Genomic DNA, 57,671 nt, shown 5'->3' on the forward strand with positions numbered 1-57,671 from the left:
TCTTCCATCGAACTGCCCACAAAAAAAATGCTGTAGCCTTCTTGTTCTATTTTCTCAAGGCTAAACTCTCCTTCTCCTTGGGGAACACCATAGAAGCGATCGCCAACTTTGAGAATATTGAATCTTTGATAATTTTCTGCAACTAATTCAATTTTTATAATTTTGTCAATCTTTATTTGTGCCTCTTCAACCGAACTGTACAGAACAAAATTACTATAGTTATTTCGTTCTATTCTCTCCATACTAAACTCTCCTTCTCCCTGAGGAATAGCATAGACCCGATTCAGAGTCTTGAAAATCCTGAATCCCTGATAACCTTGAGTCATGAGTTTAACGTCATCTAGGGATTGAGGAAAACTCAAATTTGCCATCAGCATGGTATCAATAATCTCACTGAGGGTTGCATAAGTTCGAGAATTTTTGTACTCGACTGGACAAAAATCTACAAGAGAGAGACGACTGGGCAATAAAGTAGCACAATTAGTGACTTGAAGGGCTAAATCGTCAAGTTTGGCATTACGCAAAATCATCCATGCTCTCTGTAGCATGGAGGCATTAGTTGACTTTTTGCACAATAAATCTACTGCCCTTAAAATTGGCTCCAAAGGTCGAGGAACAAAAGAACAGGCTTTGTCTAAAAGATGAAGAAAATACAGATCGGTATAAGGAAGAGAGGTTATATAGTCTAGGTAAGCATCAAAATCTTGTTCCGATGTGGGCTGAAAATCTTGGAGTCTTCTCCACCCCTCTCCCCCATGCCAAAATAGTCCGAGTTGTAGCGACCCTCGGCGATAATGGGAGTTGTCATCATAAGCATCTGTAATCACCCTCACATCATAAGTATGGCGGCGATAACCCTGGGGTACATGGGACTTTCTGGGAGAAGTGTGTAGATGTTCTCCATGAAAGACAATACAAGAACCAAAAGGAAGGGAATAATCAAGAGGAGAACTCAACTCAAGTAATTCTCGCTTGGTGTTGTCAGTATCAAGAACATAAGAATTTCGATAGTGTTGAGGAAATATCTGTAAAATCTCATCGGAAGCTAAATCGTGTAAACCAAACCAAGTATTAAACGAGAAACACTGATGCGGCCGATTGAAATCCCGATGGATATTCGCCTTGCGTGGCATGAAAATCTCAACATCGCTATCATCTGGGGCACTTTCAAAGTAGAAGCGATCGAGTTTCTTTCTATTTTTAATTAAATTAATAGTTCTTGCATCTACAACTAATCGAGCTAGTCCACAATCTGTAAGGTCAGTAGTTTTACACCCCAGCTTTTCGTAAAATGGATAGAGTAATTTGAGTAAGGTCTTTTCTTGCTGATGCTTCCGAATTTCTCGGGCCAGCATTTCTATAGCTTCAGGAGAGCATTGATGACCTTGATAAGACGGGTTGGTGTAGAATAGTTCAATTTCTTGAAAAAGAAAAGACTTTTGCAATTCAGCAAAAATTAGTTTTCTAAAAGCATAAATTGGCTCGCAGTTTCTAACTAAGAGTATTTCTCCAAATTTAAGCGCACCTAAATGATGATTGCTTAATTCTGAATAATCAATTTCTTGGTAAAACATTTTCTCAGACTTCCAAATTAGAAATTAATTCTTTTTTCTATGATAGTTAAAGGTCTCTTTTTAACCTGCTGATATATCCTGCCTAAATATTCACCAATGATTCCTAAAAATAAAGCATTGACACTAAAAGAGAGGAGAATAAGTATAGTTGTTGTCGCAAATCCTGCCGGCATATTCACTGCAAAAATCAACCTAGCAAATAAGTATATGAGGCTTAAACAGAGTGTAAAAAATGAAATACTTATACCAGCATAACTCGCGATTCTTAAAGGTATAATAGAATGATTCAAAATAGCATCAATTGATAAATGAACCATACTACGAAAAGAAAATTTACTTTGTCCATATTTTCTGTCTCGACGATTGTAATTTATACCGATTTGATTAAAACCCATAGTAGCGATCGTCCCTCTCAAATAAGGTTGAGAATCATCAATTTCTCTGAGGATATCTATAACAATTCGGTCTACTAAACGAAAGTCTCCTGCATCATGGGGCAAAGAGTCTTCGCTTAGAAAATCTACCAAGCGATAGAAAATTTTCCTAATGGTTTGGATGAGCCATCCTTCTTTGCGAGTTTTACGAACCCCGTAAACGACTTTATAGCCTTGCTGCCAAAATTTAATAAACTCTGGAACAAGTTCCGGAGGGTCTTGTAGATCGGCATCCAATTGAACGGCAAAATCGCCCCTTGCATTCAAATAACCAGTATAAATAGAGTGCTGATAACCAAAATTCTTGGAAAAACGAATGATGCGGACGCAACTATTAATATTAGCGAGATCGCGTAATAACTCAAATGTTCCATCATAGCTGTGATTATCGGTGAATATGATTTCATAATCAAAATTATTCAATTCTGTTTTCATTAAAGAGATTATGGCATCGTAAATGCGATTAACATTATCCTCCTCATTAAACACGGGAATAATAAAAGATATAAGTTTTGTTTTAGAAAGAATTTGCTCGGTCATAATAATTTTAGAATTTTACTTTGAACTGGTTTTTTAAAAACTAGAATAGATTTAACTCATTCATATCTATGACGAGGGTATTCTCATCACTTATTTTTGGACTTTCTGGCTTGGAGAGATCGACTCCAAAAATATGTTCTCCAGAGGAATTATAAACTGTAACAATGGGGGGCATCTTGGGTTTCTGGCTACTACTATTTACTTCTGAAAATACGCAAGTTAGAATATGAGCAATATTTTGTGGATATCTTGAGGAATACGCATTTAATTCAGAAATTGAATTGCTTAGAATTGGCGGATAATTGGAATGTGTAGTTACTTTGATTGCTTGCACATTTTGAATAATTTCTTCCGGAATGGAGTTAATTTTGTATTTTAGATAATGTATTTCTGAGGAGTAAGCGATCGCCAAATTTTGAAGACGTAGATTCGTGTTAAATATATTTACACTGCATATAAAAGCGAGCAAAGAAAGTAGAACAATTTTTCCATTTACATTTTTGAAATAGTGCGTAAATTTTGTCCTAGAAAAGATAAAATTAAGTATAAATTCAATTGAAATAATTATGGTAATTAACACAAATGTAGTTAAAGGCACTAATGTTCTCTGATTAATGTCAGAGTTACGACTTACGATGATTGCAAGATACGAAAGGGGTATGCAAAAAATCGCGATAAAATATTTATAGATAACTAATAATAGATGTACTTTATTCTTGATATAAAACAATTTATTATTTTTATGAGAAAAACTTACAATTGAACCCAAGTCTTTTGATAAAAGGACAATAATAGATAATACAAAGAGAAGGATTAAAATAGGTGTTAAAATTTTACTTTCAATATCTATAAAGTTTAATGAGTTGGCAAATGGAACTTTGACAAACCAGAGAAGTCTTTCAAAGATTCTACCGTAAAGATCGCCGAGAACCCTAGGATCGTATTCAGTAGAAAATTGCTCAAAGGCAAAGAGCGAGATCAAAACTCTCAGAATCAAAAAGTATAACGCATTTGAAATTAGAAATATTCCCCCAAATATCATACTCTTGATCGCAAATAAATTAAGACTCAGTTTCTTCTCTCTCAGAAAAGAAATTGCCACAAAACAAGTAAAAAATCCTGCTGAAGGTTGGTAAGTTGATAACGTTAGGATATAGAAAATGATAGAAGATACAAAAAATAGTATAAATTTTATTTTAGAAACGAGTAAAAGCAGATTAAAATCCTTTCGGTGCGAGTATCGTGATGATTCTCTAACCAACTTTTCTGCTAACCAAATCGAGAAAATTGAGAAAATAATGGCAACCGGCATATATGCTGTCATTATCCAAGTATTATAAACATGGAAAGAAAAACCCGTTACAATTATCAAAGAAAGCCCATAAGCAACCAGCTTTTTGAACTCTAGATAAATCAGATATCTATTAATGAGGAAAAAAATAATTGAGGTCAAAAAGATAGAGATTAAACGCACAAAGTTAGCACTATCTAGGCCATCTATCATCGTGCCTAAAGGACAGACAACAACATTAGAAAGAGGACGACCAATCACTAATAAAAATAGATATTGAGGATGAGTGTTGCACATCCCTTTTTGCCAAGCCCAGAAATAAAAATCATCATGAAATACAAAATATGAATTGGTGAGTGGTGCATAAGCTAATAATAGAAAGAATAATCCTGAAATATATGTAATGGCACTTTCCCAAAACTGGATTTTAAGTTTCAAGCATATTTGTTTCAAGCATATTTGGTAGATGCAAAATAAACCTAAAGCAGTGACTACCCAGACTATCGAATAAACACTTACATTGGAATAGTCGTTCGAGATACTTTCTAATATTTTTAACATTGTTCTTTATTGATTTAAAAAACAATAAGGGTTAGAGTATAAAGTTTTTTCGATACCTTCCGATAAGGTGTGTTGGGGATGCCATCCTAGATTCTTTAGAGGATTTATTGAGGCTTTAGAATCCATTATTTCATAGTTTGCATAAGGAATAGCACCAAAATTCAACTTCGTTCGTGAATTTAGAGAATCATGAATCATTTCTACAAAATCTCTGAGAAGAATGCTCTCACCTGTACCAACTTCATATTCGATATAGGAGTTATCTACAGATGGGATCAAATGGTATTTCTTAATTAGAGTTAGAAAAGCATCCACAACATCTTCCACATAGATAAAATCTCGACGCTGAGTTCCCAAGGTTAAATCAATTTTTGGAACATTATTTTTAAGATTTTCAATCAAAAAGGGTAAAAACTTATTACTATTATCATGAGGTCCAAAAATATGCTCTAGTCTTAAATTTAAAAGTTTTATCGAACTTTTCTGTCTCAAGATTGTCATCCATTCAAGCAAGTTTTGTTTGGATAATGAATAAGCTGGTAATTTTCCATAGGGAATGGAAAATTTATTAAAATAGGTGTCTGTGTTTATAAAAACTTTTATTTTAAACTCTCCTGAGCATTCTAATAGACTCAGAGGAAAAACTAGATTTGATTCAATTACTCCAGTTATAGGCTCGTTCAATGAACGCCCATAATTAGTTGCTAGATGAATAATTGCATCACCCTGAAAAGAGGTAAGAATTTCTGGTATTAACATTGTGTCTAAGTCAAAAATATCTATAAGACTTAAAAAAGGATTCAGTCTTGATAAATCAGAAAACTTCCGTTTAAGTATTCCTACCTTATAGCCTTCAGCAACCAACTTAGAAATGACGTGATGACCTAAAAAACCTGTTGCTCCAGTAACAAGAATATTTTTTAAGGCTTTAGAATTTTCTTTCTTCATATCATTACCTCTTGTACTGTGATTTTGTCAACTCATTCATATCTAGGGCTTGCTGTATAAGTGTGAAAGCTATGCTAGATATGTAGTTTTCAGCTTTTTTGAGCTAAAAAAGTCCAAGGTTATTGCCCCGAGTCGCTCAAAACCCTTGCATTTTCGTGGAAAATTTCTGGGTAGATTGGCGATCGCAGCGATGAAACTACCATTGTGTATACCGTATAGCCTCCAGAATCGATCTATCCACTTTCCATCCTTCTTCTTCTGGTACAGTTAGAACGAGAGGGGTAATTGCTCCCTTAATTGAGTTAGGTGCTGGCTTTAACCCTGATTTATCCGTAGTTGACAATATCTTAATGTATGGTGTATTTCTAGGTTTCTCTCGGCAATATATGCGGGCGAAAACCGACGAAATTTTAGAATTTAACGGTGGTTTCTTTATTCTTAATAAAAAAGTTTTGGATTTTATTGAATCTACTACAACAATTTGGGAACAAGAGCCACTACAAAAACTTGTTAATATTGGTGAACTAGCTGTTTATGAGCATACAGGTTTTTGGCAGTGCATGGATACTTATCGGGAGATGGAGTTCCTGAATGAACTCTGGCTCAATAGTTCAGCACCTTGGAGGGTTTGGTAATGAGTGATTTTTGGGAAGATAGAGCAGTTTTTGTAACAGGGTGCAGTGGTCTTTTGGGAAGTTGGCTAGTTTCTGAGCTCATCGATCGCAAGGCCAAAGTTGTTGGACTCGTGAGGGACTGGGTTCCTTTTTCAAAACTCTTTTCTGAGAAAAGTTTAGACCAGATTAGCTTAGTTGCAGGTCAAGTTGAGGATATTCATATCTTAGAACGAATCCTCTCGGACTATGAAATTGATACTGTATTCCATCTGGCTGCTCAAACCATTGTCGGAATTGCCAATAAAAATCCTATCGGCACTTTTCAAGCAAATATTCAAGGGACGTGGAATGTTTTGGAGGCATGTAGGAGAGTTGGTGGTGTTAGTCGTATTATTATTGCCTCCAGCGATAAGGCTTATGGCGACCAAGAAATATTACCTTATAGTGAGGACACCCCTCTGCAAGGAAAACATCCTTACGATGTTTCAAAAAGTTGTGCTGACTTGATTTCTGCCACTTACTATGAGTCTTACACTCTGCCAATTTGTATTACAAGATGTGGTAACTTTTATGGAGGTGGAGACTTGAACTTTAATCGCATTGTTCCAGATACTATTCGTTCTACTCTTAGAGGACAACCGATTACAATCCGGAGTGATGGCAGTTACATCAGAGATTATTTTTATGTCAAAGATGGGGTTTTGGCTTACATTCATTTAGCCGAACAAATGGATAGAAAAGAAGTTGTAGGAGAGGCCTTTAATTTTAGCAATGAATTACAGGTAACAGTTCTGGAAATCGTCAAAACAATATTAAACTTGATGAACCGAGAAGATATATTTCCCATTATTTTAGGAGAGGCTTATAATGAGATTAAACACCAGTATCTTTCGGCGAATAAAGCGAGAACTTTACTCAATTGGAAGCCAAGTTTTTCTCTTGAGGCTGGTCTTGCCGAGACGATCGCTTGGTATCGAGAGTTTCTAAAGTAACGAATTTTTTTTTTTAATAGCGAGGTTTTTGTGGAAGAACTTTTTCCCGATTTGAATCATTGTTCTGCGAAAGAGCGCGATTTGCGCTTAGATGTATTGAGGGCTGCCGAAAAATATTACCAATATAAATTCTCGCAGAAAGAATTTATTCCGTGTGAAACTTATATCCCGGTATCTGGTAAAGTTTTTGATGAGAGAGAGCTATTTACTTTACTGGATTCATCTCTGGATTTTTGGCTGACAACCGGTCGCTATGCGGAAAAATTTGAACAGCAATTTGCTGAATGGATAGGGGTCAAGCATTGTTTGCTTGTAAATTCTGGCTCATCTGCTAATCTACTTGCCTTATCCGCTTTAACGTCTCCTAAATTGGGCGATCGCCGTCTTGTGCCGGGAGATGAGGTGATTACCGTAGCTGCGGGTTTTCCCACAACTGTTAATCCTATTATCCAAAATCAGTTGATTCCCGTGTTTGTGGATATTAAAATCCCAACTTATAATATAGATACTTCCTATTTAGAAGATGCATTATCTCCGAAAACTAAAGCGATTATGCTGGCTCATACTTTGGGAAATCCCTTCAATCTTAAAGAAATATTAGAATTTGCTCGAGAACACGATCTTTGGTTAATTGAAGATAATTGTGATGCGGTTGGTAGTTTATACGAAGGGCAAAAAACGGGCACATTTGGGGATATTTCTACCGTTAGCTTTTATCCTGCTCATCACATGACAATGGGTGAAGGAGGAGCCGTTTTAACAAATGATAGTCGTCTGAAAAAAATCATCGAATCCTTTCGAGATTGGGGAAGAGATTGTTGGTGTCCTCCAGGAAAAGACAACAGTTGTCAGAAGCGTTTTGCATGGCAATTGGGGGATTTACCTTACGGTTACGACCACAAATATACCTATTCCCATATTGGGTATAACTTGAAAATGACCGATATGCAAGCGGCTGTAGGTTGTGCTCAGTTAGAGAAATTAGATGAATTCGTCAATAAGCGAATCCAAAACTTTGGGTTTTTGAGAGAAAAACTAGATTTCTTAAACGATCGCTTCTATCTTCCAGAAGAAACAACCCACTCAAAACCTAGTTGGTTTGGATTCCCTATGACTATCAAAGAATCCTCAAACTTACAGCGCGGACAGGTTATCAATTTTTTGCAGCAGAATAAGATAGGTACTCGTTTACTCTTTGGAGGTAATATTTTAAAACAACCCGCTTACCAACAGATTAAATGTAGGATTGTTTCTGAACTCAGTAGCAGTGATCGGGTAATGAATAATACTTTCTGGATCGGAGTTTATCCCGGCATTACAGAACCCATGATAACCTATGTGCAACAAGTCTTTAAGCGGGGTATCGAAAATGATTTTTCCTTAATTGTCTAGGTATTATGAAAACTTCTTCAGGTATACTCCTTCGAGAGACATCAATTAAAGGATGCTACGAACTTCAACCTAATCTTAAGAAAGATGAACGAGGGTCTTTCGTCAAAACTTTTCACAAGGATGATTTTGAGGCATTGAATCTTGAGGTCGATTTTGCTGAAGAATACTATTCAGTTTCTCATCAAAAAGTCCTTAGAGGTCTTCATTTTCAGATTCCTCCTCACGATCATGTTAAAATGGTTTACTGCCTCTTGGGAGAGATCCAAGATGTTGTCGTCGATTTAAGAATGGACTCTCCGAGTTATGGTAAGTATGAGATACTTACATTGAGTTCCGAAATTGCAAATATGGTTTATCTTCCTAAAGGAACAGCACATGGTTTTTTAACCCTCAGCGAATCAGCGATCGTCATGTACAAAGTGACAAAAACCTATGCTCCTGACTTTGATAGGGGGGTTTTGTGGAACTCATTAAATATCCCTTGGCAGGAAAAAAATCCCGTTCTTTCAGAACGCGATCGCTCATTTCAACCTTTGGAAAAGTTTCAAAGTCCTTTCATCGCACAGGGGAGCCCCGGTTAAACAAGCCAAGGGTAAAATAACATCTACCTTAGCTACGAGTTCCTTGACGAGATCGCGATCGCGCACGTCCCCCCGAATAATTTTCAGATTGCGATCGTAACAACAATCCAGTAAGGGTATTTGACCATTATTCTACTTTGCCGCCAGAGATTTGCGAGTAACGAACACGCGTCGAATATACTCCTGTAAAGACTTATCCAAGCGCGATTCCTGACGCTGAGAAATCAGATTAAACAGCATCCGTATCAGCCGCCAAGGGCGCAGCGTATACTGTGTACTATAAAATATCAATGTTCCTAAAAGCCACATAAGATTGAGTTCCTTGGTTGAGAGATTGCTACACCAAGAAACCGTTTGAGTCGGATCGCTATAACAGGCTAAACCCAAAAAATAATCATCCGAATATTCAGTAATCTTCTTATCCTCGGTAAGCTCTTGGAATAATTCAGAACCGGGGTAGGGGGAGAACATAGTAATCGACATATCATGAACGCCAATCCAAGCCATTTTGACTAAAAACCCGAGAGTCTCCCAAACTTGGCGGCGCGTTTCCCTCGGGAAGCCGATGATAACATGGGCTTTGACATTCAAACCATTCTTGACGGCTGCCTTCATAGAATCCAGCATTCGGTCTAGTTTGACCATCTTTTTGATTTTTTTCAAGGTTTCCATCGAACCACTCTCGGGCGCATAGGACAGATTGCGACACCCGGCTTCGTAAAGGAGTTGCGAGACTTCTGCATCGATCGCCTCCGAACGAGTGCCACTAGGTAATTGCCAAGTAAATTTAAGATTGCGTTGTTTAATCAATTGGCAGAATTCAACAATCCAATCTTTTCGCACGATCGCGGTGAGGTCATAAAAATCGATATTGTCCACCTGATATTTCTTGATGTATTCTTCAATTTCATCCAAAACTAATTCTGGTTTACGCGCAATCCATTTTGTCGTCCACATGCTGGGATTGGAACAAAAAGTGCAGCGAAAAGGACAGCCTCTCGTGGCAATGAGGGGCATACTTCGCCCCAAATCAACGCCATAACCTAGACCATTACTTAAATAATTTTCTAGAGGGACTAAATCCCAAGCAGGTTGAGGAATATCATCAATGGCTGTAATTCTCGCACGTGGGGGAGTTCGCAAAATTCGCCCTTCCCGTCGCAGCGCCAAGCCTTCTACTTCTGTCATCGTGGTAGGATCGTCCAGGCGCTTGGCAATATCGACTAAGGTTTCTTCTCCTTCTCCTAAAGCACAGTATTCCAAGTCTGGACATTCCTCCAGCACGAAGTCGGGCATAGCAGTAATATGTTCTCCTCCCGCAAGGAGGGGAACTTGCGGCGATTTTATTTTCAATAACTCAATCAGTTTGCGAATGTAGGGCCATTCTTGAGAAAACATACAACTGACCCCGATTAAATCGGTATGCTGGGGAACTCGTTCTACAATTTCGTGCATCAACAGGCCGATTGCCAGCATTCTGTCGTCAAAGAGTGGCGTTATTTTGAGGGGATCTTCGCCGATTCCATCGACGATAGTTACCGAATGACCGGCCTCGATTAGGCTCGCAGCAATATAAGCCAGCCCAATGGGCGGAGTTAAAGGACCAGTATTAGAATGACGGGATATTAAAGCAGGGGGACGAACTAATGTTATGTGTGACATAGGAGAGTTGTTTGAAAATAAAAAAAATGTACAGAAACTATTCAGGGATACAAACAGTGGGTTGGAATTGAGCGCGATCGCAACGAGAGAGAAGTCGATACAGCATCATTTCTGCTCCTCCCGTGTCTAGATCGGTAATAATATGTAAAATTTTCATTATTTTTTGATTGCTAAAGTCAGGATTTTTTGTATCACTTTCAAACCTAGATAAGTATAGAATATTCCCACACAGCAAAAGGTTAATAAGCGCATTACTCCAATGATATAATGCCAGTCATTCCTATAAAAATAAAAAAGAATATATGGAGCAAGATAACAATATAGAATCAAAAGATAAGAATTATTCTTGGGATAAAATCTGAGAAAGAAAAACAGAAAAGTCCACCACAAGGAAACAGCTACAAATCCCCCAATAACATAAAGTTCGCCAAGACTTGTAGAGGCTAATCCCCACGAAACTTCTGGAAACAACGTATTTTGCACATAAAAATTAAAAGAAATTCTCGAATTTCCTGTAATTGTTTCATAGAAGGGAATATATTGAATCAAAGATTCCCAAATGTAATGATTGTTAACATTTATATTTTGTTTTATTGTTTCATTTAAGACTCCCATTGTTACAAAAGGTTCGCTCCCAATAAAACTATTCTCTAGAATTTCAGAAATTATATAATTAACTTGAAAAATCTTTTGTTCCAAAGAGTAGTAAATTGGTTTATAGATGAATGCAGCTAGAATTGCAAACACTGAAATCAAAAAGAGTTTAACTTTATTAACAATATTGAAAGATGTATTTTCTTGCCAAAACAAAACAAGACATACTGAAATAAATCCCAAAATTACTGTCGTCCTATACCCCATAAATACATCGAGAATTAGAAAAAAGATGGGAGGAATTAGAGCAATTACTGTTTTGGGTTTATATAGGCACCAATAGAGAATGGCAAGGACGGCAAAGATTGCAGCAAAGGAGTACCAAGAGGAAATATATTGAATTCTTTCCAACTTAGAAATCCATAAATTATTCCATCCTAAATTCTTCAAGAAAAGAAATAGACAAATAATTAAGTCTACATTAATTGCTAAAATAAGTAATTTATTATTCGTAACAAGTTTTTTGGGGGAAGAGTCTTGAAAAAAGAATGCGATCGTAAAGAACAATAGATGAAGAAATAGGAAAATCAAATAAAGTCTCCAATCAAGACGAGAAAAATAGGTTGAAACATCAGCGCCTTGGTTTTCATAACCTGTTACAAACGTAGTATAGCCCCAAAACAGAGGTAAACCATAGATTATTGTTCCTAAGCCAAACAGAGAAATTGGAGAAATTGGATTTTGCTGAGTGACGATATTGATAAGAACAAATAGCGAACTTAGACAATAAATTATTTGTAGTAACATAGGTTGAAATACTTTTTTATATTTTTTGTGATTTAGCTATCTTTTTGTTACAAACTCGAGTCCAGTAAAAAAACAAAAAAGCAAAAGAAATGATGTAAACGAAACTTGTTGATAATGCTATTCCAGCTATACCAATTTTTTGAATAAAAAGAAAATTTAAACCAATATTGACTGCCACATTTATTATTGTTCCAATTGCTAATATCTGATTGGCAAGGAGAGAAGAAACCAACCTAGACATTATAACTGATGCAAGATAAAAAGGTAGTTGCAAAGCATAGCATGATTGAATCTTAGCAACCAAATGCGTATTTTCAGCAGTAAATGATCCTCTTTGAAAAAGAAATTGAATAAGCGGTTCGGACATTATGATAATCAAAACAGTTCCCAATAATCCAAAAATAAAAATCATTTTTAGATATCGATTGAGTATTATTTTGATTTGCTTCCAATCATTGCAAGCAATCATTTGAGAAAAATAAGGTATCATCGCAGTCCCTAAAGCTGTTGCACCTAGTCCAGAAAGAGAGGCGATCGCTCGTTCGCCATAGTTTAATGCTGCGACACTGCCTGAATCCAGGCCAGCAGCCATTGCGCGATCAATCAAAGTTGTACTCGACATTAAAAGTGAACCCAAAAAGATAACGAGATACTGCAACATAAATTGAAGAACATAGTCATTATTACCAAACCATCGCGGACGCAAGGAGAATCCATTGCTTTTAACAGCAATGCCCAAAGTTATAAATTCAAAAAATACACCTACAACCAATCCAATAGTCAGAGCATAAATGCCCCATAATTTGCTCATAAAAAATACAAAAATAATTGTAGATAAAGCAGTTAAACTAGGTGAAAGGGCAACCAGTCGAAAATGCTTATCTGCATTTAAAATTGCTCCCCATATTATAACCATACCATTAAGAAAGATGACAGGAGAAAGAACATATAATAAATTTAAAGTGAGTTTTAATTTTTCCGCACTAAAGCCTCCAATTAATTTAGGAAGATACCAATGAGCGGCTTGGACGATTGCTATACTGGCAATAATTAATAGGATTGCGCCAATACAAGTTACTTCTGAGAAAAACTGTTGAGCTATATCGATACCTTTTTTCTCGCGAATTCGGATATAAATAGGGATAAATGCTGCGTTGAAAGCACCCGATATTACACTAATCATAAAAGAAGGGATAACGAGGGCAATCAAAAAAGCATCTAAATCGCTTCCTGTTCCAAATTTCCAAGCCACAATAATTTCTTTAAAAAAGGATAAAAATTTAACAATAATTGTCATTCCAGCTATTGCTAAAACTGCACTTAGTATCTGAGAGTTAATAGTCTTAATTAAAACATCTTTTAAGTAATTCGTCATGGAAAATTATTTTAAAGTAACTTGATATGTTGGTAACTAAAGTCTTATTGTCAGAAAGTAGTTTATAAGTACTCTCTTAAATTATGCAAAGGAGAGAGAAGAGCAGAGAAAATATTTTCGGTAATGTATGCTAACAAAAGCTAACAAAATTAGATTGGGTAATGTCTATGATATCATGTTCTTAGTAAAGTAACCAAATGTTCTATTTTTATGAAATCAAATCAACCTAGGAAGAATGTCGTCAAGGAAGAACTCATTTCTTTGAGAAATTGCATTGCTTTTTTCAGACAAAACTGGAGACTATTATTAGGGATAGTCTTGATTTTGTCTGGATGTACGATTGTTTTCTCTTGGTCTCAATCTAAGTCTCACGGTAAACTTTATTATATGGATATAACTTTTTCAGTTCGATGGAACCCTATTTTGCTGCCCAGAGTGACTCATTCGAGTAATCTAACGATTCCATCTCCATCTTTGGAAGTAGATGAAGTTTACCAGATGATTTTAAATGATTTGAGAAAACTTTTTCCAAAAGAGATTGGTTTTGGCTATAGTTTCGATACAGAAGCTCTAACAGTTAATTCACAATTTTCTGCATCCGATCCGGAAAAATTAACAGACATCCATTCTGTTTTAGAAAGGCATCTAGAAAAATCATTCCAAAATTTTATTGAGCATGATATCAAAGAGAAACTTTCTTTACTAGAAGTCATTTTAGAACGATATAAAAATATGAAACCACACATAGATAAAGCAATTCTTGAGAAAAGTATCCATACCTATATAACTAACTGGCCTTCTATTTATCATCAAGAAAAGGAGACACAAATGGAAACGGTAATTATTCAAAATCTATCTATTCCCATGATAATCACTGAGATGGAGTCTGAAAAACAGTATCTAGAAAAACTCTTACGCAATCCAGAAGAAATTACCTCGAAAATTTTATCTATTGAGACCCTAAGAGTCTCTCCGATAGAATCTAACCAGTCTCCCCGTCGAGTTATTGTCCTCGCCTTTATTGCAAGCATTGCTTTTTCTATTCCTTGTGTTATTGTTTATAATAAAATTAAAAATCTACTTTCAATCTCGAACAGAACGCCTGATTAAAGATTGAGTGCGATCCACTAATCGAGTAATACTAAAATTATTAATAATACGTTTTCTGGCTTGCTCACCTTGACATATAAATTTTTGGCTCTGTATTTGAGCAATATAGATTAACCACCCTTGGCAAAGTTTTTCCGGATGTTTGATCGGAGCGATAATCCCTGTATCGCCAACAATCCAAGCAGAGTCTCCCACATCCGTAACCACACAAGAAACACCACAAGACATTGCTTCTGCGATCGCATTAGAAAATCCTTCACTGAGAGAACAAGAAGTCACGATATCCAAAGCATTATAAACTGCTGGCATATCATTCCGCATTCCCGTCCAAATTACATTTTCTGCTATCCCCAATTCTTCCGCAAATACCTGCAATTTGTTTTGATAGCTTTCTTCTCCACTCCCCACACAAACAAAACAGATATTCTCTCGCTGACTCAGTAATAATTTAGCAGCTTGAAAGAAAGTAACATGATCTTTAATCGGATCGAGTCTTCCCACCAAACCCACTAAAATTTTATTATCTTCAATCCCCCATTCTAAGTGAATGCGCTCTCTTGCTTCGATATTGGGGTAAAATAAGCTGGTATCAATTCCATTGGGTATTACCGTCATTTTTCGTGCAGGAAAACCCTGCTGAAGATGATATTCTTTCCCCGTTTGAGAATTGACAATAATGCGATCGGCAAATTTCGATAAAAGACACTCCAACTGAAAATTAAGCCGTGCAAACCAATCATATTGGCTCAAATCTAAATTAGAAGCACGTACTCCCCAAAAAATGCGAGTTTTGGGAAGAAAAGGTTTCAAAAATAATGCAATTAAATTAGAGGTACTCAGATAACCGTGCAAGATATCGGGTTGAAATTGTTGAAGATGGTGAAGTAATTGAGAGAGGAAACCAAAAATATCCCAGCGATCGCGTTTTTGCAAGCAAATTGTTTTTACTTGACTATTTTGTAATTCTGCTTCTAATGCACCTCCACCATAAAAATAAAAAACTGCGATTTCAAAACGCGCTTTATCCATTCCTTTAACCAAAGTTACTAATTGACGTTCTGCTCCTCCATACTCAAGAGAGCGAATCAAAAAAGCAATCTTAATTTGACTATCCATTATGAAATTTTTAATGCCTCTGCAATCACTTGTTCCCAGATATCCATGACTTTATCTTGACTGAAGCGATCGAGCACTTCTTTTGCTTTCATTGCTAATTGTTTCCGTTTTTCATCATTTCTCATTAATTCTGCCATTGCTTGACTTAATTGAGCAACATTATTAGGAGGAACTAAAATCCCATCAATGCCATTACGAATAATGGCTCTAGGTCCACTCGGACAATCAAAACTAATAGGTGCTAAACCACATGACATAGCTTCCAAAAGAGCATTGGGAAAACCTTCGTATTGAGAGGTTAAAACAAATAAATCTGCATAGCCAAGAATTTTTGTTGGTTCTGGAATTCGTCCAGGTAAATTAACTTTTTTCTCTAAATTTAACTTCTGAATTTGAGCTTCGAGTTCTCTTCGACATTCACCTTCTCCTAAAATCGTTAAATACCAATTAGGAAACTCTGAAGCAATTGTAGCAAAAGCATCAATAAGTAAGTTAAATCCTTTAACTGGTGCTAATCTTCCTACGGCAACAATATTGTTACCTGTTCTGAAAAATTCCGGTTTTAGAGAACCTGAAGAACAATCAATCAGAAACACCGGATTGGGAATTACAGTTATATTCCAAGGATAAAATCTTTTTTTTACCCAGTTTTTTAATTCTTCTGTTTGAACAATTATTTTTATGGCTAAAGGATAAAAAATGAGACGCATAATAACCCAATGGGTAGGAATTTTATGATAACGAAAATCGCTCCTTTCAGTTGCAATAATTGGGATTTTAGTTCCTACCAAAGTGCGTATAATTAATACATTGGTAATATCAATAAAACTAATAATTAAATCGGGCTTCGTGTTGACAATATCCGTGCGAAGTAGAAATGTTCTTTTCCAAATGCGTTTAGCTCTTTTTACTTGTCCTTTGAGATCGAACCATCGTTGCCAACCGTCAGGAGTTGGACTAGGGTACACTCGTTTAATTTTCTGAGGAATCGTGTAAATATCGGGAATTTGAGGGTAAAGTGTAAATAGTGTAATCTCGTAGCCACGATCGCATAAACTAGTGGCTAAGTTTACCATTGCTCGTTCTGCTCCCCCTCCAGCTAAGGAACTAATGACACAAGTTATTTTGATTTTTTTTGAAGATGTTGACAAGAAATTATTTGACATTTTTTATTCTAATCGCTGTAGAAGTTTGAATAAAAACTTTTTTATTGCTCTGTATCGAGTCATATTATCCAATTGGTCTTTTGAATTTTCAATACCAAAATCAACACATTCTTGAATAAACTGTTGCCTCTGTTCGGGATTTAAACTGATTTTCAGGATTGGCGATCGCCAACATTTCCAAGCCAACCAAAAACCTAATTGTTTAGCAGGTTCGCAAATAATAAACCAGCGATCGCCAAGATATTTAGTAAAATTAGGTTCTTCATAAACACGAGTTTTTCGATTGGCTTTTCTCAGTTTATCAAACCATCGTTCAGTTTTAGCAATAAATTCTTTTGTATATTCTAACTTAAATTGCCAAATCTCCTCATGAGTTTTCAGTTCTTCAGATGTTGGCTCAATTTTTAACTTTTGAAAGAGCGATCGCCAAACTTTTATAATTTCTGATAAACGCAGTGTGTAACTATAAGATTTTCCCATTTGTTGAGGATGGATTCGGTACAACAATAAAACTTCAGGAATGTTTGCAAAAGCACAATTATTTGATGCACGCACCCAAAGTTCATAATCTTGACAATAGCTATAGGAGAGATTGTAAGATAGTCTTTTTGCTTGAAATAATTCCCGTTTCAAGATGATAGAGGGATGTGCTAATCCAATTCCAAAAAGCAACCAACAGCAAATATCGACATGATTAACAGGATATTGATTAATATGGCTTTTCTCATCACTAATAGTTTTAATCCAAGTTCCACAAACAGCAATTTCTGGATGTTTGTCTAGAAAAGCAACTTGTTTGCTAAAACGGTCTGGTAAACTAATATCATCAGCATCCATTCTCGCAATATACTTTCCACGAGCTAACTGAATACCTCGATTTAAAGATTTTGGTAAACCTTGATTGTTTTGCGAGAATAGCTTGATGCGATTGTCAATTTTTGCGTATTGTTTGAGAATTTCCTCGCTTTCATCTGTAGAACCATCATTAATAATAATGAACTCAAAATCCGTAAAATCTTGATTGAGAATACTCTGAACTGCTTCCTCTAAATAAGTAGCGCTATTATAAACTGACATAACAACACTAATTAAAGGGGAGTTGATTAAATTTTCGTTTTGATGTATCATTGATGGCTCTTCATTCTAACTTCCGACCAAATTTCACCCCAGTTAATTTGTAAATGTTTGATTTGCAAATCGGCAGCATTTAATTCTTCCTCAAAACTTTCGCAAGTATATTCAGTATAATGGGTAATATCGCTAAAATAAAACAATCCTAACTCTTGACGCAAAGGAACGAGCCAATGGCGATCAATTGCGGGAACTCTAATTAATATCTGTTCGGGTTGAATATTTGCCTGAATTCCCAGTAAAAATTCAATACGATATTCGATATGTTCGAGAACATTAGAAAGAACAATTACATTAAAAGACTCATTGAAATTATAGCTTAAAGCATTTCCTTCAATGAAAGCTAAATTGGGATGAGTAAAACGCCTTTTTGCAAATTGAATTGATTCAGAATTGATATCTATTCCCGTGACGATCGCACCAGATTTTTGGGCAATATCATTAGCTAAAGCGCCATTACCGCAACCAATATCCAAGACGCGATCGCCTTTTTGAATACGATCTGTAAAAAAATCGTGATATTTTGTTAAGCGATGCTTGACATGAACGCCATTATCATATTTTATTGCTACTGTATTAATGGAGTGGATTAGATTATCGTCAATTTCCAAAAGCGATCGCAGTGCTGTTTTTGGATCTTCCCGAGCAATATTATCTAAAAGCAAATTAAAACCTAAGTTTAATAAATCTCGATCGCTATCTTTTAAGCCTTCTTCTTTCTCAATTCGGTTTAACCATAAATAAAAACCTAAAAGCAATGAATCCCGATCTTGTGGTGTCCAATCTTCTTGCTGGGAAACTTTTTCCAGCCAAAGCGTAATAATGAGTTGAAAAAAGCGATCGGGAATCAGTGTAATAATTCTACTTATGACTTGTCTAAATTGGTGCTTGATATTTGCCATTTTTCAACTTAATAACTCCTCGAAAATCTCTCGATGCCGTTGTAACCAAGGACGCAGATCGAACTTCTCTACGGCTCTGTTTCTCGCAGCTTCGGAATATTGTTTGTAGCCATCGCTCACCTGTAGAATAGCATCCGCAAGCGCTTTTGGATCTGGAGGCAAATCTTTTTCCCAACTTAACTCCGTGGGAATGCCTATTCCGGCTTCTTCTCCTACTAATTCAGGCACGCCTCCACTCTGAGAATACACAATGGGCAACCCGCAAGCCATTGCCTCAACGACTAAACCGGGACAGGGATCGTTATACTTGGTATGCAAGAGAATATGGGCATTTTGGAAGAGTTTGGGAGCCTCATTTTGAGAATATTTTCCCAGAAAGTTGACGCGATCGCTAATGCCTAATTTCTCAACTAAGTTTTTTGCAATCTGATGAGTTTCTGTTTCATCAGGAAGCCAACTCAAACGACCCGTTATCCATAAATCTACATCATCGCGATCGCAAGCTAAAATTGCCAAAGTTTTCAAGGCTGTTTCTAAGCGATAATATTGATACTGACTCCCTCCCAAAAGTAAAATTAGATGATTGCGATCAAGGTTAGAAGTTGCTGGAGTAAACTGAGTTGTATCAACACAATTATAGAGAATCTCCCAATTATTTTTGCGTTCTCCTAAGAAGCGATCGCTACTCAATTTACAGAATTGACTTTGATAGAATACATGATCTGCCTCGTGGAGCATTTTAGCAAGGGGTTCATTAGTTTTTTCCCAATCTTCCCCATGCCAAGCGGGATAAGCTACTCCATTTTGATTCCAAAGAAATTTTGCCCCTTTACGACGCGCCAACCAGAGTAATTGTTCTGAATCTTGCGGCCTTGCACTGCTGACCATATAAAGAATATTAAAACATCGCGGTGCATTGGGAAAATCTTCCTGCATTCGCTGAAATTTAACGATTCCTCCCGAAGCTACTTCCCCAAGACGAGGGATATACTCATGACCATAGGAAACATTAATTTGAGGCAAACGAGGAATCCCACCGACCAGAATTTTCAACCATCTTTCAAGTTTTGATTGATTCTGCTGAAGATACCATTTTTTTGCAAGATACCAATATCTTATCTTTAAAGGAATGTAAGCAATAATAATTTTGATTTTTTGGAATAAAGACATTGTTAAAATAAGTTAAAATAATTTTTGTGTGCCGTTAGAGTGAATCACTAAAGCATAAAATGCAGGATACCTTTGGAAGATATTCATGTCTTTTTCAATGGAGCTAAATAGCATTTTTTCATATTCTTTTGGTTGTGAAGTATCTAATCTTTCCATTTTCTTGAGGACAGGTAGTGTAATAGTTCGGTAATGCAGTTGATTGCAGAATTTCCCACCTAAACTAAATAGTATACAATCAGAAAAATCTTTAAAAAGTGTCGTGATTTTCGATACAGTTCGTGGTGTATATTGTCTCACACCATGATAGAGATAAGTGGAGTTGCAAGCAGCCGAAGGAAATAAATGAACTTGAATAATATTAGCGCGATCGCTTTGCAGGATATAATTTTTTATCTGCTCGAAATACAGTAAATCTTGCTCAAAATGTTCGATCGCAGATTGAGACATAAAAAAGTTAATATTATTCGGTATTTTATCTATAAAATATTCTGAAGAAAGTTGAAAAAATTTAAAATTTGGATATTGCTGTTGTAGAGATTGCCAATTTTTATTTTCTCGATTGTCAATTCCTAGATATTCTGTAATTTTTCCTTTGCTCCAATCATTTAACCTCCAACTGTAGTTACCGGAACCACAACCCATATCCATCAATCTTATTTCACCGAGTTCATCTTGAATTAAATCCCAAGATAAATTCATCCAAAATAAGTCTGAGAGTTTACGACTGGGAGAGCTATTTAAAGCACTTTGATTCCAGTATACTTCTAAATTATTAACATTAAACTGCTCGAGTTGTAAATCTTGATCGACTTGACGGTATGTCCATAAATTATTAACAACATTGAGAATTCTATAAAGAAACTTCTCAATGTTATTTAAAGGTCTATCCGCATTGATATTATGAATAGATGTTGATTTCAATTTCATGATTTTAAAGTGTCCTCGATTGGATTTTCTAAAATTTTAGAAAAATATTACAAAATTTAGAGGTCGCGCTCCAATTGTCCTAAAACAATCAAACTTTCTAAATCTTCTTTAGCACTAGGTAAATAAGTTGCGATCGCCTTTCTCACCTCTTCTAAATTTGACTCTGTTGCACTTCCTAACATCCGACTGACATCAGCCAAATCTTGAGTACGACTGGCCTGTAATTTCATCAGTATGAGATAGGGTAAAGGTATAATTGGTAGTCCATCTGGAGAATATTGAGGATTTGCTATTGCCTTTTCAGCCCAAACCTCTCTTGATTCTAATACATCCAGGGAAGTTTCATCGGATAGTTTCCATTGACTACCCGGAATACTCAATTTCCCAATTTGCTGACTTCCTCCTAATTCTAAATCTTGATAGACTAAAGGAGCATCGCGTTCCAGAATTAAAATATCTAGATCGAGAGTCATGCGTTCGGGCATATAAAGTCGGGTTGCAACTCCCCCAACAATAACAAAAGGAGCGCGTTTAATAATTGCTTTTAGATTAGTCACAGAATGTTTCCAAGTGCGACGTTCTAAAAAATCCAAACCACTTCCAGTTCCCGGACGAACTCGCTTCATCACTAGGGCAATAAATTGCTGTCGAAATAGAGCTTTGGGATCTGCAAGTTGATTGGTATTCATACTGAATTATCATATTCTCTTAAAATTCTACAAAACCTTGCATAAACTCTCTCCACAAAGGAATTTGAGCATCGTAGGAATTGGCTTTTGCTGTTTGTAAACCTGCTTGAATAATGCGATCGCGATCGCTTTTATGAGTTAAAGCATATTCTGCCCAATGTGCCAAGCCTTCTGCATCTTCAACATCTACCATCCAACCATTTTTTCCATGCTCTACCAAGTCCATTGCTTGGCCTACTCTTGTTGTAATAAGGGGAATACCACTCGCCATTGATTCTAAAACAGCTTTCGGGCCTCCTTCCTGACGCGAAGCAATGATATAAAGATCTAATGCTTGGAATAGTTCTCCAACTTCAGGGTAATGGCTGAGATAGCGATGATAATAGGGAACTTTCAAACGTTCTAACCCTGTTTTAACATATCCTCGAGCAGGGCCAGAAAGCAGGACAAAAAGTTCGGGAATTTTGAGTTTTAAAAGTTCAATTGTTTTGAGAAAAATATCAGGACCTTTAATCAGTTTGGGTTCGAGTCCTTCTTCCCAGCCAACCCCATCTTTTTGACACGAACCTACAACAACAGCCGATGAGGGGATATTATATTTTTGGCGAATTTTTTGGCGAGATTCTAGAGTTTGAGGAGAGAAAAAAGATAAATTGATCCCAATAGGAATTAAAAAGACTTTTTCTGGTGCAATTCCCGAATCTAGTATAATATTTTTCATCTCGCTATGAGAAACTTGGATTCGCTGAACTCGCTCGTGATGTTGACAAAGACGCTGATAACATTCAGAAAATTTTGGTTCTTCCGGTGTTTCGGGATGGCCGTGAAAATAGGAAAACCCAATATGATGAGATTGTTCTAAATAACTTGTCTCTAAGAGAATAAACTGGCTATAATAAAAAATAGATTGATTTTTAGCATAGATTAATAACTCTGGAGTTAGAAAACGAATTCCTAATTTTTGAGCAATTTGACTCAGTTCTCGTTTTTCCCAATCCAATACCCAAGATGCAGAATCGCTTGAGATAAGGAGACGAGAATAAGGATTCCATCGTGCGATCGCTGATTGAGTGATTTTTTGAGAAATAGAATCAATTGATTGATTAATGCGAGAACGGAAAGACTTCAGCATTATTTTTATTCTTATATAATTTGATTTAGACTTTCAGCGAACAAGAAATTAATTGCTGCCATAAGTTTTTTCAAGTCTCCCAAAATATAAAATTTTGTGTTTTTGGTAAAAATCTCCTATTGTAATTGCCCAAATTCCCAAAGTTTACCGTAATTATCAATTATTTTCATTAAACCCCATAACAGCAAGATAAGATTTGCCAACTTCCTCTAAACTCGGTAAAGAAATTTGAGCCTGTCGTTCTTCATATTCGCTAACAAGGCGATCGAGCAAAGAGGGAATGTCTTCGCGATCGCTAAATCCAAACCCCGCTTCACCAACTATTTCAGGATGTCCCCCACTTTGCAAGTAAAGTGCGGGTAAACCGCAAGATAATGCTTCTATTAAGCTATTAGAACAGGGATCGTTTTGACTGGCACTAATATAAATATCATGTTGACGCAATAATTTTGCTAATTGTTCGGAATTAACCGGAGGAACAAGCTGAATGTGCTTAAATTCAATAGGAGAACGTCCCACAAAAGTATAGTCGAATTTCTGCCAATCGAGATGTTTGTCCAACCATTGATAAACGTCAAAACCTTTATTTTGATTATCTGACCAACTGCTTGAGAGCAAACGAATTTTCCTGTTGCGATCGAAAAATTTTCGTTCGCGAGGATGAAAAATATAGGGATTGGCAGCATTCATAATTACATGAGAATCTCTAAATTCTAATCCTAACTCTAAATGTTGATTTAAACTGTATTGGGATTGAAAAATTGTTGTATTTGCTAACTCTTGATTGATTTGCCAAATACGACGATCTGTGCCATTGTCCCAGCCCCGGTAAGTTTGAATCGGACCATCCACGCGATGAACCATTTTACAGGATGATTTTCGCGCTTGTTTGAGTTGCTCGAAGTCAAAGTTAAATGAGTTATAAAGACAGGCTCGAGTGGTTCTAGAGATGGTATTATTCTCCAATTGCAAACCCTGACTTTCTAATTCTCCCCATAGCGCCCGCATAAATTGATGTCCTCCTCCAGTGGGAGGGGGAACAAATTCGTGAAAAAAGGAAATATCTGCGCGTCTCAGCCAGTCTTTTCCATTGTCTATCACAGATCGCAAGATTTGGCGAGAGGAAGAAAGTCTTGATTTGAAAGTACGAAAATGAGGTTTCAAGAAATTAAAAAGAAATCAACAAGTTTTATTTTGTGGAATTGTTTTTTTGCGCGATCGCCAAAATCATGTGACCGACAAAGCGAGTAGGAATTAGTGTAGATAAAATTGGACTCACAAGGCGATCTCTCCCCAAGCTAATTTATTTGACTTTAAGTGTCTTCTCTATCTAACAATCCAGTTAATTCTACCGAAGGACAGTCGGGAAATTTTGCAATAAGTTGCAGACTTCCTCCCATCTCGCGAACGTAATTACGAAGTGTAGAAAGAAATAAATCAGTCTGTTCTTCCAATTGGTCAAGACTATCTTGACTGATTCCTAACGAGTCTGAAAGATGTTCTCGGGTCAGTTTGCGAGCTTTTTGAATGTCCTGTAAGATTCGATATTCAGCGATTAATTGTTCGCTTCGTTTTTTAATTTTGTTTTGTCGTTCTGGAGGGAAATTTGCTATAATGTCGGATAAATTTTTAGGCATGATTTTATTCTTCTAATGTTTTTAAGCGATCGAGATGGGTTTTAAATCTTTTATCTGCTCTCATAATGAGTTGTTTGTAAAAACGTTTTTCATTGACTCCTGCCTTATTTCCTGCTACTAATAAAATTGCGTCTCGTTTTGGGTCAAAAGCAAAGGCAATTCTCCAAATTCCATTATCTGCATTAAAACGCAACTCTTTCATATTGTTATAATCGGAGTTTTTCAAGGTATCTACATGGGGTCTCCCCAATTCCGGGCCAAATATTTCAAGCAGTTTAGTCTGAGCGATTAATTCATTTTGTACGCTTTCAGAGAGGCTATTAAATTCTGGCTCGAAATCATCGTACAATAAAACTTTCCAAGTCATTTTAATTTATTTTTTTTCTGGGCGATCGCCAAAATCATGTGACCGACAAAGCGAGTAGGAATTAGTGTAGATAAAATTGGACTCACAAGGCGATCGAGCCATGTTTCCGGTTGAATGGGAAGATCGTGAATTAACATTCTTTTGATGCCTTGTTCGCGGCCAATGGGATGAATTCTTAATACTTTAAATCTTTCGATCGCTAATTCTCTTTCTAATTCGGGTATTGTTAATCGCCACTGGTAAAAGCGCCTCACTCCAGTATAACCTTGTTCGGGGTTGTAAGTTTCATCCCAATGAAATAATGCTCTAGAATCTCGCAAAATATGTCGCCAGTTTTGATAGGGAACGCTAATAAAAAGGAAACCTCCGGGTTTGAGAATGCGATATGCCTCTCGAATACAATCTCCCAATCCATTTTCAAAATGTTCAAAAGTTCCCCAAGAAAAGTAAGCGTCAAAGGTATCATTTTCAAAGTCAGTTTGACGAATATCTCCATGAACAAACTGGCGATCGTCAAATATTTCTTGCAAGCGCGTTATTGTACTCTGACTAATATCAAAACCCACTACTTCAAAACCGCGATCGCCTAAAAATATTGTCCATTCTCCTAAGCCACAACCTCCATCTAGAATCTTACTTCCCGATGGTAATTGTTGTAGCCAAGGAGCAATAAGTTGATATTCTTCTCGGTAAGCAATTGAGTTTGCATCGGGTAATTGTGCTACGCTATCCCAACGTTGAGACCAAAATTGTTCTACCCATTCTTCTTCCTTAACCGTGATCTGCTGTTCCGAAATAATACTGTAGTCTTTTCTCATTTTTTTGATTAATTATTCATCTCTTGTTTTTTTTATTTTATACATTTAGCAATGAGTTGTCCATATTCGATAGTTGGCTGATGAGTAGAAAAAAGAAAAGGATTGATTCCCAAACGGCAAAGACTATTGATCAATTTTCTTTTCTGACCTCCTTCCTTCCATTGCCAAACCCACCAAATCGGCCAGCAAGCTGTAATTTCAACCTTAGAAAAATATTTTTCCAGCATTTTTCTCAATTCTATCGGATCAAATTCATAAATATGCCTTTCATCCCATTTCATATTCGGATGACGATTAGGAGTACTGAGAAGAAGTAAACCGCGATTTCGCAAGACTCTCTGCATTTCTTGCAAGGATTTTTCAGGGTCTTCCAAATGTTCGATAACATCAGCATTTGTGATAACATCAAAACTTGAAGATGAAAAAGGCAAAGAATAGGCTGAACCTTGCACGAGGGAGGCAGAATAATTATGCTTTTTTAATTGTTCCTCAGCTAAACTAATTCCTAAAGACTCACTATCGATTCCATAAAGTTGAATCCCTGGATTTTTACAAGCGATCGCATAGAGCAAATAACCGTCTCCACAACCGATATCTAAAACCGATTGATTTTTTGTTGTTTTAGACGGCATCATCCTCGCCAGAACTTGATAGCGAGATAAAAGAACCGGATTAAATTCTGGATTTCCCCAACGACTATCTGATTGTCGCCAGTGATAAGCGCCACTTATTCTGTACTTGTCAAAATCAGTCATTCAGATTCTAAATTGAGTTTAATTCAGATACAACCGCTCATTCTAACATAAAATCACCACATCTAAGGATATTATCGGGGTGCGTCTCGCTCCCTAGAGTTATAATTATTCGAGGAAATATTGTCAATTTGCAACTTTGAGATGCACACTATTCTCGTTAGTTCAAATGCCTATCCAAGATATTTTCGATCATTATTTCCAGTTTCCTCGCAAAAATAGAACTGCTGTAGAATTGTTCCACAGTAGTTCTGGCATTTCTACCAATGCGTTGGACTTCCTCTGGACGTTTCCAGAAGTAGCAGATTCCTTCGAGCAAACTCTCAATATTGTTTGGCTCAACTAAATAGCAATTTTCTAAGTGTTTCATTGTCTTAGAGTCCCAAAGACCTATAGTTTTTGTTAAGATAACTGCTTTGCCGCAAGCCATTGCTTGTAAGGTTGCGCTTTGCCCCGAGGGTTGTGCAACATCTTGTAAGGGAGTGACAACAAAATGAGCTTTTTGATAAAGTTTTCTAAGTTCTAGATCGCTGAATTCTGAACCGATTTCAATTTGTTCTTCAGTATTTATATTGAGATATGGGTGTTGTATCGGTAAACGAGTAACGATTTTGAGCGATTGGTCTGTAATTGCTTCTAGTAATGTTTGATAATCTCTAGCAATATCGCTACCAACACTTAAAATATATTGTTCGGTATTACTCCCATCGCTAGGTTGCCAAAAATCTTGATCAATTCCAAAGGGAAGACAAGATATTTTACCGATAGGGATTGCTAAAGTTTTAGAGAGAGGAGTGATAGCACCTTCTCCTAATACAAGAATGCGATCAACAGCACGTAAAAATTTACTATAAATCGTCTGAAAAAAATGATGAGTCCATGAGTTGCTTGGCAACCATTCTAGGCGATCGCTCAACCCTTGACTGATATAAATAACAGGTGTTTTAACAATACCAAAATACTTGAGCATTGCGATCGGCAATCCACAAGTATCGACAGTTGTAATAATAATATCGACAGTTTTGAGACGTGCCAAGTTTTCTAAGGCCAGATGCAGAGCAAAGCCTACTTTGATTTTTCGCACAATTTCAAGCTCGATCGGATAGAATAGGCGATGCCACCAACTCCATTGATTCTCATCATCTTCTATAAAAGAAGCCCGAAAACGTTGAGAGTCTAGATGAGTGAGACCGTATAACATTTCATCAGGTCCTTCCCCTTTTTCATAAAGTTCTAATCTCTCTTTACGCTTGCGACGAAAAATATATAAAACTTTTTTTTTACTTCGCATTGTATTTTTGGTTATCCTAAATCATTATATTTGACAATCAAGTATAGGAAAATCGGTATTCGTCTATCATCCATTTTGGATTTAGAGATAGTTTTGAAACTTTTTGACCTTGAAACCCAAGACTATTGATAAAAAATTGATTATTAGCGATCGCAGGAATCTTATAAAGCCGGAAACGCCAACTCAATTTTCTCATTTGATTTGGAGACCAATTCAATTTTTCTCGCATTTCATTCAGAGATAACTTAGCTTCCTCGATATATCGATCGGGATTATTGCGACTTCTTTGCGTTTCATGCTTGCGAAATCCCCCAAGTGGAGAAACAACACCGAATAAATCTGCATACAGATAAAAACGAGTCCATAAATCGAAATCACCTGCAAGTGAAAAACTATTTACAATTTGATTCCCAGCTTTTCTCCACAATGAGCTACGCCAAAATGAAGATTCTTGTTGAATACAACTCAAACTCGGAGAATTCGATACTCCGGGCAGATGAGACCCTTCTAAAAAAGATTCTCTCGAATAACCCGAAATAGGTTGCATTTTAATACAAAACCCATCTCGATCCCAAACGCCGGGATAGAGACTGGTTAACCATTCTACTTGGGGAAATTGAGACATAATACTCCCCACAGTATGCAACGTCCACGGGTAATACATATCGTCGCTGTTGAGCCAAGCCATAATTTCACCTGTGGAGTTTTCAAATCCCTTATTTACAGCATTATAATGTCCGCCGTCAGGTTCACTACACCAAAAATGCAAATATTCTGCATATTTTTTAATAATTTCAACGCTACCATCTGTAGACCCACCATCTATAATAATATACTCTAAATTAGGATATTCTTGATTTAATATACTTTTGATAGTGGCTTCTAGAAATTCTACCTGATTAAAAGAAGGCGTAATAATAGAGATTTTAGGCAATGTATTTGAGATCATGAATTCCACTTCCAGATACTAAGAGATTATTTGTTTATTTTTTAGTTTCGATAAAAGTTTTTGAGTTTGTTTATCTCTCTGTTCTCGAGTTGCATAAAACTGATATTTTCTGAGCTTGCTATTCTTCCGAACAAATGCAATATCAATTTGGGAAAGAGCGCCATCTAAAGGACGATATTGTAAGCCAAACAAATCGTAGACAACAAAACCATTTTCTTGCATGAATTTGATACAGTCATAAAATTGAGGTCCGCTTTTAAAAAATTCAAAGCACGATATTTCTAGAATAACTAACTCTGTTTTTGGTAAAATTTCTGTAGCTCCTTGAAGAACATCGAGTTCTGAACCTTGAGTATCAATTTTGATTAAATAGGGAGCTTGAGTTTTTTGATCTCTACAGATTTCATCGAGTGTTACGGCAGGTACAGTTCTTTCTATCCCATTAACATCAGAATCCTCCGTTTCGAGATAAAGTGAAGAACCGATGAGATCGGGATGTACGTTAATGGTCATATTCCCGGAATTTTTCCCTGCTACAGCAATAAGATATTCGGCGCGATCGAGTTGAGAAACTAATGACTGTAAACTGGGTATAAATTCTTCAAGAGGCTCGATAAAAATGTGGCAAGCATCAGGAAAGGTTTCATAAAGAGGAGATGTACCAAAAGCCGCCCCCACATCAATAATGGTTTGAGGAATAAAACTATTCTTTGCAACTTGCTGCAAGCAGCCAGCTAAACTCGATCGTTCTATAAAACGAGGAGACGGAGGAGGAGGCTCCGGAATTGATGATTTGTGCGTGATTTCCAGATCGAGTTGACTCAAACTGAATTTGAGAAAAGACTTGATTGAATGTTTGAGTAAATTCACGATCTCTCTACTTTTTTGCAAAACTCTCAGCCAAAAAAACATGAAGAAAATAACCAAAGGTTGTAATAAAATTGGATAATTGAAAAGACGAGCGTGCGTTTTTCGGACAACGGCTACATTCGATTGAGTTTGAATTAATTGCATAGCGACTTGTTGAGCTAAAATAATATTGTTAGCTCGTTCTGCTACGAGAGCTAAATACAACAAAACACGCCAGTGCTTACAACCAAGCTCAATTGCAGAAGAGAATTCAGAGACCGCTTGAGAATATTGACCGAGTTGGCGATAAATCAAACCCGACCATAGTTTTAAATAACTATCATTAGGATAGTGGGAAGAATAGTGTAACACACCGCCAGAACCAGCACTGCGAAGTAAGAGGGAGGACTGAGCGATCGCCAGATCGCTCTCCAACAATGCTTCAGTATTCTCAGAGGTCAGACTAATCTTAAATTGCGGTGCTGTATCTCCAAGGGACTCAACAAAGCATTCTGCACCTGAAAGAGCCTTGATTTCTCCGGTTAAATCTTCAACAGCAATGGGTTGGTGAAGTAAGCTAACTTCTGATGGCATTCCCCAAATGCGTCTTCGTTTGGGTTGCTGCATCATTTCCTCATAGACAGAATGCAGTGCTTTGATTGCATTTTCAGCCCCAAAGTTTTGCATCGCATACTCTCTCGCATTATTACCCAGTCTCGCCCTTTCTTCTGGATGATGATACAGATATTCGATCGCTTCTTTATATTCCTGTGAATTATTGACAATAAGCCCCGTTTGATTGTGAACAACTAATCGCTTAACTCCTCCATAAGGAAAAACAACGGGAGGAATGCCACAATACATGGCTTCTTGTAAAACTAATTCAGAGGCTGCATAAGTTTCTTCACAGAGAGGATAGCCAAAAACATCTAAGATTTCCAGAATTGTTTTTGGGTCTTCCACATAATCAATAAACTCAAATTTATTATCCAAACTCAGTTTAATCACTTGCTGTTTTAATTCATTTTCAGCGCGTCCTTTCCCCACCGTGATAATTTTAACTTTGGGAATATCGATATTTGCACTCATCCGAATATAGTCTGGGTGCATCTTGACAAAATCAACCGTCCCCATATAGCCGATATTGAAACTATTGTGAGGCTTAGGCTTGATATTGACACAGCGATCGAAGTCAGTTCCAGCAAAAACCATACCGAGCTTTTTCTTCTCCTCTGAAGATAAATTGAGAGAAGCTAGATTTTCCCAAGTATAGGGACTGCACCCCACAATCGTATCCGAACGACAGACTAATTTTTTGGTAATGATTTGAGGGGGAAGATTGCCAGCACAATGAACCCATACCAATAAACGCATGGGAGGGAGAAGAGATCGCAAAAATTCATAAATATGGGGATTATTCCAAAAATGAACCTGAACAATATCTGCTTTTTGAATTTCCTCTAATATTTGCTTCCGACTGGGAGCATCAATCAAAGATAAACTAGAATCTTGAATGAGGGCGAGAATACCTGTTTGAGCGGGTAATAAAGAAATTACTTGATGTTGATAATATCCCACTCCGGCAGAATATTTAGCCGTGGCAATGAGAGAACGTCCCGCACCCCCTCGGGTCAAACATTGAGTGATATGGAGGATTTTGAGCATAATTCCAGTACGTCTAGGATTTCCTTAAGAATCCGTTAGTACACCAAGTTACATTGTAGCCAAACCAGTCACAATATTCGCTGTCGATCGCGTAGTCATCCCCACGACGACTTAAAAAGTCCTTCAATGCGCGATGAGGGCCGCTGCGAAAAGAAGAATCTTGCTGCAAATCAGAAATAATCCCATCTTCAATCACAATATATTCATGGCTTTGTAAGTAAGGATCAAAGAAATTCAAAACGGCTATACTCAATTTATAGGAATGGTTGGCATCTTCAATTACCAAAAGCGGCCGGGGAATGGAATCCAAAAACTCTTCCGAGAAAACTTGTTCTAAATGTTCCCCATCTCCTGCTAAAAAAGTTAAACGAGGATGAGAAACTTTAGTAACTTTAACTATATCAACAGAATAAACATGACCGTCAATGCCAAAGTTTTGCAGTATATCGGCAAACCATAATCCACTACCTCCACTCTTAGAACCAATCTCAATAATTGTCCTTGGTTTTAGATTCCAAAGCAGAAGCGGATATAATGCAAAATCAAAAGGATTTTTGATTGTGGGAATGCCCCGATAGGAGTAATTATGAGTAGAGTTTTGAATTGAAGTTAAAAAGTCGTAAGGAATTGATGTCCCCCAAGAACGTTGGTCATTGGGAATCTGTGGAGGTCTTGGCTTTTCGATCGCTTGACTCAACTTCGTAACATAGTTCTGTGCTTTCTCGTTGGTTGGATTCTCTTCTAACTCTTTGCGTGCAGCGATTAATGCCTCTTCATGACGACCTACTTTACTTGAACAAAGAGCATAGATATAGTGCAATTCTGGAACAAATATCTGATAAGAAATTGCTTTCTCAGCTATGCGTAACGCTTCAACAAATTGCCCAGAATTAAGAAGAGTTTGTGCTTCCTCTAATAGATTGGAGATTTCTTGCTTGGTTATCATTGTTAAATTTTACTTGTTAGCTTCCATAAATAAAGAGTCTGCTTTGCGAATCCTGCCTTCGGTAGTTATGTCCAGATGGTACTGGTTAAAATCAACGATACGCGATTCTTGAGCCTGACACAACTTGATATCGTAGAAATTTACTTTTGCCAACAGGGTTTCTAAGGAATAGCGATCGTACATCCATTGATGAACTTCCCCCCCTTGACGGAATCGACCAACTTGTTCGGGAGTGAATTCTCGATGAGATGAAGAAATTTTACCTCGATCGCGAATCTTATTGAGCATTTTTTCCCCCTCAACTCCTAATCTTGTGAGAACAAATTCTTCGTTAGGAATTGGGCTTTGGGCAAGATAAGCAGCCATTTCTCCTCCCGAACGATTCCGCACCACTTGATCGTACATTTCTAACATTATCCATTCATAATTTGCAGCCCATTCTCCAGAACCTTTACTGGCTTCTTCTAAAGATTTTAGATATAAACGAGCAATTTGTTCGAGATCGGGAATAACGACTCTGATGACTCCGTTAGGTTTTAAAATACGATAACACTCTTTTAGAAAAGGTTCAGCTTCAGATTTTGGTAAATGTTCGAGTAGATGAGAGTGATAAACAACCTGAAAAGAATGATTAGGAAAAGGAATATTTTGCCTTAAATTGTAAGAAATCACATTGGGATCATTAGCATAAAAATCAATGTTTATCCATTCTGGGTGAAAGTGTTGACCACAACCCAAGTTAAGATACTCTTTTTTATTATGGATTGTCAATAAATTGCTTAAATCTAAAAATTTTGGCTTGGGGAAGTAAACCCCTGTACTATCTAGAACAGTAATATCAAACTTAAGATGACGCTGTAATTGGAACTCTTGAATTGCTTTGCGACAGCCCTCCCAGTGTCCATAATCATTAACTTGAATGAAACCATTCGTTGTGACGAGATCGTAAAGATTTTCAAAGATTACCCGAGTTGATTGATACCAGTCCCCATCCGCATGAAGCAAGGCAATGGAGTTAACTTGCGATCGCACTTCAGGTAATGTTTCTTGAAAATAGCCTTTGACAGTTTTAACAATATCGCTAACCCCAAATTCAACACAAAGCTGTTGAATGTATTCCTCCGAAGCCGCACAAGTTCCCGTCCCCCATCCTGTAGACTCAGCCTGAGTATTACGGCACTTATCTTCTTCTGTTGGTGTTGGCATTCCCGTAAAACAATCACAAGCATACAAGAAACGAGGTTGCTTAGTATAACGCTTGATTGTTAATGCGATTAAGAGAGTCCCTCCTCCCCCTGCCACCCCACACTCAACAAAGTTTCCCGGAATGTCCTCCAAACAGATTTGTTTAGTTAACGAAAAAAGAGAATACAAGCGAGGTTCCCCTAACATCGTGTGAGGTTGCACCATTCGCAGAAAAGTTTGGAATTCTTCATCTTCAATTTTCCCAGTCTGAAAATGTGGATTTTCAGAAAGGAGTTGATCTAAAAGTTGGCGTGCTTTTTGATTTTTGGGAAAGTATCTGAGTTCTTCATAGAGAGCTTGGATTGCTGCCCCAACTTGATTAAATTCGAGAAAACAAAGCGATCTTAAGTAATCAACGTTTTGTTTAGGCGTTTTTCCGGATTTTAGAATATTGAGGGTTGCAAAAGCGTCTTCATAGTTTTTTGATTTTATCGATCGCATTACTTTTCTCAAGGAGGGAGAAAGAAATGGAAATTGAGCAACAATTTTATTCTTGAGAAGAGATATCTTTGGATTCGCTAAACTTCTTTTTGCCAACTCTAATACGTTAGAAAACATTTTCTGAAATGAATCGGATTGCCTTACCTGAGAAGATTGAAATTGTTCTGCATTGGATGATACTTTGGTTCCGCTAAATACCATGTCCTCTGTAAAGCGATCGGCTTCTCTATTTCGTTGTATTGTTTGAGGGTGAAGGAGGGGAAAACTCAGCGATTCTGTAGATAAATGTGCTAATTTGTGGTCTTGTTTTCTAGTATTTGTTCCTTCACTTCCAAAGCCAATATTAGAAACTAAATTAACATCAGGCAGAATGGTTAAACCGTCGTGAATCCAACAAGAAAAACCCCAAGCATAAGCCCACGAATTAAACCCTTCATAGTTTCTTTGCAAGATTTTTGCCCAATATGCTACAGCACGATCTGTTTCAAACACGCTTTCTAAGCATTTTTCATCTCTAGCTCGCGGCCAAAGCTGCATGGTATCGTCATAATGCTGCCATGCTCGCCGCCATGTCGCCCAGCCCCAACAGTGGGGATAACGGGAGAAGTAATAACTGTATTCTGTTCTGCTTTGTCTAAACTGAAAATTATTGCCCGCGATCGCCATAATGAGATCGTCCCTTCGGTATTTTTCTAATAATTCCTCACAAAAACGAAAAAAAGTTGGATCGGGTACGCAATCATCCTCTAAAATAATGGCCTCCTCCACATTTTCAAAAACCCAATTTAACCCACTCGATATGCGATGACGACATCCTAAGTTGGTATCCGAATAGTTTTTGAAGACTTGACAATCCCAATCGATTCCCTCGACAATGTTCCGCGCATCTCGACATTGTTCGACTTCTGGGGTGCGATCGCGACGAGCAGCATCTGCAATAATAAATAGCTGAGGAGGTCGAGCTTGTCGAATTGCGTCAAAAACTCGTTGCGTTGTATCCGGACGGTTAAAAATGATGAGAACAACTGGGGTCTGCAATTGCCACTGGTTCATAAGTAAATTAAAATAGAGACAAAACTATAGATTTGTTCAAGGAAAAAAATGCCAACAATTAATTGGTTAAAGAAAGAGTTTTACTATGGTTACAGTAGTGGGAATATCCTCTCACTTATTCCCGATAGACGAAGACGGAATGATGAGCAAAAAAGCGGAGGCTCGTATCGTCGCGTGTTTTATCGTGCTATCTTGCCTCATATTACTACAAAATCAGTGGTTCTAGAACTTGGCCCTGGTTCGGGTTCGTGGTCTAGAGCGATCCTGAAATATATTCCTAATGGAAAATTGCTTACTGTTGATTTTCAAAATGTCACTGAATGGCTACAGCCTCAAAACTATCAGGGAAGATTGGAATGTTATCAAGTTAATGATCGTACCTTTTCTTGTATTGAGGATAACTCAATTGATTTCTTTTGGTCTTTCGGCGTACTTTGTCACAATAACATAGAGCATATTCAAGAAATACTTGCTCATGCCTTGCCCAAAATAAAGCCTCAAGGTTTTGCTTGTCATCAATATGGTGACTGGAACAAACTCGAAATATTTGGCTGGAAAAAAGGAGGAGTTCCTCTTAATTTCAAAGAAACATCAGATGATGAAATTTGGTGGCCTCGTAATTCAAAATCCACTATGAAACAGATAGCTGAAGACATAGGTTGGTCAGTTATAGATGGCGATCTTGGATTACTGAAGCGAGATGGAATTATTTTGCTCCAGCGACCTCAATAAATTGTTGAGATACGACGACGACATCCTAAGTTATTATCGGAATAACTTTTGAATACTTCGCACTCCTAATCGACTTGTTCTATTATCGACTGAGCGGCTAAACACTAATAACAAATAATTTAGGAGGTTTTGCTTGGCGAATCCTTTCCCATACTTTCGCGTAGTTTCAGGGCGTTTGAAGAGAATCAAACAAATAGGAATTAGGAATTTGTAGTTACCAGTTTATGTTGTTTGTCATGTCTTAGAGTTTCATATAAAAGTAGCTAGAGGAGAAATTTGTTTAAATATTCATCGCTGACAAAAAATGCCGTATGAAATGCTTTTGCATAAATATGATAGTTTTGTTTGCTAAGATATTGATAAATTGGACAATCTTGGATTGAGTGTAGAGAACTGCTTAAGATTTCAATTAAGACGATATTGGGACGAAATTTTGACCAATCATTAGATTGTAAAACTTCTAAATCTAATCCCTCCACATCGACTGATAGAAAATCAATGGTTTTGCTAGAGTCCAAATGCTTCTCTAAAATCATTTTTAGGGGATAAGTCTCGATCTCTTGTTGAGCAATGATTTTAAAAGGATGGATTTTATCTCGCGATCGCGCTAAATTTTCAGAAAATGTATTTAATGCGGGTTTATTGAATTGAAAATAGGTTAATTTTTTCTGTTCTTTAGCAATGGGGATTTCTAAGTTAATATCTCGCGGACGTTCTTGCTTAAAAAGCTCCATACTTCCGGGCATTGCATCAATATTAATTCCCGACCAACCTCGACTATAAAAAAAGTAGGTATTAGAGTATTGTTTGGGATGATAAGCACCTACATCAACGTAAAATTGATTGGCTGTACGTTTTTCCAGAATTCGCCTCAAGATCATATCTTCTCCTTCTTGAGAGTACGATCGCAACATATACGGATCGAAGCCATCCAGACAGTGAAGTAAATATTTTCCCCAAGTTTCCGGAAGAGACTCAGATAATTTTCTAATAGGAGCGGTCAAGTCCATCAAACTATTTTTTAGTGCTAAAGTTTAATAAATTTGGAAAAAATTCGGGGGTGAGTTTGAGCGAGGGTGAGAAGATTTTCATTATAAAAATCGGATTTAAGAATGGGTTGTTTGTACGAACCTCCCAACCAAAGAGTATTAGCATAAGTAATATTAATCATCAAGCGATCGCCAGTCTTAAGCGGTTTGGCTTTGTGATAGCACCGGGTATCGCCGACAATAACCGTACCGCGCAATCCTGTAATTTCTACAAAATCTTCTTCAGGATAATATTCTTGTAGTTCGCGATCGGCGATTCGGACGTATCTTCTTGCTAACAATGTCTCGGGTTTGGCTTGGCGATGGTGGGTGTTCGCAATGTAACAGTGAGGTCCTGTATCGGTTGTAACATCCGTTAGATAGATAAAAAAGTTCGTCCACTTCAGCCAATCCATATCAAAATGGTAAAGTTGAGCCATTGCACTATTAGGAGATTGGTCGATCGCAGAACTCCACCACATTGATACATTAGCCAAAATGGGTTGCGCTCCTAAATGACGTTGAGCAACGGCAAGAAAATAAGGATCGGTTGCTAAGCCTTGAATATCAGAATTGTCTAAGGCATCTTGTTCAGGAATATAACATCCATCAACTTGAGGATTGTCTCGATTGTAAAGTACTAACTCTGGTAACGTTTCTTGCTGCTGATATCCTATCCCCGGAGTAGTCAGAGCAAAGTTCGTCAAGCGATCGCATAACTGTGCGGGTAGGCGATCGGGAAATATGTAGTAACTCCCATTGTTGATGGCAGAATTAATTGCATCTAAGCGTTCTGAATTGAAAGAACCGAGAATTCCTTCCCCTTGCTTAAAGGTTTCATAGGGAGGTCGATAAGTAGTAATGAGCCATGAAACAAAATCATTGAAATAGGCATTGGTCTGGCAATGAAGCTGAATCTTACTTTGATGAGCAAACTCCCATACTGAACCCGTTTCGCTATAAATTCCTAAACTAACGGCAACAGAGAGAAGATCGAGAGGACGACATTGACTTTCTCGAATCGAAGTTCTTAGAGTTTCTTGGAGGATGCGAGTACTTTCCTGAAGTTGACCGCTTTCTACAAGCTGAATCCAAATCCCCAAGGCTTGCTGATAAGCAGCCAGTGTCTCTTGAAATTGACCTTGTTTGAAACAAATATTGCCAATTTCAACTTCACTCGCGATTGTCTCTGCATTGCACTCCTTGTTTGGAGGAGCAGAAAAACCATTGGGATCGTTAAAGCGTATTAGTTCGAGTAAGCGATCGCTTTCTTCTCGTGGTAGGCTGAGTAGTTTAAAAAGTCCGTATGCCAACAGCGCTAAAATAGAATCTATATCAATATCGGCAGGATTTGAACCCGAATTATTTTCAGATTTTGGCTGTATTGGTATGGAATTAGATTGGGCAGGAGAATCAATATTTTGAATAGACGACTTGAGTCGGATTTCTACTCCTAATTTGTCAAAACCCATTTTAACCCAATGTTTAAACAAGTTTATCATTTGAATTTAGTCGATTTAATTTAGTCGATCTAGGTCTAAGAGAGGTTAACTTTGGGTTCAAAATTAATCAAGCTACAGCTAATTTTAGTGCTAATCAATTGAGAAAACAGAAGGAGATTTTTCTCTTCACTCATTTCCGCACAGAAAAAATGACCGAAGCAGTATAAATTTCATCATTCCTCCTCATTTCGGGCAAATCATTGGAAAAGTAGATACGATCCACCCAATTTCCAAAGAGTTTGAGGATATCAGCCGCACAAGCAAGAGGATAGCCATACTTTTCACTGGTTCTAGCTTTACTCTTGGGGTCATTGTCGAGAGAAACACCAATTAATCCACCATTTTTAACGACTCGAACTGCTTCTTCAACGACATTGGGAGGGTCTTCACTATAGGTCAAAACCATAGAAAGCAATACTATATCCCACGTACTCTCTTCATGGGGGATTGCGTGCATATCGCCTAAATCAATCCAAGGCGAGTAAGAGATTAAATCAAGTCCTCGAATATTGTCCGGACGAAATCCATGAGCAATTAAGCATAGTATTTCTCCTTCTGTGCGAGGTCCGATGGCTAGTAGTTTAGCATCGCATGGGCAGTTTAGATCGTATAACATCCCTCCTCCGCCTTTCCCTCGGGTGGCGAATCCCAAAGTTCTGTAACTTTCAATCACAGATAACGGTTTAATCAACCGGAGAGATCGGGCTGCACCTAAATCATTGAGGATTCCGGGTATGTTATACTCGGCTGTCCCTTGATTTCCATCAATATCTTGTCGAATATTTTCGTTATCAGTTTGATAAATTTTTAAGTTATTTAAAAACTCTACAAAGTAGATGTATCGAGCCAGAACAAAAAAATATCGAATGGTATCTACCATCAACAATTGTCGAAAAAAGTTCTGTCCAAAAAAATATGTTCCTTTGGTTAAAATTAAATCTGAAAATGTTTTATAGTAGTAGTCAAAAAGATGAGATAATTTGATTTTTTCTTCCTCGTCAACAGAATCTATCTCTCTTTCTTTGGAGGGGTTATAAGGCTGGAATAAGGATTTTTTAGGTTGTGGAGGATTACCACCGCTAGAAGGGTTAGAAGAAGATGTAACCTCGGCTGTAGTATCTTGATTGGCAGAAGATCTTAGCTTTACGTCAAGTCCTATTTGGTAAAGACCTACTTTAATAATGTGTTTCAGAAGATTGAACATGATTTTGATTTTATCCACGATTTTAAACGAAATCAGCTACGAAAGGTTTAAATGAGAACACACTCTTGCTAACCTCGCGCACAGAGGAGAATGCTTAGAATAGGAATGTTTATTAAACCAATAGCAGACTTCCTCGCGATTGATAAAAACAAAACGAACTGTTGGAGATAGATCGATTCTTTGCACTAATTTTTCTTGAATGTCTTCCCAACTTTCGTCAGACTCTATTAACCGCAATTTATAATCTACAAGATTGTCTTCTCCAGTGAAAAGAAAATGCAGAATACGTCGAAGCTGCCTTTGCAGTGCAATTTTTTCTTCCCAAAGGATTTCTGAATGCTGCATATTCTTCAAACGTTCTAAATTCAAATCAATAATATGTTTTTCTCCAACAATAAGTTCAGCGATCGCCTTAGCTTCAGATGGCATCTTGAATTCGGGCAGTTTACTAAAATTTTGATGAGGAATAATATCTTCTAAATTGAGAGATAGACTCAATGTTCGTAAATTATACCACAAGAATGATTCTCGAATTTGTTCTAGATTTCCAGACGAATCTCTCAACATTTCTTCCAGCTTTTGGAAGTATTTATCTACAGTTGTTGATTGCTGAATACAATCGGGGAAGTACTCAACGCCGTTTGAAAAGGCTAGAACAGGAACGCCCAAGCGAGCAAACTCAAGACCAATACTACTCCAAGCAATGAGAACAAGATTAGCAATCTCTCCCAAATCGTAACTAGAGATTGCATCTTCAGGCCAGATTAATCGGCTGTTTTGAAAAGGGCGATCGAACTTTTCTCGTAATTGAGTCAAAAATTCTGAAACTTTTTTATCTCGTTTATTCGATCCTATTCTAGGATGAATACGAATCACAAGCTGTAACGAGGCACTTTTTTCGACATATTCAATGAGGGATTCAAGCCACTCTATTTGAGTGGTAAAGGGTTGAGGAGAAGAATCAAGAGGGATTCCCATTGCTTGAGCTGCCATTTGCATAGAAATGACCTCATCAATACTGCTGGTATACGCAACGATCAGTTTTTTATCGCGACTAAGCCGAAGACGATCGTAAATATTTGCATTCCCAAATGTTTTACTGGGGGAGTAAACAAAAACACTTTTAGCGCCCAAACGAGCGATCGAATCATCTGCTACTTCCTGAACCTGTTCTCGAGTTAGATGCAATTGCTTCCAAGTCGGCCAAACTTGACGCTGTTTTTGTATCTCTTCCCACACCACAGTCGGCACAATTGTATAGCGACGGCGATCCACACTCGCATGACTGGCATGAGGCATTTTAAAACTTTTAAGACCATGCTTTTCCGCCGCTAGGCGAGCGCTAACCATTAGAGAATAATCGGAGTAATAAACCAAGCGAGAAATGGGTAAAGTTTGACAAATCTTATCAAGAAGGAGATAGCTCATTAAGCTACTCGCAATATACTCGAGCCAACCCTGATGAACATCTTCCTCAATACCTTCATCAAAACGATGTTTTTTAGCAATGAGAGCTAACTCAATCGTACAGAGTTTGCCAAATTCAATACCATCAAACTTAAACAGTTTAAGATCTCGCGGTGGGTTTTCTAAGGCATCTTCTAGGTATTTAAGAATATCTGGGGTAATAAATGCTCTGAGATCGATACTTGGCAATCCATAGTCATCAAGCATTTTAATAGAAGACTGGGTACAAGTCTGACAAACTTCGCGTTTTTGGTTTGGAGGTAAACTGTAAGGCAGTCTCTTCATATCAATGACTGGACATCTCTCGAAAATTCCTGTACAAAGTGTAAAGAGTACGGAATAACCCATTTCTTGTAAAGTCTTTCCTAAAACGCATTGGGCTGCAAAGTGAGGAGTGATAGAACCCTCTGGAGAGAAAAAGAGAATGGTATCTCGACCTTGAATGGCTGTCCGATAATTGCTTGCACTTGTTTCAGTCTGTCCCAGTCGTTTTGATTCTAGGTTTGTTGTTATATTTTGGGCTTTATGATTTTCGCCTTTGTTAACTGTTTCGAGGGTCTCTAATATTATTCTACTTTGGTTTGACGATCTCAGTTTTACTTCTAATCCTATTTTGTAAAACCCTACTTTAATAAAATGTTTGAGAAGATTCAACATGATTTTGTGCCTGTAGAGTTAGTTTGGAGTACGGGATAGATTGGACAGCCACAATTCTAAATTGACTAACTGCCACAAGAACATCATGTGATTGCCATTGAGATTACCACAAATAATGGCAGTTTGATGTTCCTCGATTAGGGTTTCCACAACGACAGGTTGGTAAATTCCCCGATCGCGAAAGGACTGAGAACGAACTAAGTCTAAAAGTTGCTCCCGACCTTTGCCGGAAAACCAAAGATGAGCGGGAGCATTCCAACCTGTTTTTTTGATTCTCTGGCGCGTTTCTTTCGGTAGGATACCTTTCATCGCATCCCGCAGCAAGCGCTTGGTTACACCTTCAGCAATTTTGAGATGTCCGGGGACGCGGTAGGTGAATTCAACCAAACGATGGTCTAAAAAAGGAACAAAGCGATCGAGACCGAAAGCGTTGGCATGACGATCCTCTGCCCGCAGACAACAAGGGGTTGTTTCGCGAAACAGATCTTGATAGGTGCGATTTTTAAGGTAACTCTCGAACGGATGATCCATCACAGGAGTAAAATCGCCGAGGTTAAAGTAGTCTGGGTTGAGAGCCGAAATATATTTTTGGAGACGTTCTCGATCGGGCAAACATCGACCGGGAATTGTGGGATCGGTTAAGCGGGCGATCGCTTGCCGACCTATTTCGGGACTCTTACGAAAAATAGGATGATCGTGGTATTCAGACCATTTTCGCAATTCGCGATCGAGGCGATCGCTTTCCTCGTTCATAGCAAGATCGGCAAAGTAATAGGGAAAATATTCATATTCCCCTGCATTGAGTTCATCTCCCCCAAGACCTCCAAACAAGCTCCCAAAGCCTTGTTCCCGAACGTTTTGACAAAGGAGAAAATGAGAGAGCCAAGTGGCGGTAGCTACGGGTTCGTCGTGGAGAGCAACCATTTGTTCCACTAAGCCAAATACATCGGGGACATCGATCGCGATGGGATGCCACTTCTCAACATGAGACTCCAACATCGAGCTAATTTCTTCAGATTCGTCGTAGGTTTTATCCCGGTAAACGGTAGAAAAAGCCTGTTGACGAGACCCCGAAGAGCGCACGGCACAAGCCAAAACAGAAGAAGAGTCCATACCCCCAGACAAAGTAAAAGCCGGGCGATCTGCAACAGCAAGGCGACGGGCAACGGAGTCGAGCAATAATGCTTGGTAACGTTCCGCTAAAACCTGTGGAGAATCTTCCCACTCGGGTTGTTCTTCTAACTGCCAATAGCTTTCTAGGCTAACTTTTCCCCGGCAAAAGCTCAGATAGTGGCTGGCTGGTAATTGACGAATTTCCGCGTAGGGGGAAGCGTGGGGATCGTTATCAAAAGTACGATAGTGAGATGCAGCAAAAAGGGCAACAAAGCGACGGTTGACTTCAGGTTTGATTTCGGGGAGGGCGAGTAAGGCACGAGGACGAGATGCAAAGGCAAAGGAATCTCCTCGATACCAATAGTATAAAGGACAAACCCCAAAGCGATCGCGCCCTAGCCACAAAGTTCGCTCTTGCTTGTCGTAGAGGGCAATGGCAAAGTCACCGTTAATTTTGGACAGCGTTTCCCGAAAGTCATATTCTCGATAAAGAGAGGCAATCAATTCGGCAGGAGTGCCATAAGTTCCCAACTCATCGCCATTATAGATGCAGCCATCAACAACAACGATAATATCATGGGTCTCGGTTAGATTGGGCTTTTGCCATCCTAACCATCCTAAACTGGCGCGATCGCTTTTCAGGGAATAATGATTCCACTCTAAACTGACTACACCCATTGGAGTGTAGCTTGATTGCAGAGTTGCTAACATACTCGAAACTCTGCGATCGCTATTCTTTTGTTCGTTGACAACTCCTACAATCCGAGACATATCTGGTTGTTAAAACAAATTAGTTTACTTTTTGAGCCATGAGATGACACCAAGGCTGGAACAATGTTCCTCGAAACTGAAGTCTCTTACCAGATTCAGTTTTGACGGTATAAGTATTTAAGTCTTCATAGCCATCCACATTAACTTGAAAATCAATTCCATCAAGACACGGATTTTTTTGACATTCTTCAATTGTTTTAACTGCTATATCTCCTCCAGTGAGTTTGAAATGAGGAAAAGCATTTTTGATATGAAGTAAAAGATTTCCCGTCGAACAGCCAATATCAAGTAAATTTACTTGATATTGGCGAAATTGTTCTGAAACTAATCGGCCAATTATATCAATCAAAACCCGATCGCTTTCTCGAATTTGCTCAACATATTGCTCTTGATAAGCAATGTAGTGTTCTTGAAATTTTTCATTATTCATACGCTCTTTGTATGAAAACTGTTGAGACATAATCGTTTCTCCTTATTTAAAAGTCCTTAAAGTCGTTCTGCAATGATAAATTGCCAGTAGTGGGGGTAATCAATAACCAGTTCTGGCTGACCTCCAGTGCGGCGATCGACAAGCGATCGCACGGAAAACCCATAAGAGCGAATGAATTCCATTATCTCTTCTCGATCATAAGTATTGACATAAACCCTCAAATCCCAGCCTTCATCGAGATATTTATCCCGAACGTATTGATATTTGCTTTTGTCACCACAAGATTCCCGCAAAATGACCATTTTACGAGCGCATTGTAACATTCGCTCTAAGGGTCGATGATAATTATCAATATTGGAAAGAACATTGATGCAAGTGATAAAATCAACCTCTCCATCGAAGTCTTCAATTCGCATCACCTGCAATCGGTCTACAGGTAAGCCAAAATTCGGTAAATATTGATGACCAATGGCAATTAGAGAAGGAGCAGCATCAATACCATAGTAATCTACGGGAATTTTACGCGATCGCAAGGAATGATAGAAGTATCCGCTCCCACAGCCGACATCTAGTAATATATCACCAGGTACGGCCCTCTCTTGAAGAATTTCCGCCGCTTGAGCCTGACAAGTCATTTCTTCAACTTCCCTACGACACCGACGGGCATAAAGTTCTTTCACTGGGGTACTATGTTCCCAGATACAATATTTTGACCAACTGTTTCCGTGAATCATTGCTTGTTCTATCTGAATTTAGGCTTTACGACCCACCACAATAAATGCTGAAGCCATGAAATAACCTCGCCAATCTGTGGGATTTTCCATTGCCAAACTATTCTCTCGAAAAAATTCTGGCATTTGCGCTTCTAATAGAGGTGGCAAACAATGATAGTGATAAAATAAGACCCGTACATTTTTAAAACCAACCTCCGCAAATTGTTCTTTTAAAACCAAGGGATTGTGAAGACGAGACAGCACTTCATCATATCCAGGTTCATCTTGTTTGCCTTTTCGCAGGGGAGGTAAATCCATACGGAAAAACTGTTTTAACTCATTGATATTCTCTTCAAGGACTTGAGCTTCGTCTCCAGCCGAACGACTCAAAGCGTCTAGTTGAATTAAATCTTGGCTGAGAAACTCGTAAGAATAACGGTTGAGAGTAAAGAGAGAAAAAAGTTGATTCCGAGCCTCGATCGCTACGATTCCTCCTTCTTTGACACTATCGCGTAAATTGGTAATAGCATTAATATCTTCTGACTCGGGAATATGAGGAAATACGCCGATACAAATCGCAGCATCGAATGGCAAAGATTCTTTCTCACCCGAAATTTTAAACGATAAGGGGTTCAAGATACTGCCTTGCCAGATGCGATCGCTCGGAATGCCACTTTTAGCCAAAACTTTTTGCGCTTCTGCGACCATTTCCGGGGTTAAATCGAAACCATAGAGTTCGATGCGATCGTTGACCAATTCCCGTAGGAAAGATGCTGGACCACACCCCACATCAAGAACATTTTTGGCGTTAGTACTTAATAGTAACTGCCTCAATAAATCTCGATGAATAGGTGGATAGAGTGCGTTTTCTCCATAGTAATCTTGGTAATAGTTTTGACTCCAAGTGGAATAGCAAGATTTAATTGAGTCAAGGTAATCTTCACGAATCATAATCAGTATTATTTGCTAATGAATAGTTCTTTAAGTTTGAGAATTTAAGGCCAGAATATGGTTTAAAATCAACTCAATCCACATATCCTTTAATCCAGATTTGCCCTCGATCTTCTCGCACTTCTTTAGATACTTTTGATGGAGTAATAGTAAACTGACATTCTTCTACTTTTTCTAAACGGACAGCATCTACACCTACATCGTTTTTGTGATTAATAATTGAGTCTCGCAATTTCCACTTTCCCATTCCATTCTGTTGCCAAATTTGAGGATCTCGATACCGATTGACCCATTCCAAAATCTCTACTTCACTCATACCAACCCATTGAGAAAAGATAGAAAAATCTTTGGGATAGCGTAATTGATATTGTTTGATTAACTGAATTCCTTCTTCTCGGGTCAGCCGTTTTAAGCGAATTTCCCGACAAGCATGATCCATTACTTTACCATAACCGTATTTGAGAAATTTAATGTAGTCATGCAAGCCACTATAGTGTATACAGTCTATATCATTATAAGTATCAAAAGTTCGCTGCTGTAGTGCTGTTTCGTATTGGTATTTCGCGATCGCAAACTCATGTTGCTTTTTGGAGTCCCAACGAATGTAGTTGCTCAGATAAATACCGCGCACGCCGACTTTTTCTAAATCCTTATCGTGAGGATAAATAAACTGATGAATATCTGCCTCAGTAATTCTTTCAGCTTCGTCAACTAAATCTTCAGCTTCGTCAACTAAATCTTCAGCTTCCCAACCCATCAAATCGTGTTCTTTGCGATATTTTCGAGTCATTTCCACTTCATCTAAATGGGAAAACATTCCCACTTGATCGCATCCTTGATGTACCCCCCAAATAATTAAAGGGATTTTTAATTTTACGGCAGTTTGTACGGGATAAACCGTTTGTCCGGCTAGACAATGCCAGTAAATACTTCCGAGCTTTTTAATGGTCGATTTCGTAATCTTTTGGACTGTTTGACGACCGATTGCCATCATGATTAAGTCACAATTAAATAAAGTCCGGAGATAGGCAAGATTTCTCAATCCTTGCTGAGTATTGTAGTGTTTATTATAAGTGACGAGCAAGGGATTCATCCCATAAATATTTTTGACGACATGAAGAATAAAATAGGTATCTCGAGCGCCACTTACCGGAACAATACAGTCATAGATACGATGAGATGAACTCCGATAATTGTCCAATATCCTTTTGAGTTTTTGGCTTCTGTCTTCCCAGTTTAAGATATCTTTTTCTTCGTGAATCCGACAGCCGCTACAAACCCCTGCTTCATCAAAGGTCAAGTGAAGTGGGTGATTTCCTGGATACAAACATCGAGTGCAGTATTTCAAATAACCTCCTTGGGATAAAACTCAAACCGAAGATTTTCAAGGTAATCATCTGTTTTCTTGGCAAGTCTACCATTGTCATCAAACAGACAATCTCGATAATTCGCGTAACTATCTAAGCGAACATTAATATTGGTATTTTCTAAATAAGCCTTTGTTGTAATAATACTGTGTTCGCTAAAATGGAAAAAGTTAGCTGCGGCAACAGCAGAAACATTTTCAATACGAGCCGCTTCTACAAAGTGTTGTGGATGCCCGACACCGCCGCAAACAATAACAGGTACAGAAACAACATTAGCCACTTTTTCAATTACTTCTAGATCGTATCCCTCTTGACAGCCATCGCGATCGATAGAATTGAGAAAAATCTCGCCAGCACCGAGACTTTCCACTTGTTTTGCCCAATTCCAAGGTGAAAAACCGGTTGGTTTTCTGCCCGAGTTAGTAAAGACTTCATACTCGCCATCTTGATTGCGTTTCATATCAATAGAAACAATGATACATTGACAGCCAAATACGCGAGCAGCTTCTGTAATTACTGTAGGATTGGCAATAGCTATCTGGTTAATGGCAATTTTATCGGCTCCAGCTTGGACTAAAGCTCGAATATCTGAGATAGTTTTAATGCCACCACCAATAGCAAGAGGAACAAATCCATAACGAGAGATGCGAGACACCATTTCTAGATTGGGCGATCGCTTGTTTGGAGTTGCATCAATATCTAGCAGAACAATTTCATCAACTCCCCAACTATTGAGAAATTCCACCGCGATTTCTGGTCGTCCTATGGGCAAATATTGTTTGAAGTTAATACTCTGGACGACAATCCCATTTTTAATAACTAGACAGGCAATTAATCTTTTATTGAGCATTTATATCTCCCGTTCTCTTCTTAAGAAGATTCAACATAGTTGAGAAAATTACGGAGTAATCTTAATCCTTTTACTTGACTTTTTTCTGGGTGAAATTGAGTAGCAAAAATATTATCGCATTGAATGGCTGAAATGATTTCTCTTCCATATTGACATTTAGCTATAACATAGCGATTGTCACAAATAAGCTGGTAGCTATGATCGAAATAATAGCTGCTGTAAGAATCAATACGATTAAACAAAGGAACTGGTTTAACAATCTCGATCGCATTCCAACCGACATGGGGTAAGCGAATTCCTTCTTCAACTTCTATCTTGATAACATGACCCGGAATCCAATTTAATCCCTCAGAATAGCACATTTCTACGGAACTTTCAGCAAGTAATTGCATTCCCAAACAAATACCTAAAAAGGGTTTTTTCTCATGGAGGACACCCTCGCTGAGAATATCGATAAGATCGCGCTGGCGCAAGTTTTCCATCGCTTCGCCAAAAGCCCCTACCCCTGGTAAAATATAAGCATCAAAGTGAGGAATGTCGTCTTGGCAATCGGACACAGTTGCCGAATAACCAAGAAATTCTAGGGCATTTTTGACCGATTGTAAGTTGCCCATCCCATAATCTATTATAAGAACTTTTTTCTGAGTCACGGTTCCAATTTCTTCCAATTTTCATTGAATTTTATATTTTAACTGCCAATTTCCTAAATCATCTCTTTCCCAAAGATCGAGATTGCGATAGGATTCAGTGACCTCCCAAAACAAGTCTTCACTGACTTCAATGTAGTTGCAAAAGGCTTTGATATAGCGATCTGCACATTTTCCGTCATACTTTCTGACCAGTTCGAGTCCTTCCTCTCTTGTCATCATTCCATTACGAATAGCACCACTGACTTGTTCGGTGACTTTACCAAATCCAAATTTAAAGTATTTGAGCATCTGGTTGACATGAATAAAATCATCGTCTAAGGCATCAAAATTATTAATTTGTCCCATATCTTCGGGAATCGCATCTTGCCCTTCTCGTATTTGCATGCCATGTTCGATTGCAATTCGGGAGTTAACATAATCATTAAAATCCCGTATATAGTAGCCCAAATAAACTAATCTTAAATTTGTTCGCTCCATCTCTTCATCAGAGGGATACCGATACCAATACAAATCTTTTTCCTCAATGCCTTGTGCTTCTAAAAGCGGTTTGATATCACCTCCTTTCAAGGTATTGTTATATTTCATGCGATTGGCATTGCCATCTAACGAGCCTCCCGCACTTCCCCAGCTGAGTGCCGGGTTCTCTCCGAGAAAAATTAGGGGAATGTTATAAGCAACTGCAATGCGTGGGACAGAAGCATACAACGCTAACTCTGTAGATTTACACCAATTGCCAAATTTCAAAAAACCATGTCTCATCAAGGCTTTCCAATTTTTTGGGGCCGGACCGACTACAATCGTATCGAATCCGAGATCAACGAGATTGGCAAGATTAGCGGCACCTCGTTCTGTTTGTTGATCGGGAGGATAAGCACAGGAGACGAGTAAAGGTTTGAGTCCCAGTTCGTCGCGAGCATATAAAGATTGGCGATGGCTATCTTTCCCGCCACTAACACCAATAATACAATCGTAGCCAGATTTACTATGCTGTTTGCCCCATTCGGCAATTTCGGCAATTTCTTGGCGGCGACTTGCCCAATCGATCTCGTCTATGGTTTCGGCATAACGACAGGGCAAGCAAATTCCTTCTTCATCAAAAATACAATCGGGTCTTGTATCGGGTTCGGCGCATTTTTGGCAAAATTTCATACTTCTTTGTTCCTACCCATTAAATAGAGCCATGTAAACGATATCAACTTCTTGTTCTTCCCAAAGATAGTGACGCAAGCGACGACCTTCTTCAACCATTCCTGCTTTTTTCATCAGAGAAAGCATGGGAATATTGGAGGCGATCGCACCTGCTGTTACCTTACGAAGTTTTAAGCGATCGAGCAAGTAGCTACAGAGAATCTTCCAGACTTCGAGCCCGTAACCCTGTCCCCAAAGGTTTTTTTCGCCAATCATAATCCCAATATCGGCAATTTTGTTGTGGGTATCGATATAGGCATTGGCATTGCCGATATGTCCTAATTCGCGATCGCGACTGACGATTGCCCAAAAATAATGAGGAGTTCCGATAAAAGACCTATAGTAATTTTGGCAAGATTCAAGAGAATGATTGACATGGCGTTGTTCGCTGTAACGCATAACAATTGGATCGTTGAGCCAATCAACATAGCGAGGGGTACAATATTGTTGACTAAATGGTATGAGTTGCAAGCGTTCGGTTTCGAGAATTTTGGATTCAGCCATAAACAATAGGGAACGGTGCAGAGACAAGAGAACTGAGTCGTTGTTTCAGCCAATTGATGGTGCGATCGCAACAGTTCTGGGGGAGTCCAATTGCCTCCTTTTCTAGGTTATCTGAAGATAATAATCGCGTCAGAGTGGGAACGATCTCTGCCCTGCGAGTGAGAACGGGAATCGTTCCCGATGCTGTTACCGCACACCATTCTTTTTCGCTGCTTCGAGGCAGAATTGCTACCGTTGGTCGCCCTAATAAGGTGGCTTCGAGAAGTAAACTCGAAGTCATGCCAACAACAAGATCGGCTGTGTAAATCAGTTCTAAGGGAGAGCCACCCTCGCTAATACAATCGAAGCGCTCTAAGTAGAAAGCAAGTTCTTGGCGAGTGTTTTTGGGATGCAGGCGTAAAACTCGATAGGGATGAGGAATGAGGCGATCGCTCCCTCGCAAAAATTCTTCGAGTACAATTTCCGTTCTTTTATTCTGTTTTCCATCTCCTATTAGGGTATATTCGGCAGATCTCCGATATTGCTCATCCTTAAGCCCTCGAGAGACCTCAGCAACAAATACGACAATGGGTTGACGAGTAGGAACTTCAGGGAAGATACTCGCTCTCAAAACGGATCGGCCAACACTATCAAGATGAATTCTCGTTTGGCGAACAGTATCGTAATAAGGATGACCGCAAACAACTGCCTGGGTGCTTGAATATCCCAAAGCAATGTAGGCTTGGCGCGTTGCTTCATCGGGTACGAGTAGGTAATCTGGAACATGGGTCAAAGGGCGATCGCTGCGTCCGCGAAAGCGTTCTGCTGCATTGCTAGGGGCATCGACAACCCCAAGACTTTTGATTCCAAGCTCCCGAGCGGCACTCACCAATAATAATCCTAGAGTATCGCGATTTTCAGCCGTACCCACCACCAGCAGTCGAGGAGCAAACGTGATTAACAGTTCTCTCGGGTTGAGGTTGGGAGGGATGGGCGCAGGGGCAAGGCTTCTCCCGCGCAAGTATGAACCAGCCGTGCCGCCAACAAATAATTGCACCTGCCATTTCTCCAAGAGAAATCTTTCCATCAGAGGAGCAATATAGTTTGCCGCCCCTGGGTCTTCAACGTAGATGAGCAGATCGATAGATTGAGGCATCAATTAGAACGAACTCATTTCAACAACACTGCCATTGGTCTTTGCCGATCGTACAACCGCTTCGACAACTTTTGCGGTTTGCAAAGCAGATTCTCCTGAAGAATACAATGGTACTCTTTCACTGAGAGCGGCGGCTAAATTCTCATACATTCGATACAACGCTTGACCGACAGTGGATTCAATCTTCCGAGGGCGATCGTGGGCAATTTCTCCCGCGTTTCTGATGGCACGATTGCCCGATAGAGGGTAAAAGAACAGATTCAATCCTTCGTTCAAAATACTCAAACGACCGCGATCGCCCCAAAAATCAAACCCAATTTCTCGGTAATGTTGGAAATCAAGGGGGCAAAAATCAAGAGAGACCCCATCATTCAACCAGATTGTAAATGGGACGTTAGCATCTCCTGCGATCGGGAGCCGCCGATCGGGTTTCCAATTGCCATTAGCACGGACTCTCGCAATTTCCCCAAATAACATCCGGATAAAATCAATAACATGAGTGCCATTATTGTAAAAACCATTGCCGTAAACGCCAAAACCCCCTTGTAGGCGACCCATGAGTTCGCTTAGTTTTCCTTCTGCTAGTTGGTAAAAGGTTTTATCCCCTCGCCGCCAAAGATTGACTTGGACTAATATATTTCTTTCGCGACATTGCTCTAAAAATTTTTCTCCTGCCTCTAAGGTTAAACCCAGAGGTTTTTCCACGACAATCCCGAGCAGATCTGGCAATTTTTCGATAATTTCACCTCTCGCATCCGGTGGCGTGGCAATAATGGCAACTTCGGGGCGATCGCGTTGAATCAGTTCCTCAATGCTGGGAAAAACACCTTCAATTTGCCATCTTTGGCGGGCGAGTTCTCGCTGGGAGGGCGAAGGATCGACAACTGCCGTCCAATCAAAGTTCGGGCAATCTTGGAGAACTTGGGCGTGGGTTGCATAGGGATAGTAACGAGCCATCAGGGGATCGTCAGCATACCCCGCTCCAATCTTACCGAAGCCGATTAAAGCGGTTTTCCAAATCGGGACGTTCACGTTGACTTTTCTCTCTCTCTAGCGGGTTTCTCGATACACTGGCGATTGATATCGAGCAGACTGGGATTTTTGTGCAACAACGAGATAATTTTCCCTACGCCAAATCGATCTCCATATTGAGGTTCTAGTAGCCGATAGATTTCTCTGATGAAATGAAGATCTTCTGGATAATCGAGTTGGAATCGGTAATCGGGAGCGTGCCAGGGAGAAGGTGCAAACAGATGAAAGATACGATATCGTTCGGGATGTTCGTAGAAATAGAGCGAAACGTGCTCGCGTACTGCTGAATCGGTGATGGTTTTGGATATCTCCTCTAAGTCAGATAACCGATAAACTTGCACGTCGATCCCCATCGGAAAAGACAATTTTTTCACATTAGCTACCACGTCGCACTCATTTTCCAAAAATGTTGTCACTCCCCAATCAATAATTTCCGGATCGAGGAGAATGCTATCGCCAGTAATTTCGACCACAATATCGGAGTTCATTTGCCTTTGAGCGCCCACAACTCTAGCGAGAACATCCTCTTCGCTGCCGCGATAAACCGGAAGATTTTGTTCTGCTCCCCATTGTTCTAGCGGATCGTCGGCAGGATTGGTTGAAGTCGCTAGAATAATCCCATTCAGGCTTTGAGCCTGTCGCAAGCGACGCAATAAACGAGTTAGAGCGGGTTGACCGCCAATATCTGCCAGAACCTTACCGGGCAAACGAGAGGAAGACATTCGCGCTTCGATACTGGCAATAATACGAGACATCTTAGAGGCTATCGCGAGTTGATTCGATTAAGAGATGGCGTTGGTGGTAGACCTTGCGAAGGGCTTCAATCAGGCGATCGCAAGTTTCATCATCGATCGCATAGGCGCAAGGTTCAAAACCTAAAAGTTCTTGTTCGTACATCTTTTCAGTGACAGGACATAATCCTCGATGGTAGTGACGATCGCTTAACGTAAAAGGAAAACCGCGATCGCCAATCGCAATCCGTTTTTGGAAAATGGGCAAGAAGTATAGAGGACGCACGTAACCTATAAAGTGAGGAAATCCTTCGGCACTTAGAGCTTGGCTGAATTTCTGACGGCTAATCTCGACAATCTTTTCATCAAAACGCATTGCCCAGACATAGTAAACGTGACGGCAGTTAGGGCGGACGAGAGGAGGAGTCAAGCCATCGAGATCGGCAATCCCAGCACTTAAATTCTGTCCCAAGCGCTCTCGCCTCTTGACATGAGCATCAATTTGTTTGATTTGTTCGATTCCCACTGCCGCACTCATTTCGGTCATCCGGTAATTGAAACCGATTAAATTGGTCAAATCGTCGAGTTTTAGTGCTTCTACTGCATTTTCACCATGATTGCGAATGAGTTGCAATCGTTGTGCGAGGCGATCGTCCCGAGTAACGCATATTCCTCCTTCTCCAGTATGAATGTGCTTGTGATAGTTCAAGCTAAAAATACTAATATCACCGATTGTTCCGGCATAGCATTGATTTTCTTCTGCTAGGGGGCTTTGAGCATTATCTTCAATAAGATAAAGGTTATTCTTTTCGGCGATCGCCTTCAACTGAGTTAAAGGGGCGGGATGGCCGAACAAATTAACGGCTAAGATAGCACGAGTTTTCGGGGTTATAGCCTGGCAAACTGCCTCTGGATCCAAACAAAAAGTTTCGCGATCGATATCGGCAAAGACGGGGATTCCGCCATACAACAAAGGAGCCATAGCGGTTGCAGACATTGTATAGGGGGGAAGAATCACTTCTTCTCCTGGACTCAACCCAATCGCCCCCATGGCAGCATAGAGTCCGGAAGTGGCGGAGTTGACTGAAATCGCGTGGGGAACTTGGAATCTCTCTTGCCAAGATTGTTCTAGGGTTTGGACGCAAGGGCCGCCAAAAAATTCTGCTCCCCAACTGCCGTAAAATCCAGACAAGCAACCCGATCGCATCACTTCAGCCACGGCCTTGACTTCGGCATCGCCAAGCGAACGATAAGGCGGTAAAGGCTGGGGTAAAACAGGTTTTCCTCCCAACAGGGCGAGTTTCTCCATTGATTGAGGGAAATTAAAGGATAGAACGATCGCTTGGTTGAGAAATTGGGATGCGCGAAATCGGGTCAAATTCTAGAGAAATCAAGCCTTTTTCTTGAAATCGCAAGAGGTAGCGATAGAGGCGATCGAAAGGGAGATCGTGTTTTTCAGCAATGTCAAGAATTGACATCGTTCCGTCAAAATAGCGGAATAGAGAATCGAGTAGGTGTCCCCATTTATCAGCATCGTCGACGAGTTCCTTGTCTACTGTGGGATCGTAACGCTCGAAGTAGAGATCGTATTCGGGATTGGACAAGCAGATCAATCCGTTAAAATGCCGATATAAATGGACATTGCGTTCCAGAATCTCAATTGTTCGCTGTAAAACCTGATAGTATTCAGCCAGTAAATCTTTGTCCATTAAATCGGGATTATCCAAGCTGGAGTGATATTCGGGGTAGGGATAATCGGAGTCCAAACAGCGAGTCATCTCAACAAATGGGACTTCGTAACCGGGGGCTTCCCAGACCGTTTCATCATTGCCGGCTCCTCGCCGCCAAGGAACGAGATTGTAGCTGTTGCTATGATGGCGTAGAGCATTACGAAAGGCGCGATCAAGAGGTAAATTTCCTAAAAAGGTTGAGGTGACGCGAATGGGTCCGGGGGTTCCGGGCATTTCCGTAAAAATTCCGCAGACAAGATGTTCTAAGTCAGTTTGGGAGCGATCGCGTAAATAAAATACTGTACCCAAATGTTCGGGACAGAGAATCAGACGATAACTATAATAATTATCTTGCTTTTTTAGCCATTGAAACAATCGAATCAAGATTGCTGTAGCCGCAAAGCCATCGTTGGCTTGATGGGGATGGCAAGTGTTATTTTGCAGGACGATAGTGCGATCGGAGCGTCCTTTGATTTCGTATTCTCCCACCAGCATTTCTCCCGGTTCGTAGCGCGTTACCAGATCGACGCGATAACTTCCGGGTTCAAGGGTTTGATAGATTTCATAAGGGATGCACATTGCCCAATCTGCTGCCCATGGCCGATACTGCCACATACAATGAAACATATAACCAGATGGCAATTCAGGATTAGTGACTAAATGGGTTTTTAAGTCTTCCCAATCCAATTCCCCTTGAAAAGATTTAGAATATCGTCCGACTCCTAATGTATGAGATTTTCCATCAAAGACAATCTTATTGTCTCGATAAATCAGAGCTTTTTCTACTGACCATTGTTGGGGAACGAGCCAGCCATTATAAGTTTCCCCTGAAGCATAGCTATAGATTTTAAAAGGTAATTCTTGTTTGAGGCGATCGAATAAAGAGGCATTTTCAGAAGCCACAACTCCTGTCGCAAATTTACATAAATCCTTGGTTAGAGATAAAAAGTCTGGAATCTGAGTTTGTTTTAAATTCATTATTTCACTCTCGTAATTTCCGATAAACAGCTTCAAAAAGAAACGATCGCCGAATCAAGGATCGATCTTGGGGAACTTCGGGCAAATCTAGCAACGAACGGCGAAACAACTCGAATCCATAGTCTTGCTGAAGATCGCCAAAGTCACTGCGCCAGCTACATTCTTGAAAATTATTGCTGATGAAATATTCTAAAATACTCGAGTCCGGCCAAGAATCTTCACCCAATACTTCTAAGTTATATCCCAACTTTTTCATTTCTGCACCGCAGATAAATTCAACAACACGAGTAACGATAGGATCTAGTTTATTTCTCCAACGTTCTGCACCTTCAGAATCGATTCCTGCTATTTTTTCCACAAAGGTGCTATTTCCCTGCCAAACTTTTCCTCGGGCAAAATCAAAGTATCGTTCGGTATCGAGTATTCTGCGATCGTAGTCGAGATTGAGAAAATCGCACAGATCTCGGGCGGTTTTTTCTGGAGTTTTCACCAATTGCTCGTAGGTTGTAACATAAAAGCGATCGGCGATCGCGCTTTGGGTTTGATAGTACCAAGCAAAGGCAACCGATTTACGCCAGTGACGCAAAAAAGATAAGGTATGGGCAACTTGAGACGGATCGATATTGCGAAATCCTAATATAGAAGCAGCGACAGCACGAGGATCGCGAATGATAATAATAAATTTGGCTTCGGGATAAGCTCTAGCCAGAATTGTAAAGAATTCAATAATCCATACCTCTTTTAAGCCAATCCATTGGCTTGTTCTCGCGTCTCTAGCTTCAATAATTGCTTTCAATCCTCCGTCAAACAAGTCTTGATAAGTATCTCCACTTAAATATCGAAGGTATGGAATCAAATCGGGACATTCAAAATGAGTACGATTTACCAACATTTCGTGGAGTTGGCAATCCTCACTGCGATTGTAAGCGAGATGCAATTGACTTGCTTGAATTGCATTCATCCATTGGAGGCGTTCATTACTAAAGTAGTAGTCTTGAAAAGGTAAATTCGCCTTAAAAGTAGAGCTAGGTGTATTTTGAATTCGACTGAAAATTATTGCATTTCGCAATGAGCGGAAGAGAGGAAAATAGGGATCGATCGCGATCGTAATCTCCGGATGAGCATCCAGCAAACGACCGATCAGATTAGTGCCACCTCGTGCAATTCCAGTTATAAATAGGGGTTTATTTCGCATTCTCTTCGCTGCTTTATCAAGAGATAGGAATTGCCGCAACTATAATATCATCGCAAAGTAAATTCCGATCCAAACAAGATTGTAAAGCGGGAATAGAATCTGCCCAAGTATCGAGTAGGTTGGCATCATCTCGATCGAGAGACATTTGAACCAAAAGTTCGTAAGCATCCATCCCAAAATACCAAGCCGCTATCGGTTGAAAACCGCATTCAAATAAGGCAGTAGCCAGAGACGCATCGCTAAAACAATTGACGTGGCTGGTGGGATCGAGATGACGAGCAATCGTGCTGGGACGCTCTTTTTGAATTGCACTTCCCCAACATTCGTATCTTGGCACTTCAACCACTAACAAGCCCCCATCAACGCTCAATCTTTCGCGAGCGGTATTAAGAAACTTTCGCGGTTCGGGGGTGTATTCTAAAAGCCCCCAGAAGGTAATGATATTCGTTAAATCGCTTTCCGTTGTTGTTGTTTTCTCCTCTAAAAAATCATCCCCGCACAGTTCGATTCCAAATGTCTCCCAAGCAAAACGTCGAGAGGTTTTGCTCAATTCATACCCCTTTGCTTGAAGGCCTTTGCGTCGGCTTCCTTCCACAAAATGGCCGCCTCCTGCTCCTACATCTAAAACTGAAGTTGCAGAACGATGCCAATAATTCTCATAAGTTTCCAGCAACCAATCTACTTTCGGTTGAATCACCTGTTCGAGACGAATTTCTAAAGATGCGCGATCGATATAGGGGGTAGAATATTCTTCTGATTCTGCAAAGACTTCATTAAGAGTTGCCGTAGGAGGGCGATCTCGGACAAAAACATGGCCGCAAGTTTGACAGCGATAGTAAAATATTCCAAATACACAAAATTCTTGAACTGCATCATGGGTTGAGGCCTGACAGCAGGGGCAGTTTTGGACGGAGAAGCAATCTTGGTTGGAAGTATAAAGTTTATTAGCTGTACTTTGAAGAAATTTTGCATACTCGCGGATTTCCTCAAGTGACGCTCTTTTTAATTTCAGGATATCTATA

The 57,671-nt window shown here is 39.0% G+C and carries 51 protein-coding genes (1 of these 51 running past the window's edge); 6 read left to right on the top strand and 45 right to left on the bottom strand.

What is annotated here, in order from left to right:
• The 4 genes from JUI58_RS27925 to JUI58_RS27940 form a co-directional block, all read right to left on the bottom strand.
• The coding region (locus JUI58_RS27925) for a hypothetical protein (protein WP_204106163.1) at positions 1–1,574 on the bottom strand (1,574 nt) is incomplete at its 3' end.
• A gap of 17 nt (positions 1,575–1,591) precedes the next feature.
• Positions 1,592–2,548 (bottom strand): glycosyltransferase family 2 protein, encoded by a 957-nt coding sequence (locus JUI58_RS27930; protein WP_204106164.1) that lies wholly within the window; start codon positions 2,546–2,548, stop codon positions 1,592–1,594.
• Positions 2,549–2,588: 40 nt separating this feature from the next.
• On the bottom strand, positions 2,589–4,277 hold the full coding sequence (locus JUI58_RS27935) for a hypothetical protein (protein ID WP_204106165.1): 1,689 nt from the start codon (positions 4,275–4,277) through the stop codon (positions 2,589–2,591).
• A 129-nt stretch (positions 4,278–4,406) separates the two neighbouring features.
• A complete protein-coding gene (locus JUI58_RS27940) occupies positions 4,407–5,348 on the bottom strand; it encodes an NAD-dependent epimerase/dehydratase (protein WP_204106166.1) in 942 nt (313 codons plus the stop codon).
• A 350-nt stretch (positions 5,349–5,698) separates the two neighbouring features.
• Here JUI58_RS27940 and JUI58_RS27945 point away from each other — a divergent pair, with 350 nt between their 5' ends.
• The 4 genes from JUI58_RS27945 to rfbC are packed head-to-tail and all read left to right on the top strand — an operon-like array spanning position 5,699 to position 8,927.
• Positions 5,699–5,983 carry a hypothetical protein gene (locus JUI58_RS27945; RefSeq protein ID WP_204106167.1) on the top strand — a complete coding sequence of 95 codons (285 nt, stop codon included), beginning with the start codon at positions 5,699–5,701 and terminating at the stop codon, positions 5,981–5,983.
• Positions 5,983–6,954, top strand: coding sequence for a GDP-mannose 4,6-dehydratase (locus JUI58_RS27950; RefSeq protein ID WP_204106168.1), 972 nt, complete (start codon positions 5,983–5,985; stop codon positions 6,952–6,954). The genes JUI58_RS27945 and JUI58_RS27950 overlap by 1 nt, the downstream gene beginning before the upstream one ends.
• Positions 6,955–6,984: 30 nt before the next feature.
• On the top strand, positions 6,985–8,346 hold the full coding sequence (gene rfbH / locus JUI58_RS27955; protein ID WP_348539958.1) for a lipopolysaccharide biosynthesis protein RfbH: 1,362 nt from the start codon (positions 6,985–6,987) through the stop codon (positions 8,344–8,346).
• 5 nt (positions 8,347–8,351) lie between these two features.
• Entirely contained in the window at positions 8,352–8,927 is a 576-nt protein-coding gene (gene rfbC / locus JUI58_RS27960; RefSeq protein WP_204106169.1) for a dTDP-4-dehydrorhamnose 3,5-epimerase, read from the top strand.
• Between the two features lie 132 nt (positions 8,928–9,059).
• Here the strand turns inward: rfbC and JUI58_RS27965 are convergent, their stop codons facing one another.
• The 3 genes from JUI58_RS27965 to JUI58_RS27975 form a co-directional block, all read right to left on the bottom strand.
• The gene (locus tag JUI58_RS27965) at positions 9,060–10,589 is read right to left on the bottom strand and encodes a radical SAM protein (protein ID WP_204106170.1); all 1,530 of its coding nucleotides are present in this window, start codon (positions 10,587–10,589) and stop codon (positions 9,060–9,062) included.
• 156 nt (positions 10,590–10,745) lie between these two features.
• Positions 10,746–11,990: an oligosaccharide repeat unit polymerase gene (locus tag JUI58_RS27970; protein ID WP_204106171.1), complete on the bottom strand. Its 1,245-nt coding sequence runs from the start codon at positions 11,988–11,990 to the stop codon at positions 10,746–10,748.
• 16 nt (positions 11,991–12,006) lie between these two features.
• Positions 12,007–13,365, bottom strand: coding sequence for a lipid II flippase MurJ (locus tag JUI58_RS27975; protein ID WP_204106172.1), 1,359 nt, complete (start codon positions 13,363–13,365; stop codon positions 12,007–12,009).
• A gap of 210 nt (positions 13,366–13,575) precedes the next feature.
• Between JUI58_RS27975 and JUI58_RS27980 the strand changes: the two genes are divergently transcribed.
• A complete protein-coding gene (locus JUI58_RS27980; RefSeq protein ID WP_204106173.1) occupies positions 13,576–14,475 on the top strand; it encodes a hypothetical protein in 900 nt (299 codons plus the stop codon).
• Here the strand turns inward: JUI58_RS27980 and JUI58_RS27985 are convergent.
• From JUI58_RS27985 to JUI58_RS28070, 18 genes are all read right to left on the bottom strand, one after another.
• Entirely contained in the window at positions 14,449–15,591 is a 1,143-nt protein-coding gene (locus JUI58_RS27985) for a glycosyltransferase (protein ID WP_204106174.1), read from the bottom strand. The two genes, JUI58_RS27980 and JUI58_RS27985, sit on opposite strands and share 27 nt — an antisense overlap.
• Entirely contained in the window at positions 15,591–16,742 is a 1,152-nt protein-coding gene (locus JUI58_RS27990) for a glycosyltransferase family 4 protein (RefSeq protein WP_204106175.1), read from the bottom strand. The genes JUI58_RS27985 and JUI58_RS27990 overlap by 1 nt, the downstream gene beginning before the upstream one ends.
• A gap of 18 nt (positions 16,743–16,760) precedes the next feature.
• Positions 16,761–17,885, bottom strand: coding sequence for a glycosyltransferase (locus JUI58_RS27995; protein WP_204106176.1), 1,125 nt, complete (start codon positions 17,883–17,885; stop codon positions 16,761–16,763).
• On the bottom strand, positions 17,882–18,790 hold the full coding sequence (locus JUI58_RS28000) for a class I SAM-dependent methyltransferase (protein WP_204106177.1): 909 nt from the start codon (positions 18,788–18,790) through the stop codon (positions 17,882–17,884). The genes JUI58_RS27995 and JUI58_RS28000 overlap by 4 nt, the downstream gene beginning before the upstream one ends.
• A 3-nt stretch (positions 18,791–18,793) precedes the next feature.
• Positions 18,794–19,960: a glycosyltransferase family 4 protein gene (locus JUI58_RS28005; protein ID WP_204106178.1), complete on the bottom strand. Its 1,167-nt coding sequence runs from the start codon at positions 19,958–19,960 to the stop codon at positions 18,794–18,796.
• A gap of 12 nt (positions 19,961–19,972) precedes the next feature.
• Entirely contained in the window at positions 19,973–20,887 is a 915-nt protein-coding gene (locus JUI58_RS28010; RefSeq protein WP_204106179.1) for a hypothetical protein, read from the bottom strand.
• A 56-nt stretch (positions 20,888–20,943) separates the two neighbouring features.
• Positions 20,944–21,576 (bottom strand): hypothetical protein, encoded by a 633-nt coding sequence (locus tag JUI58_RS28015; RefSeq protein ID WP_204106180.1) that lies wholly within the window; start codon positions 21,574–21,576, stop codon positions 20,944–20,946.
• 19 nt (positions 21,577–21,595) lie between these two features.
• On the bottom strand, positions 21,596–22,708 hold the full coding sequence (locus tag JUI58_RS28020) for a glycosyltransferase family 4 protein (RefSeq protein WP_204106181.1): 1,113 nt from the start codon (positions 22,706–22,708) through the stop codon (positions 21,596–21,598).
• Positions 22,709–22,864: 156 nt separating this feature from the next.
• A complete protein-coding gene (locus JUI58_RS28025) occupies positions 22,865–23,872 on the bottom strand; it encodes a glycosyltransferase (protein WP_204106182.1) in 1,008 nt (335 codons plus the stop codon).
• Between the two features lie 149 nt (positions 23,873–24,021).
• Positions 24,022–24,345: an XRE family transcriptional regulator gene (locus JUI58_RS28030; RefSeq protein WP_204106183.1), complete on the bottom strand. Its 324-nt coding sequence runs from the start codon at positions 24,343–24,345 to the stop codon at positions 24,022–24,024.
• Between the two features lie 4 nt (positions 24,346–24,349).
• The gene (locus JUI58_RS28035) at positions 24,350–24,712 is read right to left on the bottom strand and encodes a type II toxin-antitoxin system RelE/ParE family toxin (RefSeq protein ID WP_204106184.1); all 363 of its coding nucleotides are present in this window, start codon (positions 24,710–24,712) and stop codon (positions 24,350–24,352) included.
• Positions 24,709–25,530 (bottom strand): class I SAM-dependent methyltransferase, encoded by an 822-nt coding sequence (locus JUI58_RS28040; protein WP_204106185.1) that lies wholly within the window; start codon positions 25,528–25,530, stop codon positions 24,709–24,711. Before JUI58_RS28040 ends, JUI58_RS28035 begins: the two co-directional genes overlap by 4 nt.
• Before the next feature lie 32 nt (positions 25,531–25,562).
• Positions 25,563–26,285 carry a methyltransferase domain-containing protein gene (locus tag JUI58_RS28045; RefSeq protein ID WP_204106186.1) on the bottom strand — a complete coding sequence of 241 codons (723 nt, stop codon included), beginning with the start codon at positions 26,283–26,285 and terminating at the stop codon, positions 25,563–25,565.
• A 157-nt stretch (positions 26,286–26,442) separates the two neighbouring features.
• On the bottom strand, positions 26,443–27,573 hold the full coding sequence (locus tag JUI58_RS28050) for a glycosyltransferase family 4 protein (protein WP_204106187.1): 1,131 nt from the start codon (positions 27,571–27,573) through the stop codon (positions 26,443–26,445).
• 37 nt (positions 27,574–27,610) lie between these two features.
• Positions 27,611–28,522, bottom strand: a complete 912-nt coding sequence (locus tag JUI58_RS28055) for a glycosyltransferase family 2 protein (protein ID WP_204106188.1) — start codon at positions 28,520–28,522, stop codon at positions 27,611–27,613.
• 18 nt (positions 28,523–28,540) lie between these two features.
• The gene (locus JUI58_RS28060; RefSeq protein ID WP_204106189.1) at positions 28,541–31,036 is read right to left on the bottom strand and encodes an FkbM family methyltransferase; all 2,496 of its coding nucleotides are present in this window, start codon (positions 31,034–31,036) and stop codon (positions 28,541–28,543) included.
• Positions 31,037–31,049: 13 nt separating this feature from the next.
• On the bottom strand, positions 31,050–31,982 hold the full coding sequence (locus tag JUI58_RS28065; RefSeq protein WP_204106190.1) for a CmcI family methyltransferase: 933 nt from the start codon (positions 31,980–31,982) through the stop codon (positions 31,050–31,052).
• 9 nt (positions 31,983–31,991) lie between these two features.
• Positions 31,992–34,721 (bottom strand): TylF/MycF/NovP-related O-methyltransferase, encoded by a 2,730-nt coding sequence (locus JUI58_RS28070; protein ID WP_204106191.1) that lies wholly within the window; start codon positions 34,719–34,721, stop codon positions 31,992–31,994.
• 48 nt (positions 34,722–34,769) lie between these two features.
• Here JUI58_RS28070 and JUI58_RS28075 point away from each other — a divergent pair, with 48 nt between their 5' ends.
• Entirely contained in the window at positions 34,770–35,453 is a 684-nt protein-coding gene (locus tag JUI58_RS28075; protein WP_204106192.1) for a class I SAM-dependent methyltransferase, read from the top strand.
• Positions 35,454–35,716: 263 nt separating this feature from the next.
• Here the strand turns inward: JUI58_RS28075 and JUI58_RS28080 are convergent, their stop codons facing one another.
• From JUI58_RS28080 to JUI58_RS28175, 20 genes are all read right to left on the bottom strand, one after another.
• Positions 35,717–36,463, bottom strand: coding sequence for an FkbM family methyltransferase (locus JUI58_RS28080; RefSeq protein ID WP_204106193.1), 747 nt, complete (start codon positions 36,461–36,463; stop codon positions 35,717–35,719).
• Positions 36,464–36,480: 17 nt separating this feature from the next.
• Positions 36,481–37,983 (bottom strand): tetratricopeptide repeat protein, encoded by a 1,503-nt coding sequence (locus tag JUI58_RS28085; RefSeq protein ID WP_204106194.1) that lies wholly within the window; start codon positions 37,981–37,983, stop codon positions 36,481–36,483.
• A 130-nt stretch (positions 37,984–38,113) separates the two neighbouring features.
• Positions 38,114–39,205 carry a methyltransferase domain-containing protein gene (locus JUI58_RS28090; protein WP_204106195.1) on the bottom strand — a complete coding sequence of 364 codons (1,092 nt, stop codon included), beginning with the start codon at positions 39,203–39,205 and terminating at the stop codon, positions 38,114–38,116.
• 18 nt (positions 39,206–39,223) lie between these two features.
• Positions 39,224–41,311 (bottom strand): hypothetical protein, encoded by a 2,088-nt coding sequence (locus JUI58_RS28095; RefSeq protein ID WP_204106196.1) that lies wholly within the window; start codon positions 41,309–41,311, stop codon positions 39,224–39,226.
• Positions 41,312–41,329: 18 nt separating this feature from the next.
• Positions 41,330–43,195: an asparagine synthase-related protein gene (locus JUI58_RS28100; RefSeq protein WP_204106197.1), complete on the bottom strand. Its 1,866-nt coding sequence runs from the start codon at positions 43,193–43,195 to the stop codon at positions 41,330–41,332.
• A 19-nt stretch (positions 43,196–43,214) separates the two neighbouring features.
• Positions 43,215–43,655: a class I SAM-dependent methyltransferase gene (locus JUI58_RS28105; RefSeq protein ID WP_204106198.1), complete on the bottom strand. Its 441-nt coding sequence runs from the start codon at positions 43,653–43,655 to the stop codon at positions 43,215–43,217.
• Positions 43,656–43,681: 26 nt separating this feature from the next.
• A complete protein-coding gene (locus tag JUI58_RS28110) occupies positions 43,682–44,359 on the bottom strand; it encodes a class I SAM-dependent methyltransferase (protein WP_204106199.1) in 678 nt (225 codons plus the stop codon).
• Between the two features lie 18 nt (positions 44,360–44,377).
• A complete protein-coding gene (locus JUI58_RS28115; RefSeq protein ID WP_204106200.1) occupies positions 44,378–45,289 on the bottom strand; it encodes a class I SAM-dependent methyltransferase in 912 nt (303 codons plus the stop codon).
• A gap of 73 nt (positions 45,290–45,362) precedes the next feature.
• Positions 45,363–46,637 carry an N-acetyl sugar amidotransferase gene (locus JUI58_RS28120; protein ID WP_204106201.1) on the bottom strand — a complete coding sequence of 425 codons (1,275 nt, stop codon included), beginning with the start codon at positions 46,635–46,637 and terminating at the stop codon, positions 45,363–45,365.
• Positions 46,634–47,506, bottom strand: a complete 873-nt coding sequence (locus JUI58_RS28125; RefSeq protein WP_204106202.1) for an imidazole glycerol phosphate synthase cyclase subunit — start codon at positions 47,504–47,506, stop codon at positions 46,634–46,636. The genes JUI58_RS28120 and JUI58_RS28125 overlap by 4 nt, the downstream gene beginning before the upstream one ends.
• 20 nt (positions 47,507–47,526) lie before the next feature.
• Positions 47,527–48,156, bottom strand: a complete 630-nt coding sequence (gene hisH / locus JUI58_RS28130) for an imidazole glycerol phosphate synthase subunit HisH (RefSeq protein ID WP_204106203.1) — start codon at positions 48,154–48,156, stop codon at positions 47,527–47,529.
• Between the two features lie 21 nt (positions 48,157–48,177).
• A complete protein-coding gene (locus JUI58_RS28135) occupies positions 48,178–49,305 on the bottom strand; it encodes an N-acetyl sugar amidotransferase (RefSeq protein ID WP_204106204.1) in 1,128 nt (375 codons plus the stop codon).
• Between the two features lie 12 nt (positions 49,306–49,317).
• Positions 49,318–49,848: a GNAT family N-acetyltransferase gene (locus tag JUI58_RS28140; RefSeq protein WP_204106205.1), complete on the bottom strand. Its 531-nt coding sequence runs from the start codon at positions 49,846–49,848 to the stop codon at positions 49,318–49,320.
• Positions 49,841–50,983, bottom strand: a complete 1,143-nt coding sequence (locus JUI58_RS28145; RefSeq protein ID WP_204106206.1) for a hypothetical protein — start codon at positions 50,981–50,983, stop codon at positions 49,841–49,843. Before JUI58_RS28145 ends, JUI58_RS28140 begins: the two co-directional genes overlap by 8 nt.
• Before the next feature lie 3 nt (positions 50,984–50,986).
• Entirely contained in the window at positions 50,987–52,015 is a 1,029-nt protein-coding gene (locus tag JUI58_RS28150) for a Gfo/Idh/MocA family oxidoreductase (protein WP_204106207.1), read from the bottom strand.
• Entirely contained in the window at positions 52,012–52,770 is a 759-nt protein-coding gene (locus tag JUI58_RS28155) for a glycosyltransferase family protein (protein ID WP_204106208.1), read from the bottom strand. Before JUI58_RS28155 ends, JUI58_RS28150 begins: the two co-directional genes overlap by 4 nt.
• 1 nt (position 52,771) lies before the next feature.
• Positions 52,772–54,055: a DegT/DnrJ/EryC1/StrS family aminotransferase gene (locus JUI58_RS28160; RefSeq protein WP_204106209.1), complete on the bottom strand. Its 1,284-nt coding sequence runs from the start codon at positions 54,053–54,055 to the stop codon at positions 52,772–52,774.
• 13 nt (positions 54,056–54,068) lie between these two features.
• On the bottom strand, positions 54,069–55,454 hold the full coding sequence (locus tag JUI58_RS28165) for a DUF4910 domain-containing protein (protein ID WP_204106210.1): 1,386 nt from the start codon (positions 55,452–55,454) through the stop codon (positions 54,069–54,071).
• A gap of 4 nt (positions 55,455–55,458) precedes the next feature.
• Entirely contained in the window at positions 55,459–56,649 is a 1,191-nt protein-coding gene (locus tag JUI58_RS28170; RefSeq protein WP_204106211.1) for a sulfotransferase, read from the bottom strand.
• Positions 56,650–56,665: 16 nt separating this feature from the next.
• Positions 56,666–57,671, bottom strand: partial view of a methyltransferase domain-containing protein gene (locus tag JUI58_RS28175; RefSeq protein WP_204106212.1) — the 3' portion only. Its footprint extends 128 nt past the window's final position; 1,006 of the gene's 1,134 nt are visible here — the last part of the coding sequence; the start codon falls outside the window, past its right edge; the stop codon is at positions 56,666–56,668.

Source organism: Spirulina sp. CCY15215, assembly GCF_016888125.1.
GTDB lineage: Bacteria > Cyanobacteriota > Cyanobacteriia > Cyanobacteriales > Spirulinaceae > CCY15215.

What these genes read in the sequence shown, in the direction of transcription:
- JUI58_RS28045 (WP_204106186.1), bottom strand. Translation starts at nt 26,285, where the DNA reads ATGACTGATTTTGACAAGTACAGAATAAGTGGCGCTTATCACTGGCGA.
- JUI58_RS28020 (WP_204106181.1), bottom strand. Translation starts at nt 22,708, where the DNA reads ATGCTGAAGTCTTTCCGTTCTCGCATTAATCAATCAATTGATTCTATT.
- JUI58_RS28095 (WP_204106196.1), bottom strand. Translation starts at nt 41,311, where the DNA reads ATGTTGAATCTTCTCAAACATTTTATTAAAGTAGGGTTTTACAAAATA.
- JUI58_RS28110 (WP_204106199.1), bottom strand. Translation starts at nt 44,359, where the DNA reads ATGATTCACGGAAACAGTTGGTCAAAATATTGTATCTGGGAACATAGT.
- JUI58_RS28035 (WP_204106184.1), bottom strand. Translation starts at nt 24,712, where the DNA reads ATGACTTGGAAAGTTTTATTGTACGATGATTTCGAGCCAGAATTTAAT.
- JUI58_RS27985 (WP_204106174.1), bottom strand. Translation starts at nt 15,591, where the DNA reads ATGGATAGTCAAATTAAGATTGCTTTTTTGATTCGCTCTCTTGAGTAT.
- JUI58_RS28000 (WP_204106177.1), bottom strand. Translation starts at nt 18,790, where the DNA reads ATGGCAAATATCAAGCACCAATTTAGACAAGTCATAAGTAGAATTATT.
- JUI58_RS28080 (WP_204106193.1), bottom strand. Translation starts at nt 36,463, where the DNA reads ATGGACTTGACCGCTCCTATTAGAAAATTATCTGAGTCTCTTCCGGAA.
- JUI58_RS28145 (WP_204106206.1), bottom strand. Translation starts at nt 50,983, where the DNA reads ATGCCTCAATCTATCGATCTGCTCATCTACGTTGAAGACCCAGGGGCG.
- JUI58_RS27975 (WP_204106172.1), bottom strand. Translation starts at nt 13,365, where the DNA reads ATGACGAATTACTTAAAAGATGTTTTAATTAAGACTATTAACTCTCAG.
- JUI58_RS27965 (WP_204106170.1), bottom strand. Translation starts at nt 10,589, where the DNA reads ATGTCACACATAACATTAGTTCGTCCCCCTGCTTTAATATCCCGTCAT.
- JUI58_RS28075 (WP_204106192.1), top strand. Translation starts at nt 34,770, where the DNA reads ATGCCAACAATTAATTGGTTAAAGAAAGAGTTTTACTATGGTTACAGT.
- JUI58_RS27970 (WP_204106171.1), bottom strand. Translation starts at nt 11,990, where the DNA reads ATGTTACTACAAATAATTTATTGTCTAAGTTCGCTATTTGTTCTTATC.
- JUI58_RS28085 (WP_204106194.1), bottom strand. Translation starts at nt 37,983, where the DNA reads ATGATAAACTTGTTTAAACATTGGGTTAAAATGGGTTTTGACAAATTA.
- JUI58_RS27980 (WP_204106173.1), top strand. Translation starts at nt 13,576, where the DNA reads ATGAAATCAAATCAACCTAGGAAGAATGTCGTCAAGGAAGAACTCATT.
- JUI58_RS28165 (WP_204106210.1), bottom strand. Translation starts at nt 55,454, where the DNA reads ATGAATTTAAAACAAACTCAGATTCCAGACTTTTTATCTCTAACCAAG.
- JUI58_RS28140 (WP_204106205.1), bottom strand. Translation starts at nt 49,848, where the DNA reads ATGGCTGAATCCAAAATTCTCGAAACCGAACGCTTGCAACTCATACCA.
- JUI58_RS28005 (WP_204106178.1), bottom strand. Translation starts at nt 19,960, where the DNA reads ATGTCTTTATTCCAAAAAATCAAAATTATTATTGCTTACATTCCTTTA.
- JUI58_RS28015 (WP_204106180.1), bottom strand. Translation starts at nt 21,576, where the DNA reads ATGAATACCAATCAACTTGCAGATCCCAAAGCTCTATTTCGACAGCAA.
- JUI58_RS28055 (WP_204106188.1), bottom strand. Translation starts at nt 28,522, where the DNA reads ATGATCTCAAATACATTGCCTAAAATCTCTATTATTACGCCTTCTTTT.
- JUI58_RS27945 (WP_204106167.1), top strand. Translation starts at nt 5,699, where the DNA reads ATGTATGGTGTATTTCTAGGTTTCTCTCGGCAATATATGCGGGCGAAA.
- JUI58_RS28135 (WP_204106204.1), bottom strand. Translation starts at nt 49,305, where the DNA reads ATGAAATTTTGCCAAAAATGCGCCGAACCCGATACAAGACCCGATTGT.
- JUI58_RS28105 (WP_204106198.1), bottom strand. Translation starts at nt 43,655, where the DNA reads ATGTCTCAACAGTTTTCATACAAAGAGCGTATGAATAATGAAAAATTT.
- JUI58_RS28040 (WP_204106185.1), bottom strand. Translation starts at nt 25,530, where the DNA reads ATGAGAAAAGACTACAGTATTATTTCGGAACAGCAGATCACGGTTAAG.
- JUI58_RS27950 (WP_204106168.1), top strand. Translation starts at nt 5,983, where the DNA reads ATGAGTGATTTTTGGGAAGATAGAGCAGTTTTTGTAACAGGGTGCAGT.
- JUI58_RS28065 (WP_204106190.1), bottom strand. Translation starts at nt 31,982, where the DNA reads ATGATAACCAAGCAAGAAATCTCCAATCTATTAGAGGAAGCACAAACT.
- JUI58_RS28030 (WP_204106183.1), bottom strand. Translation starts at nt 24,345, where the DNA reads ATGCCTAAAAATTTATCCGACATTATAGCAAATTTCCCTCCAGAACGA.
- JUI58_RS28160 (WP_204106209.1), bottom strand. Translation starts at nt 54,055, where the DNA reads ATGGAGAAACTCGCCCTGTTGGGAGGAAAACCTGTTTTACCCCAGCCT.
- JUI58_RS28070 (WP_204106191.1), bottom strand. Translation starts at nt 34,721, where the DNA reads ATGAACCAGTGGCAATTGCAGACCCCAGTTGTTCTCATCATTTTTAAC.
- JUI58_RS28010 (WP_204106179.1), bottom strand. Translation starts at nt 20,887, where the DNA reads ATGAAATTGAAATCAACATCTATTCATAATATCAATGCGGATAGACCT.
- JUI58_RS28155 (WP_204106208.1), bottom strand. Translation starts at nt 52,770, where the DNA reads ATGTCTCGTATTATTGCCAGTATCGAAGCGCGAATGTCTTCCTCTCGT.
- JUI58_RS28170 (WP_204106211.1), bottom strand. Translation starts at nt 56,649, where the DNA reads ATGCGAAATAAACCCCTATTTATAACTGGAATTGCACGAGGTGGCACT.
- JUI58_RS28100 (WP_204106197.1), bottom strand. Translation starts at nt 43,195, where the DNA reads ATGTCTCGGATTGTAGGAGTTGTCAACGAACAAAAGAATAGCGATCGC.
- JUI58_RS28060 (WP_204106189.1), bottom strand. Translation starts at nt 31,036, where the DNA reads ATGCTCAAAATCCTCCATATCACTCAATGTTTGACCCGAGGGGGTGCG.
- JUI58_RS28115 (WP_204106200.1), bottom strand. Translation starts at nt 45,289, where the DNA reads ATGATTCGTGAAGATTACCTTGACTCAATTAAATCTTGCTATTCCACT.
- rfbC (WP_204106169.1), top strand. Translation starts at nt 8,352, where the DNA reads ATGAAAACTTCTTCAGGTATACTCCTTCGAGAGACATCAATTAAAGGA.
- JUI58_RS28125 (WP_204106202.1), bottom strand. Translation starts at nt 47,506, where the DNA reads ATGCTCAATAAAAGATTAATTGCCTGTCTAGTTATTAAAAATGGGATT.
- JUI58_RS27940 (WP_204106166.1), bottom strand. Translation starts at nt 5,348, where the DNA reads ATGAAGAAAGAAAATTCTAAAGCCTTAAAAAATATTCTTGTTACTGGA.
- JUI58_RS28050 (WP_204106187.1), bottom strand. Translation starts at nt 27,573, where the DNA reads ATGCGAAGTAAAAAAAAAGTTTTATATATTTTTCGTCGCAAGCGTAAA.
- JUI58_RS27930 (WP_204106164.1), bottom strand. Translation starts at nt 2,548, where the DNA reads ATGACCGAGCAAATTCTTTCTAAAACAAAACTTATATCTTTTATTATT.
- JUI58_RS27995 (WP_204106176.1), bottom strand. Translation starts at nt 17,885, where the DNA reads ATGATACATCAAAACGAAAATTTAATCAACTCCCCTTTAATTAGTGTT.